Annotated in this window: 61 protein-coding genes and 3 pseudogenes (2 of these 64 only partly in view); 39 read left to right on the plus strand and 25 right to left on the minus strand. The window is 39.1% G+C overall.

What is annotated here, in order from left to right; genetic code table 11:
- Both LQ216_RS02805 and LQ216_RS02810 read left to right on the plus strand, forming a co-directional pair.
- Positions 1-10, plus strand: the 3' portion of a protein-coding gene (locus LQ216_RS02805; RefSeq protein ID WP_230126600.1) for a fumarylacetoacetate hydrolase family protein. Its footprint begins 761 nt before the window's first position; only the last 10 of its 771 coding nucleotides appear in the window; its start codon lies off the left edge, out of view; it ends in the stop codon at positions 8-10.
- Positions 11-94: 84 nt separating this feature from the next.
- Positions 95-871 (plus strand): IclR family transcriptional regulator, encoded by a 777-nt coding sequence (locus LQ216_RS02810; RefSeq protein WP_230126601.1) that lies wholly within the window; start codon positions 95-97, stop codon positions 869-871.
- Between the two features lie 154 nt (positions 872-1,025).
- Here LQ216_RS02810 and LQ216_RS02815 read toward each other — a convergent pair whose 3' ends face one another.
- Both LQ216_RS02815 and LQ216_RS02820 read right to left on the minus strand, forming a co-directional pair.
- Complete coding sequence (locus tag LQ216_RS02815) at positions 1,026-1,598, minus strand: nitroreductase (protein WP_354958302.1); 573 nt, start codon at positions 1,596-1,598, stop codon at positions 1,026-1,028.
- A 55-nt stretch (positions 1,599-1,653) separates the two neighbouring features.
- Complete coding sequence (locus LQ216_RS02820) at positions 1,654-2,484, minus strand: aldo/keto reductase (protein WP_230126602.1); 831 nt, start codon at positions 2,482-2,484, stop codon at positions 1,654-1,656.
- Between the two features lie 163 nt (positions 2,485-2,647).
- Between LQ216_RS02820 and fumC the strand changes: the two genes are divergently transcribed.
- Together fumC and LQ216_RS02830 are read left to right on the plus strand one after the other, a co-directional pair.
- The gene (gene fumC / locus LQ216_RS02825) at positions 2,648-4,033 is read left to right on the plus strand and encodes a class II fumarate hydratase (RefSeq protein ID WP_230126603.1); all 1,386 of its coding nucleotides are present in this window, start codon (positions 2,648-2,650) and stop codon (positions 4,031-4,033) included.
- A gap of 48 nt (positions 4,034-4,081) precedes the next feature.
- Positions 4,082-4,324 carry a hypothetical protein gene (locus LQ216_RS02830; protein ID WP_230126604.1) on the plus strand — a complete coding sequence of 81 codons (243 nt, stop codon included), beginning with the start codon at positions 4,082-4,084 and terminating at the stop codon, positions 4,322-4,324.
- A 25-nt stretch (positions 4,325-4,349) separates the two neighbouring features.
- Here LQ216_RS02830 and LQ216_RS02835 read toward each other — a convergent pair whose 3' ends face one another.
- The 3 genes from LQ216_RS02835 to LQ216_RS02845 all read right to left on the minus strand — a co-directional run bounded on the left by LQ216_RS02835 (position 4,350) and on the right by LQ216_RS02845 (position 7,937).
- Positions 4,350-5,357, minus strand: a complete 1,008-nt coding sequence (locus LQ216_RS02835; protein ID WP_230126605.1) for a nuclease-related domain-containing protein — start codon at positions 5,355-5,357, stop codon at positions 4,350-4,352.
- Between the two features lie 388 nt (positions 5,358-5,745).
- On the minus strand, positions 5,746-6,849 hold the full coding sequence (ugpC, locus tag LQ216_RS02840; protein ID WP_230126606.1) for a sn-glycerol-3-phosphate ABC transporter ATP-binding protein UgpC: 1,104 nt from the start codon (positions 6,847-6,849) through the stop codon (positions 5,746-5,748).
- 173 nt (positions 6,850-7,022) lie between these two features.
- Positions 7,023-7,937 (minus strand): helix-turn-helix domain-containing protein, encoded by a 915-nt coding sequence (locus LQ216_RS02845; RefSeq protein WP_230126607.1) that lies wholly within the window; start codon positions 7,935-7,937, stop codon positions 7,023-7,025.
- Between the two features lie 109 nt (positions 7,938-8,046).
- Here LQ216_RS02845 and LQ216_RS20280 point away from each other — a divergent pair, with 109 nt between their 5' ends.
- A complete protein-coding gene (locus LQ216_RS20280) occupies positions 8,047-8,418 on the plus strand; it encodes a DUF2837 family protein (RefSeq protein ID WP_253073861.1) in 372 nt (123 codons plus the stop codon).
- Between the two features lie 94 nt (positions 8,419-8,512).
- The gene (locus LQ216_RS20285; protein ID WP_253073863.1) at positions 8,513-8,776 is read left to right on the plus strand and encodes a DUF2837 family protein; all 264 of its coding nucleotides are present in this window, start codon (positions 8,513-8,515) and stop codon (positions 8,774-8,776) included.
- Between the two features lie 90 nt (positions 8,777-8,866).
- Here LQ216_RS20285 and LQ216_RS02855 read toward each other — a convergent pair whose 3' ends face one another.
- From LQ216_RS02855 to LQ216_RS02880, 6 genes are all read right to left on the minus strand, one after another.
- Entirely contained in the window at positions 8,867-9,046 is a 180-nt protein-coding gene (locus LQ216_RS02855) for a hypothetical protein (protein ID WP_230126608.1), read from the minus strand.
- A gap of 64 nt (positions 9,047-9,110) precedes the next feature.
- Positions 9,111-9,320 (minus strand): YheE family protein, encoded by a 210-nt coding sequence (locus LQ216_RS02860; protein WP_230126609.1) that lies wholly within the window; start codon positions 9,318-9,320, stop codon positions 9,111-9,113.
- Between the two features lie 74 nt (positions 9,321-9,394).
- Entirely contained in the window at positions 9,395-10,591 is a 1,197-nt protein-coding gene (locus LQ216_RS02865) for a YheC/YheD family protein (RefSeq protein ID WP_230126610.1), read from the minus strand.
- Entirely contained in the window at positions 10,592-11,956 is a 1,365-nt protein-coding gene (locus LQ216_RS02870; protein ID WP_230126611.1) for a YheC/YheD family protein, read from the minus strand.
- Positions 11,957-13,030, minus strand: a complete 1,074-nt coding sequence (locus tag LQ216_RS02875; protein WP_230126612.1) for a YheC/YheD family protein — start codon at positions 13,028-13,030, stop codon at positions 11,957-11,959.
- 27 nt (positions 13,031-13,057) lie between these two features.
- The gene (locus LQ216_RS02880) at positions 13,058-14,422 is read right to left on the minus strand and encodes a YheC/YheD family protein (RefSeq protein WP_230126613.1); all 1,365 of its coding nucleotides are present in this window, start codon (positions 14,420-14,422) and stop codon (positions 13,058-13,060) included.
- Positions 14,423-14,614: 192 nt separating this feature from the next.
- On the opposite strand from LQ216_RS02880, the gene LQ216_RS02885 reads away from it, so the two are divergent.
- The 3 genes from LQ216_RS02885 to LQ216_RS02895 all read left to right on the plus strand — a co-directional run bounded on the left by LQ216_RS02885 (position 14,615) and on the right by LQ216_RS02895 (position 16,737).
- Complete coding sequence (locus LQ216_RS02885; RefSeq protein WP_230126614.1) at positions 14,615-14,971, plus strand: YlbF family regulator; 357 nt, start codon at positions 14,615-14,617, stop codon at positions 14,969-14,971.
- A gap of 539 nt (positions 14,972-15,510) precedes the next feature.
- Positions 15,511-16,377 carry a Cof-type HAD-IIB family hydrolase gene (locus tag LQ216_RS02890; RefSeq protein WP_230126615.1) on the plus strand — a complete coding sequence of 289 codons (867 nt, stop codon included), beginning with the start codon at positions 15,511-15,513 and terminating at the stop codon, positions 16,375-16,377.
- Between the two features lie 111 nt (positions 16,378-16,488).
- A complete protein-coding gene (locus LQ216_RS02895) occupies positions 16,489-16,737 on the plus strand; it encodes a transcriptional regulator SplA domain-containing protein (protein WP_230126616.1) in 249 nt (82 codons plus the stop codon).
- Between the two features lie 87 nt (positions 16,738-16,824).
- On the opposite strand, the gene LQ216_RS02900 is transcribed toward LQ216_RS02895, so the two are convergent.
- Positions 16,825-17,286 (minus strand): DinB family protein, encoded by a 462-nt coding sequence (locus LQ216_RS02900; RefSeq protein WP_230126617.1) that lies wholly within the window; start codon positions 17,284-17,286, stop codon positions 16,825-16,827.
- Between the two features lie 137 nt (positions 17,287-17,423).
- Here LQ216_RS02900 and LQ216_RS02905 point away from each other — a divergent pair, with 137 nt between their 5' ends.
- On the plus strand, positions 17,424-18,938 hold the full coding sequence (locus tag LQ216_RS02905; RefSeq protein WP_230126618.1) for a coproporphyrinogen III oxidase: 1,515 nt from the start codon (positions 17,424-17,426) through the stop codon (positions 18,936-18,938).
- A 271-nt stretch (positions 18,939-19,209) separates the two neighbouring features.
- Positions 19,210-20,022, plus strand: a complete 813-nt coding sequence (locus tag LQ216_RS02910; protein ID WP_230126619.1) for an alpha/beta hydrolase-fold protein — start codon at positions 19,210-19,212, stop codon at positions 20,020-20,022.
- Between the two features lie 85 nt (positions 20,023-20,107).
- On the opposite strand, the gene LQ216_RS02915 is transcribed toward LQ216_RS02910, so the two are convergent.
- Positions 20,108-20,971 carry a dimethylarginine dimethylaminohydrolase family protein gene (locus LQ216_RS02915; protein WP_230126620.1) on the minus strand — a complete coding sequence of 288 codons (864 nt, stop codon included), beginning with the start codon at positions 20,969-20,971 and terminating at the stop codon, positions 20,108-20,110.
- Between the two features lie 384 nt (positions 20,972-21,355).
- On the opposite strand from LQ216_RS02915, the gene LQ216_RS02920 reads away from it, so the two are divergent.
- Positions 21,356-22,969: a long-chain fatty acid--CoA ligase gene (locus tag LQ216_RS02920; RefSeq protein ID WP_230126621.1), complete on the plus strand. Its 1,614-nt coding sequence runs from the start codon at positions 21,356-21,358 to the stop codon at positions 22,967-22,969.
- A 223-nt stretch (positions 22,970-23,192) separates the two neighbouring features.
- A complete protein-coding gene (locus LQ216_RS02925; RefSeq protein WP_230126869.1) occupies positions 23,193-23,954 on the plus strand; it encodes an enoyl-CoA hydratase in 762 nt (253 codons plus the stop codon).
- A gap of 50 nt (positions 23,955-24,004) precedes the next feature.
- On the opposite strand, the gene LQ216_RS02930 is transcribed toward LQ216_RS02925, so the two are convergent.
- Positions 24,005-24,193 (minus strand): YhzD family protein, encoded by a 189-nt coding sequence (locus LQ216_RS02930; RefSeq protein WP_230126622.1) that lies wholly within the window; start codon positions 24,191-24,193, stop codon positions 24,005-24,007.
- A 172-nt stretch (positions 24,194-24,365) separates the two neighbouring features.
- Here LQ216_RS02930 and LQ216_RS02935 point away from each other — a divergent pair, with 172 nt between their 5' ends.
- The 8 genes from LQ216_RS02935 to LQ216_RS02970 all read left to right on the plus strand — a co-directional run bounded on the left by LQ216_RS02935 (position 24,366) and on the right by LQ216_RS02970 (position 33,460).
- Positions 24,366-25,265 (plus strand): ABC transporter ATP-binding protein, encoded by a 900-nt coding sequence (locus LQ216_RS02935; RefSeq protein WP_230126623.1) that lies wholly within the window; start codon positions 24,366-24,368, stop codon positions 25,263-25,265.
- Positions 25,258-26,496, plus strand: a complete 1,239-nt coding sequence (locus tag LQ216_RS02940) for an ABC transporter permease (RefSeq protein WP_230126624.1) — start codon at positions 25,258-25,260, stop codon at positions 26,494-26,496. The genes LQ216_RS02935 and LQ216_RS02940 overlap by 8 nt, the downstream gene beginning before the upstream one ends.
- A gap of 67 nt (positions 26,497-26,563) precedes the next feature.
- The gene (locus tag LQ216_RS02945) at positions 26,564-26,719 is read left to right on the plus strand and encodes a hypothetical protein (protein WP_230126625.1); all 156 of its coding nucleotides are present in this window, start codon (positions 26,564-26,566) and stop codon (positions 26,717-26,719) included.
- 475 nt (positions 26,720-27,194) lie between these two features.
- Positions 27,195-28,433 (plus strand): DNA repair exonuclease, encoded by a 1,239-nt coding sequence (locus LQ216_RS02950; RefSeq protein WP_230126626.1) that lies wholly within the window; start codon positions 27,195-27,197, stop codon positions 28,431-28,433.
- Positions 28,434-31,451 carry an AAA family ATPase gene (locus LQ216_RS02955; protein WP_230126627.1) on the plus strand — a complete coding sequence of 1,006 codons (3,018 nt, stop codon included), beginning with the start codon at positions 28,434-28,436 and terminating at the stop codon, positions 31,449-31,451.
- 335 nt (positions 31,452-31,786) lie between these two features.
- Positions 31,787-32,005, plus strand: coding sequence for a hypothetical protein (locus tag LQ216_RS02960; RefSeq protein ID WP_230126628.1), 219 nt, complete (start codon positions 31,787-31,789; stop codon positions 32,003-32,005).
- A gap of 228 nt (positions 32,006-32,233) precedes the next feature.
- Positions 32,234-33,172 (plus strand): 3'-5' exoribonuclease YhaM, encoded by a 939-nt coding sequence (yhaM, locus tag LQ216_RS02965; RefSeq protein WP_230126629.1) that lies wholly within the window; start codon positions 32,234-32,236, stop codon positions 33,170-33,172.
- Between the two features lie 105 nt (positions 33,173-33,277).
- Positions 33,278-33,460, plus strand: coding sequence for a sporulation YhaL family protein (locus LQ216_RS02970; RefSeq protein ID WP_230126630.1), 183 nt, complete (start codon positions 33,278-33,280; stop codon positions 33,458-33,460).
- A 71-nt stretch (positions 33,461-33,531) separates the two neighbouring features.
- Here the strand turns inward: LQ216_RS02970 and LQ216_RS02975 are convergent, their stop codons facing one another.
- Positions 33,532-34,407, minus strand: a complete 876-nt coding sequence (locus LQ216_RS02975; RefSeq protein ID WP_230126631.1) for a peptidylprolyl isomerase — start codon at positions 34,405-34,407, stop codon at positions 33,532-33,534.
- Positions 34,408-34,606: 199 nt separating this feature from the next.
- On the opposite strand from LQ216_RS02975, the gene LQ216_RS02980 reads away from it, so the two are divergent.
- Both LQ216_RS02980 and LQ216_RS02985 read left to right on the plus strand, forming a co-directional pair.
- Positions 34,607-34,693 carry a YjcZ family sporulation protein gene (locus tag LQ216_RS02980; protein WP_117307906.1) on the plus strand — a complete coding sequence of 29 codons (87 nt, stop codon included), beginning with the start codon at positions 34,607-34,609 and terminating at the stop codon, positions 34,691-34,693.
- 53 nt (positions 34,694-34,746) lie between these two features.
- Positions 34,747-34,830, plus strand: a complete 84-nt coding sequence (locus LQ216_RS02985; RefSeq protein WP_117307907.1) for a YjcZ family sporulation protein — start codon at positions 34,747-34,749, stop codon at positions 34,828-34,830.
- A 64-nt stretch (positions 34,831-34,894) separates the two neighbouring features.
- On the opposite strand, the gene LQ216_RS02990 is transcribed toward LQ216_RS02985, so the two are convergent.
- From LQ216_RS02990 to LQ216_RS03020, 7 genes are all read right to left on the minus strand, one after another.
- Positions 34,895-35,101 (minus strand): hypothetical protein, encoded by a 207-nt coding sequence (locus LQ216_RS02990; protein WP_230126632.1) that lies wholly within the window; start codon positions 35,099-35,101, stop codon positions 34,895-34,897.
- A gap of 98 nt (positions 35,102-35,199) precedes the next feature.
- Positions 35,200-35,742, minus strand: a complete 543-nt coding sequence (locus LQ216_RS02995; RefSeq protein WP_230126633.1) for a DUF3267 domain-containing protein — start codon at positions 35,740-35,742, stop codon at positions 35,200-35,202.
- 295 nt (positions 35,743-36,037) lie between these two features.
- On the minus strand, positions 36,038-36,616 hold the full coding sequence (locus LQ216_RS03000; protein WP_230126634.1) for an HTH-type transcriptional regulator Hpr: 579 nt from the start codon (positions 36,614-36,616) through the stop codon (positions 36,038-36,040).
- 215 nt (positions 36,617-36,831) lie between these two features.
- Positions 36,832-37,215, minus strand: coding sequence for a YtxH domain-containing protein (locus LQ216_RS03005; RefSeq protein ID WP_230126635.1), 384 nt, complete (start codon positions 37,213-37,215; stop codon positions 36,832-36,834).
- Between the two features lie 383 nt (positions 37,216-37,598).
- The gene (locus tag LQ216_RS03010; RefSeq protein WP_230126636.1) at positions 37,599-38,120 is read right to left on the minus strand and encodes a tryptophan transporter; all 522 of its coding nucleotides are present in this window, start codon (positions 38,118-38,120) and stop codon (positions 37,599-37,601) included.
- Positions 38,121-38,261: 141 nt separating this feature from the next.
- Entirely contained in the window at positions 38,262-39,362 is a 1,101-nt protein-coding gene (gene serC, locus LQ216_RS03015) for a 3-phosphoserine/phosphohydroxythreonine transaminase (RefSeq protein ID WP_230126637.1), read from the minus strand.
- A gap of 157 nt (positions 39,363-39,519) precedes the next feature.
- Positions 39,520-39,942, minus strand: a complete 423-nt coding sequence (locus LQ216_RS03020; RefSeq protein WP_230126638.1) for an HIT family protein — start codon at positions 39,940-39,942, stop codon at positions 39,520-39,522.
- 572 nt (positions 39,943-40,514) lie between these two features.
- Here LQ216_RS03020 and LQ216_RS03025 point away from each other — a divergent pair.
- The 9 genes from LQ216_RS03025 (at position 40,515) to LQ216_RS03065 (ending at position 49,360) form a co-directional block, all read left to right on the plus strand.
- Positions 40,515-41,255: an ABC transporter ATP-binding protein gene (locus LQ216_RS03025; RefSeq protein WP_230126639.1), complete on the plus strand. Its 741-nt coding sequence runs from the start codon at positions 40,515-40,517 to the stop codon at positions 41,253-41,255.
- Complete coding sequence (locus LQ216_RS03030; protein WP_230126640.1) at positions 41,248-42,456, plus strand: ABC transporter permease; 1,209 nt, start codon at positions 41,248-41,250, stop codon at positions 42,454-42,456. The genes LQ216_RS03025 and LQ216_RS03030 overlap by 8 nt, the downstream gene beginning before the upstream one ends.
- A gap of 54 nt (positions 42,457-42,510) precedes the next feature.
- Positions 42,511-43,221 (plus strand): EcsC family protein, encoded by a 711-nt coding sequence (locus LQ216_RS03035; protein ID WP_230126641.1) that lies wholly within the window; start codon positions 42,511-42,513, stop codon positions 43,219-43,221.
- 172 nt (positions 43,222-43,393) lie between these two features.
- Complete coding sequence (locus LQ216_RS03040; protein ID WP_230126642.1) at positions 43,394-43,933, plus strand: GNAT family protein; 540 nt, start codon at positions 43,394-43,396, stop codon at positions 43,931-43,933.
- Between the two features lie 1,524 nt (positions 43,934-45,457).
- Positions 45,458-45,682 carry a hypothetical protein gene (locus LQ216_RS03045; protein WP_230126643.1) on the plus strand — a complete coding sequence of 75 codons (225 nt, stop codon included), beginning with the start codon at positions 45,458-45,460 and terminating at the stop codon, positions 45,680-45,682.
- Positions 45,683-46,088: 406 nt separating this feature from the next.
- Positions 46,089-46,493 carry a hypothetical protein gene (locus LQ216_RS03050; protein ID WP_230126644.1) on the plus strand — a complete coding sequence of 135 codons (405 nt, stop codon included), beginning with the start codon at positions 46,089-46,091 and terminating at the stop codon, positions 46,491-46,493.
- 89 nt (positions 46,494-46,582) lie between these two features.
- Positions 46,583-47,458, plus strand: coding sequence for a hypothetical protein (locus LQ216_RS03055; protein ID WP_230126645.1), 876 nt, complete (start codon positions 46,583-46,585; stop codon positions 47,456-47,458).
- A gap of 628 nt (positions 47,459-48,086) precedes the next feature.
- Entirely contained in the window at positions 48,087-48,755 is a 669-nt protein-coding gene (locus LQ216_RS03060; RefSeq protein ID WP_230126646.1) for a hypothetical protein, read from the plus strand.
- The gene (locus tag LQ216_RS03065; RefSeq protein ID WP_230126647.1) at positions 48,752-49,360 is read left to right on the plus strand and encodes an ABC transporter ATP-binding protein; all 609 of its coding nucleotides are present in this window, start codon (positions 48,752-48,754) and stop codon (positions 49,358-49,360) included. The genes LQ216_RS03060 and LQ216_RS03065 overlap by 4 nt, the downstream gene beginning before the upstream one ends.
- A gap of 482 nt (positions 49,361-49,842) precedes the next feature.
- Here the strand turns inward: LQ216_RS03065 and LQ216_RS03070 are convergent, their stop codons facing one another.
- Complete coding sequence (locus LQ216_RS03070; RefSeq protein ID WP_230126648.1) at positions 49,843-50,271, minus strand: hypothetical protein; 429 nt, start codon at positions 50,269-50,271, stop codon at positions 49,843-49,845.
- Positions 50,272-51,036: 765 nt separating this feature from the next.
- Here LQ216_RS03070 and LQ216_RS03075 point away from each other — a divergent pair.
- From LQ216_RS03075 to plsY, 6 genes and pseudogenes are all read left to right on the plus strand, one after another.
- Positions 51,037-51,801 carry a DUF2750 domain-containing protein gene (locus tag LQ216_RS03075; protein WP_230126649.1) on the plus strand — a complete coding sequence of 255 codons (765 nt, stop codon included), beginning with the start codon at positions 51,037-51,039 and terminating at the stop codon, positions 51,799-51,801.
- Between the two features lie 518 nt (positions 51,802-52,319).
- Positions 52,320-52,565, plus strand: a complete 246-nt coding sequence (locus tag LQ216_RS03080) for a helix-turn-helix transcriptional regulator (RefSeq protein WP_230126871.1) — start codon at positions 52,320-52,322, stop codon at positions 52,563-52,565.
- Positions 52,555-52,902, plus strand: coding sequence for a DUF2178 domain-containing protein (locus tag LQ216_RS03085; protein ID WP_230126650.1), 348 nt, complete (start codon positions 52,555-52,557; stop codon positions 52,900-52,902). The genes LQ216_RS03080 and LQ216_RS03085 overlap by 11 nt, the downstream gene beginning before the upstream one ends.
- Before the next feature lie 739 nt (positions 52,903-53,641).
- Positions 53,642-54,001, plus strand: a complete 360-nt coding sequence (locus LQ216_RS20450; protein ID WP_354958319.1) for a hypothetical protein — start codon at positions 53,642-53,644, stop codon at positions 53,999-54,001.
- Positions 53,980-54,413, plus strand: a pseudogene (locus tag LQ216_RS20455) (tyrosine-type recombinase/integrase). The gene LQ216_RS20450 and the pseudogene LQ216_RS20455 overlap by 22 nt, the downstream one beginning before the upstream one ends.
- A 251-nt stretch (positions 54,414-54,664) precedes the next feature.
- The gene (gene plsY / locus LQ216_RS03095) at positions 54,665-55,240 is read left to right on the plus strand and encodes a glycerol-3-phosphate 1-O-acyltransferase PlsY (RefSeq protein ID WP_230126651.1); all 576 of its coding nucleotides are present in this window, start codon (positions 54,665-54,667) and stop codon (positions 55,238-55,240) included.
- 187 nt (positions 55,241-55,427) lie between these two features.
- Here plsY and LQ216_RS03100 read toward each other — a convergent pair.
- Positions 55,428-55,562 (minus strand): annotated as a pseudogene (locus LQ216_RS03100) (ATP-dependent DNA ligase); the annotation flags it as partial.
- Between the two features lie 534 nt (positions 55,563-56,096).
- Between LQ216_RS03100 and LQ216_RS03105 the strand changes: the two are divergent.
- Entirely contained in the window at positions 56,097-56,765 is a 669-nt protein-coding gene (locus LQ216_RS03105; protein ID WP_230126652.1) for a DNA alkylation repair protein, read from the plus strand.
- 452 nt (positions 56,766-57,217) lie between these two features.
- Here the strand turns inward: LQ216_RS03105 and LQ216_RS03110 are convergent.
- Positions 57,218-57,540: pseudogene (locus LQ216_RS03110) on the minus strand (M20 family metallopeptidase) (it continues 880 nt past the right edge of the window).

Genomic DNA, 57,540 nt, shown 5'->3' on the forward strand with positions numbered 1-57,540 from the left:
AAGGCGCTAAAATGTATTAATAATCTAACAAATGCCCGGCATTTTCTGTGCTATAATTCAAGTCAATAACGTTTTACATTCGAGGTGAGCAATTATGGAAAGAGAGAATATGGTGAAGTCCGTAAGCCGGGCGTTAGATATTATTACTTTGGTCAGTTCAAAAAAAGGTGGTTTGGGTGTAACAGAAATCGCCAATCAAATAGATATCAATAAAAGCTCTGTTTATCGCATATTAACCACACTAGTCCAGTATGGTTATGTTGAACAAGATATGGAGACGGGCCGTTATAAGCTTGGCTATAAATTCTTAGAGGTTAGTTCCAAGCTTTTGGATTCCATTGATCTAAGATCCGAAGCAAAGCCATTTTTGCAGGAATTGGAGAACTTCACGAACGAGGTGATCCACCTGGTCGTATACGATCAAGGAGAAGTCGTCTATATTGAAAAGTTAGAGGGCAATGAAACCTTACGTATGCATTCCAAAGTAGGAAAAAGAGCGCCGATGCATTGCACGTCAGTAGGAAAAGCAATTCTCGCTCATCTGCCTTCCAGTGTTGTGCTCGACATTCTGGAACGGAAAGGATTGCCGGTGCACACGGACAAAACCATAACGGATAAGGATGAGTTCATTCAAGAACTAAATCAAGTGAAGCAGAGAGGTTATGCACTGGATTTAGAAGAAAATGAGACCGGGATTACTTGCATTGCTGTTCCAATCTTTGACCATTTAGGAAAGGCGATTGCGGCTGTCAGTATATCCGGACCGACTATTCGTATGACAGAAGAACGATTGAATGAGCTTCAAACACAAATGCAGCGAATCGGAAAGCAAATTTCAACAAGGCTTGGATATGAAAGCAAGATTAACTAAGAAGGATCTGAAAAATTTGTTCGAGTAAAGCTTTAAAAAAGAATATCGAACAATTTTTTTATGTATCGAATTTTCAAGATTTTACTGCTAGATGATTCCTTAACTCGAAAAACCTTCCATCAAATGCGATGAAAGGTTTTATTTGCGTTTACATTCAATTTATCCATGTTGTTAGGTCTTTGAAATGAGTTTTTTTCACTTTTGGTGCTTCCATATCAGGATATCCGAGGTAAATGAAAGCTAGGATTTCACCAGCTTCAGATAGACCGAAAAAATCCCTCACTTTTTCATGATAACAAATTTCACCCGTGCGCCAGATCGCTCCTAACCCAAGCGAATGGGCAGTTAACAGCATATTCTGTACCGCGCTGTGCACAGCCGCATATTCCTCATTTTTTATGACATTCTTTTTTTCAGTCGGTTCTACGCCAACGGCAATAATAACCGGTGCCCTATGTGGATTCTTCTTTGCTTTTTCTATTTTTTTTAGATCGTCCTCTGAGATAGGCTCCGTGCATTTTGCCGTTGTGATATCTTCGAAAACCTCCCCGAGCCGATTTCTGCCTTCACCCGTGATGACAAAAAATCTCCAAGGTTCAGTTCGAAAATGATTGGGCGCATAGGTGCCGGCCTCTAAAATTTGATCAATTAATTCATGAGGTACCGGATCAGGTTTAATCAGTCCAATGGTTCTCCTAGTTTTGATTGCCTCAAATGTTTCCATCATATCCCCCTTTTCATTCCATCCTTATTTTTTAAAAAGGAACTTTATTCAAAATAGTTCATTTATCAAAACTATCCGGGTTTGTGCCAACACGGCGGTCTTCGTTTAAGGAAGTGATTTTGTCCATTTCTTCCAGGGTTAGGACAAAATCAAAAATATCTGCATTGTCAACAATCCGGTGTTCTTTAATGGACTTAGGGATTGTCACCACACCGTTTTGTAAATCCCAGCGTAAAATCACCTGAGGGACGGATTTACTATATTTTTGGCCAATCTCTTTTAGAACCGGGTTATCTAACAACTGTCCTCTCATAAGGGGTGACCAGGCTTCAAGCTGAATATGTTGCTTCTTACAATACTCATGAAGCTCAGTTTGTGTTAAACGAGGGTGATATTCTACTTGATTCACCATTGGTGTAATTTCAGAATCAGCCAGTAAATCTTCTAAATGGTGAATATGGAAATTACTGACGCCAATCGCGCGAACACGGCCATCTTTATATAGTTTCTCCATTGCTTTCCAAGTTTCTTTGTATGTATCCTTTACAGGCCAATGTATTAAGTATAAGTCTAAATAATCTATATCCAGATTTTTCAGGCTTTTTTCAAACGAATCTATAGTCGTTTCATATCCTTGTTCAGTATTCCATACCTTTGTTGTGATAAACAGTTCTTCGCGGGAAATGCCTGATTCCTTGATTGCTTTTCCGACACCTTCTTCATTTTTGTAAAAGGACGCGGTGTCAATGCTGCGATAACCGTGTCTGATTGCTGTGTTTACAGCGTTAACCACTTCTTGTCCTTCTTCCACTTTGTAAACGCCTAAACCAAACCAGGGCATTTTGACACCATTGTTTAAGGTTGTACAATCTTGAAGAGTTTTTGCCATATCGTAACCTCCCTAACATCTACTATATTTTCTCATAGTTGATTTTAAAAAGTAAATAATTAGCATTTGCTTGAAACATAATACTTTCATCATACCGACGAATCATGTTATTAATACATACAACAGGGAAAAGATAGTAAATAATGAACAGGGAGGAGAAAAGATGAAATATAGAGTGGAGAAAGATACGATGGGTGAAGTGCAGGTTCCTTATGATAAATATTGGGGGGCACAGACAGAGAGAAGCAGGGTGAACTTTAAGATTGGTAATGAAAAAATGCCGGTTGAGCTCATTCAGGCGTTCGCACATGTAAAACAGGCGGCAGCAAGAGTTAACAACGACTTGGGCAGTCTCCCGGAAATGAAACGGAAAGCAATTGAAAAAATATGTGGAGAAATTCTAGAAGGCGAGCTGGATGAGCATTTTCCGCTTGTTGTTTGGCAGACGGGCAGCGGAACACAAAGCAATATGAATGTGAATGAAGTGATTGCGAATAAAGGGAATGAATGGTTGAAGGAACAGGGAAGCGACGAAAAGCTTCATCCAAACGATGACGTGAATAAAGCGCAAAGCTCGAATGATTCATTTCCGACGGCCATGCATATAGCTGCCTATATTTCTGTGGTGCAAACCTTACTGCCGGCGATAAAAGAGCTGCGTGATACATTTGCCGGGAAAGAAGAACAGTTCACAGATCTTGTGAAAATTGGCCGTACCCATCTCCAGGATGCCACACCGCTAACGCTCGGACAGGAAATCAGCGGCTGGAAGGCGATGCTGGATAAAAGCATGAAGATGATCGAAGAGAGCAGCCAGCATTTATTAAACCTTGCCATCGGTGGAACCGCTGTGGGAACCGGAATAAACGCTCACAAGGAGTTTGGTGAAAGAGCGGCCAAACAAATTAGCGATGCGACCGGTTATGAGTTTGTGGCTTCCGATAATACATTTCATGCGCTGACAAGCCATGATGAGATCGTTTATGTTCATGGCGCGTTGAAGGCGCTTGCGGCGGATTTAATGAAGATAGCCAATGATGTAAGATGGCTGGCAAGCGGTCCCAGAAGTGGAATTGGAGAGATATCAATACCGGCGAACGAACCGGGAAGCAGTATCATGCCCGGAAAAGTAAACCCTACTCAGAGTGAAGCTTTGACGATGATTGCCGCCCAGGTTTTCGGGAATGATGCGACCATCGGTTTTGCAGCAAGCCAGGGTAATTTTGAACTGAATGTATTTAAGCCTGTGATAATCTACAACTTCCTGCAATCTGTGAAGCTTCTCAGTGAAGGGATGCAATCATTCAACGAAAATTGCGCCAAAGGCATCGAGGCAAACGAAGAGAAAATAAAAGAGAATGTTCAACGTTCATTGATGCTGGTAACGGCACTGAATCCCCATATCGGCTACGAAAAGGCTGCAGAAATTGCTAAGCTTGCGTTTAAAGATAACGCTACATTGAAGGAAACGGCTTTGAAATTGGGATATTTGACTGAAAAACAGTTTGATGAGTGGGTAAATCCGCAAAATATGGTTAATAAGAGTTAATTGATTTTCCTCCTTAAATGGGAGGGTACATATGGAAGGATGGATGCTATGGCTTTATGTCCGCTATGCAACGGACTGCGCACGATTCATGTAGCATGCCCGAATTGCGATACAGAAATGAAAGATACCGGAAAAGTAATGGATTACTACGATGAGTATAGTGCGTACGAAGACATCAATACGTTAAAAAAGGTGGATGGATTTCCGGATTCTTTGAAAAACGGGGAATGTCCACATTTACTGAGCTGTCCATCGTGCGGTCACGATGAAGTGGTGCTTATAAAGGAATGATTGGCTGAGCAATCCGTTTTTGATGTTAAGGTGGTGAAGTCTGATCGGATTTTTGAAGAGAATCATTTATAGATGGCGGTCTAAAGTAGACTCTTCCTTTATTGGTTCCTTTAAAAGGAAGGTTCATGGAGTGGAGGAGGCGTGTTGCAGTTTGCCGGGAAGAAATCTTCAGGAAGTTACAGAACTCTTTATTGGAGATGGAAGGTTTTATTAGAAGAAAGTAATCCATCAATGCTTGAACATGGCTTTTGTTGGATGAACCGGTACATTTGGGACAATTCCAGCACCCGTGGTTACGTCCGAGCGGTAGGTGTTTGCATATGGGGCATTGAACTCCAGTTAGCACTTCATTTTTGGATATATTATAAACATTAAGAATATCGACATCATGGGGTGAATGGTTGTTTAACAAACTCTGACTTAGTTTTATAATATCCTTTGATAGCAGTTTTTCTTTTTTATATTGGTATTCATAAGCTTTTGTTCTATCTGACAAATCTGATGAGTGGCATATTCTTTGGCTTAAAGCGGATTTTTTTGGCCCGGTCTTAACGATGGTAGCAGAATTACTGATTACAACTAGATATTCTATTGGAAACGAAATGATATTTAGGTTGCTCATATATATCTGCAACTGTTGCTGATGTCTTTTAGCTTGAGAAATTGGATTAGGAAAACCATCTTCTTTATTTTGTATGGTACGGATTAATTGATTGAAAGTTTGATCAAACAGTAATGTTCCGGAAATATTTTTCACTTCAACGATTAATGCATATGAGGAAGTAAGAAGTAGCGTATCGATTTGAAAGTATTGGTCATCATTGTGGAGGCGTAAATCGTGGAAAATGTGGTATTTGTCATTTGGAAGGTAACGAAGATGGTAGTCGAGTGATTCCTCGCCGTTGTATCCAGCATTTCTTCGCGCTAAATCCTTTTCAATATCAGGCCGTTTTGGATGATATGAAGGTAGTCTTCTTAATAGTGCCTTTAATTTAAGAATTCTTAGTGGAATCTGGCGTTCTTTTATTATCAAATTATCACTCCTAACAGTTTTTTTATAAATTTCTATATATTTAGGCTGTGTTCCTGCAAAATGAGAAAAAAATCTGATGTAAAAATAGCTAACTAAATTTATGCTCGAAATCTAAGATATATGCCCGAAGTATGAGATATATGACCGAAATTTGAGATATATGCTTGATATTCGAAATATATGCTCGAAACAGAAAATATGCTCGAAATCTAACATATATGCCCGAAGTATGAGATATATGACCGATATTTGAGATATATGCTCGATATTCGAAATATATGCCCGAAACAGAAAATATGCTCGAAATATAAGATATATGCCCGAAACTGATTTCACAACCAAATTCATCAAAAAAGGCAACAGTCCTCGACTGTTGCCTTCCTTAAAATTAAACTGGACGGATTCTGTATTCAGTTTCTTTGTCAAAGAAGTGAGCTTTATTCATGTCAATGGCGAGTTCAAGTGTTTCTCCTGGACTTACGGATCCGCGTGCGTCAACGCGGGCGATGAATTCTTGTCCGCCTATGGAAGAGTAGAGCATGAATTCGGCGCCCATCAACTCAGCTACTTCAATATGGGCATCAATCAGGGTATTGGAAGAAGATTCAAGGAATACTGGTTCGTCATGGAAATCTTCCGGACGGATTCCAAGGATTACTTCTTTACCGACGTAGCCTTGGTCGCGCAGGACTTTCATTTTTCCTTCAGGCACGGCAATGGACTGTGCGCCGATTTTTAGAGTACCATTCTCAAGTGTACCATTTAGGAAATTCATTGCAGGCGAACCGATAAAGCCGCCGACGAAAACATTTTCAGGCTTTTCATATACATCCTTAGGCGCACCGACTTGCTGAATGATGCCGTCCTTCATGACTACAAGGCGGGTTGCCATCGTCATCGCTTCAGTCTGGTCATGTGTAACATAGACGGTTGTCGTATCTAGACGCTTATGGAGCTTCGCGATTTCAGCACGCATTTGCACACGTAGTTTAGCATCGAGGTTTGATAAAGGCTCATCCATTAAGAACACTTTTGCGTCACGTACGATGGCACGACCTAATGCGACACGCTGGCGCTGACCGCCGGAAAGGGCCTTTGGCTTACGATCAAGATATGTTTCAAGACCTAGGATTTTAGCTGCGTCGTTGACGCGGCGCTTGATTTCCTCTTTTGGCATTTTCCTAAGCTTCAAACCAAACGCCATGTTGTCATAAACCGACATATGCGGATATAGGGCATAGTTTTGGAATACCATCGCGATGTCGCGATCCTTCGGTGGAACATCATTCACACGCTTGCCATCAATGTAGAAATCTCCCTCAGAAATTTCTTCAAGCCCAGCAATCATCCGCAATGTAGTCGATTTTCCGCAACCGGAAGGACCTACGAAAACGATAAACTCTTTATCTTCAATTTTAAGATTAAAATCTTCAACTGCGGTTACTTTGTTATCGTATGATTTATAGATATGATCCAAAACTAACTCTGCCATTTCTGAACCCCTCCATCAAAATATCATTTCTATTTCCTTATGAAAATAGTTTATAAGATAAGTCGATAGAAAGGTATGTACACGCTGCACAAAAATGAAAGGGCTTTATTGTGCAGCGTGCTGCACCTCACTTGTCAGATAGACTTTTCTGTCCGCATAAGGTGGCAAAACGTTTAATCCCACGCCGGCGAATTGTCTTTACTGAGCAGGATAATCAGGTAGGCCGTCAGGGCGTGGTTGAAGGTACGTATGTCCAGCCCGGTTTTTTCGATAAACTTATCAATCCGGTATTGCAGGCTGTTTCGGTGGATATATAATTGTTTGGCAGCCTGGCTTGCATTTGAGTTGCACTCAATATACATCTTTACTGAAGCGATTAACTCCTCATCCTGTTTGGTGTCCTGGAGCAATTGCCGGATAAACCAATCTGTTTCGTTTTCTTTGATTCCGGCTATGACTGCATAGGGAAATACAGCAGGCAGATTGGCCGCCTTTATATCGGGCAGATACTGTTTGGCTGTCATAAAAAGCTTGTGTTCCATCCGTAAATGACTGGGCAGCTCTTTATCAACAGGATGAAGGGCGCCAACATAAGCTCTTATTTTTACGTAAAAGTCGCTTTCAAGCATATTAAGAGCGGCTGAAAAATCACTTCTATCCTGATTTGGATCACGGTCACCCTCAATTAGAATCCCTGTCAAGTCGCTTTCCCAAATAATAAGCGCCCCATCAGTCATGAATGCTAAAAGTGCTTCTCCAAAATCCGCATGGGAAAAATCATTGACCGAAATCGTAAAATGGGTATATATAACGCTATTCCAGCTGGTGAGCGGAATTAGATTGTTGTTTTTATATAAAAAATCGTGCCATTGTTTTTTTTGTATCGTTGTATTCCGATTAAAAGCCTCATCTTGACTCAGTGGAAAAAGAAGCTGGAGCAAGTCGGTTTCTTCAGTGGAAATGTCTGATTTTGGTATGCCAAGCTTGTGCCCGTTTTCATCTTGAAACCAAGCGTAGTTGTCGGGTTGGCTACATGAGCGGTCACTATCAATGGCCTGGGGAAATTTCAATTTTAAATTTTTTAGCATCGTCGTTCCCCCTTACTAATATTTTTGCCCATCTTGTAAAGATCCTCATATATACTGTAACATTCCATTTAAGAGGTTGAAAGTCAGAGAGTGGGAAAGGAGTGAGAAGATGGATTCCTTACTAGTCCAACTGATTATTTTAACCGCCGTTATTCATATCGTCGATACGCTTTCCTATTCAGTGAGGCTGAATTCCGTGAAAAGCGGCAAATTTTCGTTGTCGCTTTCGTTATTTAACAGCTTTGTATTGTTATCCCGGACGGCGAATATGTTACAGGCGCCCTTAATCGGCAGTCTGGTCGGACTGCATATAGCAAGGAATGAGGATCCGATAACGGAAATCAGTTGGGTGCTGCTCGCTGCTACGACCGGTACTTTACTTGGCATTCTTCTCATCCCTACTTTTCTGAAAATTTTCGCTGCGGCTGTCAACAAATTGGAGGTAAAGGGTTCGGTCCCTTCGATCTTGTGGAAGCATTGAGTATCCATAATATAAAGCGGATTGTAAAAAGTACGAAAAGATGTTCTCAACATTAATATATAAAAGAATTCCGAAGCGCTTGCTGATATTGAATATGCTTATAACTGCGATTTATACCGTCGGGGTTCTATCTGCAATATATTCGTCATTTTTTTGTGAGCCCGGAAAAACAGCTTGCTTCCGCCGCCTCTTCAGGCATGATAAACGGAGTGCGACCATATTATTGACACTTTTAGTCTACCCGCAATCAGCCCTCATCACGGATCAGGCGCTAAGAGGGAAACGACCGTATGGAGATGTTAAGGCACTGGTTGTCATGATGATCGCTTCCAAATTGGTGGGTACTATACTGGGATAGGCTCTTATCTACCCGGCCGCCAAAATCATTGCGGCATTTTATCAATAAAAAAACAAGGCCCTGAGCAAATTGACTCAGGACCTTGCTTATTCACTGGGGAGGCGCTTCGTCCGTTAATTCGTGTGCTTCCTCGATGTTTTGTCTGCCATTTTTAGTTTGGTAAACATTTCCTCCAGCCATTCCCTCATTGATAATCCGGTCGACATCTAAGTAAACGGAATCTTTGCCTTCATATAAACGGTCCTTTAGAAACTTATCTTTTTCCTTCATAATAAATCAGCCTCCTTGCTTCTATTGTAAACAAAGAGGATATGTTTTCATTCAAGCATTTATTTCATTCATATACGTGAAATAGCATCAGTTCATGAATCATGCTTTTCACGCTTGCTTCGTCCTCTGATGGAGGCTGTGCCCCGGCCCACTCGATTTCCCCGTTTTTATGGTAGATGCCCTGAAAGGACTGTTGTTTAAAATAAAACGATATCCGCCATCCGGGCAGTTTTTTATCTTCGAATAATGGTTTCCATTGAAAGTGTGTGATCACATTAAAACCCCCATTTCTCTCTATACATACAGTATAAAGGAAATGGGGCGTCTCATGTAAATGAAAAATATCAATCATAGTGGGGAGTTTAAAGCCAGTTCGATAAATAGGTTTTTCAAGTTGCTTCTTCTTTGTATCTCAATTTCCTCTTCATCAAATTGCATCGGCTTGGAGTTGACTTCAAATAAATAAAGCATGCCGGATTCATCTTCGCCCAAATCGATGGAAAACTCGCCGAAAAAGCCAAAAGCATCCCTTAAAACCTTTCCACACCTTTCAGCAATTTTCATTAATCGCTCATCTAACTCATCGGTTCGTACTTTTTCATACGGATAAAGCATGCCGCCTTTTGGAATATGTGTGGTAATTTCCTGGGTTTGTGACATTCTGACTGCTTTGCCGCTCAATTGATAGCTCCCGTTTTCATAGTGTACAAGAACCCGGTAATCATAGCGATGACCATCTATTTTCTTAGGACTGATCGCTTTTTGGATAATGTAGGTGTTGGAATCGAATTTTTTTGATTCTTGTTCCCAAAAGTGGGAAAAGCTATTGAATTGCTTCTGTTTGGAGGGAGTTAATACTTCCAACGTTTCATCCTGTTTGAGAGTAAGGATGGAGATGCCGCTTCCGCGATTTCCGGTGACCGGCTTCACATAGATTTTTCGATGCGTCTTTAGAAATGCAAATAGAGCAGTACTCGAAGAAAACAATCTCGTATCCGGCAAAAGCTTTTTTAAAAAATCATCCTCTTTAAACAACTCGAATATTTCATATTTATGGAGGAACCGTGGATTGAAGAGAGGAATGTTATATCGCTTCAGTATATTCTTCGTCTGGCGGAATTTCCGAGAGACTTCATGGCTCCGGAAGGGAATCCGGTTGTACACGACGTCTGGGGCTGGTACTGAAACCTTTATCCATTGTGTAAGCTCCGACGAAAAGATAAATCCATAGAATTCCTCATTCCTTACATCCTCAGGGGTAAATACATAGGAAAAGATTCCATGCTTTGCAAGGTATAGATGCAGATCCTGGAACAGCGGAAGATTTCCGCCAATCCCGACATCGTTTTTATCGGCACGGCTTGTAAGAATGCCAACCGCTATTCCTTTTGATTTCTCGAATGTTCTAATGGAAAAAGAGTGCCCCGTTTCTGACTGGTGTTCTCTGTGGTAGTTAATTTCAGTCCGGTTGCCTCCCATGTATAGCTGTTGCTTTTTTGATCTGTGATACCAACTCTTAGATGGACTGTGATAATAAATCTTCATTCAATTTTTCCCGCCTGAGCTATGAATGGATTGCTCCGTCAAGAAAGCGGCATATTCCAAGCAAAGCTGCCTGGTCAGTATTTCAAACTCCCTCAGCTTAGGATGGGAAAAAATAGACCTTCCTGGCTTTGAATTGGCTTCGAACATCCATACACGCCCTTGTTTATCGACTCCCAAATCAAAGCCAATCTCGGCGATAACCCCATCCATTGTTTTTTCGATACTATTACTTAAGGTCAGTGCAGCCGTGGAAAGCTTCTGTTGCATAATTAAAGCGAGATTTTTATCTTCGAAAAGCTCATCCAGCGTTTTAACGGATCCGCCGCTTTTCACGTGGGTTGTCACGCTTCCTTCGCCGGCGATTTTCGCGGCAATGGCTGTTACCTGCCACTCGCCATTATGATTTTTGTTTGTATGGACCCTGAAATCAATTGGTCGCTTATTCGTTCTTATGAGTGGGATTCCTTGCTGGATAATCAGATTGTGAAGCTTCTTCTTCCGGAAGATGTGATGGAACATCGCTTCCAGGGAAGGGAATTTGGTGAGCTTATTTATCTTTTTTTCGTCCTTGTACCTGCAATAATAAATATGTTCATTTTTATCATAAAGGATCTGATGGATCCCAAGCCCGAGACTGCCGTGAATTGGTTTGATATAAACCTGCCGGAACTTAGATAGCAATGTTTCGATGGCTGATAACGATTGAAAGGGGTATGTCTCGGGAAGGTAGGGAATCGCGTCTTCGTCCTCGGTTAAACGCTCGTGAATGTCCCATTTATTAAAGAATCCTGGATTATACCATGGAATTTCGTATTCCTCCTGAAATTTCCGCTTCACTTCTTTAGGTCCCGTACTGTTTTCGGTTTTCCGGTTCGGAAGCCGGTCATAGATGACATTTGGGAAAGGAAAATCACGGACTTCCCAGTGATTTCCCCTGTAGACATACCCTCTGATTGTTTCTGACTCCCAATCTATTTGATGCTCGCCGAATAGAAATGGAATGCAGCTTGTCGCTTTATTAAGTGATAACAGCCTTGAGAAAAAGCCAGACCGTTCACCGACAGGTTTGTGCAAAATAGAGGTGATTCCCGAGGTGAATATCCCGACGAGCGGTCCGATGTGAATGCTATCTTTATAGATAAACAGATGCAACGGGAGCTTGTTTTCATGAAATGACAGCGATTCGGCAAGCGATTTTGAAATAATGGCTGTTTGTTCGCCTGAAGGATTTTCTTTAACGGAAGCACTGATTGAACGATGCCCATACCAAATTTTCTTCATATGCCCCAATGAACCAAGCTTAGATGGATAATAAAAACTGTCTCCTTTTAGCTCGGCAATTTCGACACGATAGGTTTTTTTCATTTATACACCTGCTTTCGACAATTCTTCCGCAAGGCAGCGGACATATAAAATAGGAGCTTTGTATAGTTCAGGCATTTTTTCAGGATGCAGCAGTTCAATGATCTTTCTCCCGGGCTTTGAATTAATATCAAGTAGCCAGACGTTCCCTTTCTTATCGATCCCTAAGTCGACTCCAATCTCGAAAAGCCGATTAAACCTCGCTTCCAATTCCCGAGGCAATAGATTGACAATGTCTTGGATGGACTTGCTTATCTGAGGCTGAAGATCGGCCGGGAAAGCCTGTAACAGAGTTTCAAAAGAAAAAGCGCGCGCTCCGGATGCAAGATTCGCAGTGATGCAATGCTTGCGCCCTACCCTGACTCCACGGCCGCGTTCTACCCAATTGTTTTCGCTGTCTTTTTGAAGCAGGATGCGTACGTCGAATGGTTCATCTTCATTGTTGGAAAGCTCAAGATATGGCTGGATCACATAAGGGCATTCCTCAAGCAGGTACGTCAGCCACCTGTTTAAGGTAGTCTTATTATCGAAAAAGCGGGCATAGCCTTCTTCCTTTTTCGTCATCCGGACGACCCATCCGCCATCTTTGACTGAAAGGAGATAAATTCCAATCCCTCTGGAGCCGAACTCAGGCTTCAACATGATTTTGCCGTGATCGTTCAATTCCTTCCATATATCTTCTGTTGCATACACCTTCTTAAGGGGTGGGAGAAAACGGCTCAGGCTTGCGATTTTGGAAAAAGATTGATGTACTTCTGATTTCCCGGGAAGGCCGAAGCCTAGGAACATTGAATGATTTTGCAGCCAATTAATCTTGTAGCGGACTTTTTCGGATTGCCTAGCCAACCCATGAAAACTTCGATCATAAATAAAATTCGGTATTGGAAAGTGCGAGGCAGTCCATTTGTTGTTTTTATAATCGTATGCTTCACCGGTGATGGTTTCTGATTGTGTGTTTACTTTGTCCGGGCAAAACATATAGATCGCAACATTTTCCTTATCCGCAGCGAGGGCAATTTCAGTGAAATAGGTTTCCTCACTGCGTAAGCGGGAAGCCATAATTCCTAATGAAAGCATCAAAATTCTCCTTTCCGGTCCATGTAGTCAGGACCTTAATGCATTTCTCTCCCTGTAAAGAGAGTCCATATATTCCACGATCGATTTCACAGAAGGCCGAAATTTTTCATAGCTGCCTTGAAAAGCTTTTGATGGCTTGGAGTTTAATTCAATAATCCATGGATGCTTTTCTATATCGAGTGCAATATCGATTCCGAGCTCACCGAACAAGTCTGTACGCTTTCCAGACAAATATACGGCTGTTCGCAAGGCTAGACTGCCTATTTCTTTATATAAACGCCTGGCTTCCCGTTCATCAAATAACGCTCTTAAAAACTCCATACCATTTTGCATTTCTCCGCCACGGGATAGGTTGGACACGATATGCCCGGCATCACCGATTCTCGCGACAAGGGAAGTTATCTTCCACAACTTCTTTTGGGTTTTATTCAACAGTATTCGAAAATCCACTTTTTTATGGTCAAATTCCAGTAAGGAGATTCCTTTTTGAACAATATATGATCGGTGTTTTATATTTTTTTTTAGTACTCTGAATAGCTCTTCAACGGTGGTAAATAAATAGGTATCTTTAACATCGGAGGAATGCTCTAATACCCAGCCTTCTAAGGTGCTTGTAAGTTTGCATATATTTCTTCCCTGGCTTCCGAAAGAGGGTTTGATATATACAACGCGATGTTTTTCGATGAAGTCTGCAAATTCCTCTTCTGTATCAAAGGGAATCGTATCTGGCAGAAAATGAATAAGCTCTTCATATTCAACGAGGATCTCATGTACTTCTTGCTTGGAAAGGAAGCCGCCATTAAATATCGGAATATCCTGTGCATCGAGAGCGGAGAGATAGTTCTGGAAAGCAATCGATTTCTCTTTTGCCCTGGAATGGATTCTGTTATAGACAACATCGGGAACCGGAAGAGAACATAATTCCCAACGGCTACCTGTATACCAAAAGCCTTGTATATAGCCTACAAATTCTGCTGTCTGAAATGTATGAATATATAAAGGAAATCCCTTTTCTTCGCAAAATGACCTCAATTCCTGTAAAAAAATCTCCAGTTTGCCAAAGGTTCCCGTCTCATTATCGAAGGGCTGATCGGTCAATACAGATAAGAACGGACCGATTCTTAGTTCGTTTTTTTCCTGATCAAAGCTCATTTGAACTGGAAATTGAAGGGCAGGCAGTGCGAGGTGATGAATACTGTGCCTGGAAATTACAAGTGTTGGCTTTTTTGCAGGGATTGGTCGGACAAATAGTTGGATTTGATTGGCTCCCACTATCAAAACGATCTGTTCATTTTTTTTAAGGTTCCATCTGTTCAGCAGCGATTGTTCGATTTGAACAATGTCATCATGTCCTTCACCATTTATCACTGCTTTGTCATACAATACTTTCATTGTCATTCCCCGTTTATAATCAGATGGGCAGAAGCGGATAGGATATCTTATGTCTGATTGTAATGGAATGTGTCATGGCTATAGCAGCATACAGTAAAAGAAGAAATGAGAAATCCACTGTGTAAAGTGACATTCTCTATTTCGTTTTGTTATAGTGGAAAGGGAATTCGAAAAGAGTTTAGGAGGAATATGATGAGCGCAAATCTATACGATTCAGCATACGACATGGAAAGAGCAATTCGCGGCAGCAAAGAATATACAGAATTGAAAAATCAATATGATCAAGTGAACGCCGATCCATCTGCAAGGAGCATGTTTGAAAACTTTCGGCAAATCCAAATGACGCTTCAGGAAAAGCAAATGACCGGGCAGGAAATCACACCGGAAGAAGTCGAGCAGGCACAGAAAACGGTAGCTTTAGTGCAACAGCACCCGACCATCTCTAAATTGATGGAAGCGGAGCAAAGATTGAGTATGGTGATCGCGGAGCTTAACAAAATTATCATGAAGCCGCTTGAAGATTTGTACGGCTTGCCAGAACAAGAATAATAAACATATAAGGAAGCTGCCTTGGCAGATCTGGAAGTCTGAACTTTCGAACTGGATATAGGCAACTCACCTTAAAAGGCTCGCCAATCGGCGAGTTTTTTTGAAGATAAGAAAGTTTGAAATTTTCAACATGTATTGATGTCTAGCATAAGCAGCCATGCCCCGACGCACAGGACGTGCTAGTGCCGACGAAGACATAAGGACGTGGCGATTTTAGTCGGCCTCGAGGTCATAAGTCACCCCTCTCCGGACTTCCACAGGATGTGGTGGCGTCAGCGTTCGTCACAGGACGTGACGGATTTTAGCTGAGGGTCCTTACTTGGCCCTCCTACGATGGTGCGCCTTATGCTTGTCGGACTTGCCCAGGATGGGCTGGCGTCGACGTAAGACATAACGATGTGGCAGGTATTAGTCGACGTTCATTACTTGCAGGGCGCTTGCGCTTTTCTTATTATTAGAAGCTATAATCTTAAAGCTGTTCTACCGAAACTGAATGATTCATAAAGATGAAATAGAACAATCAGATGGGAGAGATCAGCATGGTATACCGGTTGCTTGCGATAAACATTAACGGAACTTTGCTTCAATCAAACGGCCGTTTGCATAAATCGACGAAAGAAGCGATCGAATATGTGCATCAAAAGGGTGTGCACGTCGCTCTTGTTACTTCGAAAAGCTTTTATTCAGCAAAAAAGGTAGCCAAGGCTTTGAGAATAAAACCGATGATAGTGGCTCATCAAGGCGCCTTTGTTGGTTCGACTGTGGAGGAGCCGGTTTTCGTGAAAAGAATCTCGGAAAAGCTGACCATGGAGATTGTCCAGTTGCTGGAACAGGTTAATTGCCAAATTCAGCTTACACATGAAAAATATATACTCGGAAATAGAGTCAACCTTCCCGAAAACTTACTTGGCAAAGCAGTTATGTATATGAATGAACAAAATATCTATTCCCAGCAATATGTTGACTTGCTTAGTGAAGAACTGAAAAAACAACCGACAGCACCCCCGAAAATCGATGTCATCTTTAATAACCGTAAAGAAAGGGAAGATATTTTCAAGCTGATCATTGACATGTACCCTGAGGTCTACGCTTTGCGAAACGCGGGAAATGGACTTTCGATTGTTACAAAGGGAGTTTCCAAATGGAACGGCGTTCTTCATCTGGCTGATCATCTGAAAATGAAAAACAGTGAAATTGTGGCGATTGGTGATGGCCTGGATGATATGGAAATGATTAAGGAATGCGGGCTTGGAGTAGCGATGGGCAATGCACCGTTTGAAGTAAAAAAAGCAGCTCAATGGGTAACCCGGACCAATGATGAGAGTGGTGTCGCCTATATGCTGAAGGAATTTTTCCGTAAGCAGCATCCGATCGAGTTTCTGGAAAAAATGAATATTCTCAAATGAAATTTTCTTATGCCTTTTTTCGGATAGGGCATTTTATTATGCGTTTCGTTATCATAGTTTAACCTTACATTCCACAAACTAATAGCATCAAAAGTGAAAGGAATGGAAACGATGGAGTTAATTGATCCGAAGCATGTAAAAGCAGGGGACGAAGTATATGTCATCTATAACAATCCGCATACACCGACTGTTTCTAATATCAGGCCGGCAGAGATTGTTCCTCATCCGAAAGACCCGAATGCCGTGGCCTTATTTTTAAATGAAACCTTTCATGTAATTGAAGATGATGACGCGTTCTTTTCATCGGAAGCTGCCGCTCAAGAGGCGTTTCAGGAAATGTATCAGAATGAGGAAGAATGAAAAAAACAGGCGCAAAAAACTGCACCTCCAATTGTTAGTTGTGTCTAACAATTGGGGTGCAGTTCAAAATGGCCTGTTTTTTTTTACTCATTTTTTCTTGCTGATTAGACGATCCATCGCATGTATCTGCCCAAGGTGGTACGCTTCATGATAAGCGGACATGTTGCCAATTTCACCGTACGTCTGTGATCCTAAAAATGGCTCTTCTAATTCCTTCTTAAAACTTTCAACGGGAATTTGCTTAAGGCGGCTCAGCTGTTCAGTTAGCTGTTCGGTAAGTTGACCGATGCCGGGCACTTCTCCTTGCCAGTCAGCCGGCTTCGTGCCATAAGCGAATAGGGCAGGATAATTTTCCGGCAACTGGCTTGATTTTTCAGGGAACCCAAACATAAATTGTTCGGTCACAGTGAGTACATGGCCGATATGCCAGTGAATGGTGTTATTGAATCCTTCCGGCTGGATATCAATAAGCTCGGGATTCAATGCAGCTACCTCTTTCAGAAGATTGTTCCTTGTTAGTTCAAACTGTTTAATTAATAGTTCACTCATCTTTTTATCCCCTTCCAATTGACTATTGATTGTTTTTCGTTTAACTTTGCAAGCATAACAATAATAGTTTTCTATGTAAATTTTTAATCTCCTGTATGATGTAACAACAAATTTTGAATAGTAGTTAGGTGATGATCTTGCGAATTGGAATAAAAGGGCTGGATGATGAGCGTTTCCACCGGCCGCTTCAAAATATAGCCAACTTGTTTTTCGAGGAATCCAAAGTCCTGCTTGCTGCAGACGATTCAGCGGAGCTACAGATTGCGTTCAACTGGCAAGCCTCTGATACAGTTTCGGCGAAAGCTGAGTTGTTCGAGAAAGAAACCGATAAAAGGTATCAAGCCAGCCATGAAATAAAAATCGCACCTGAAAGTACAGATAAAGAGGTATTTAAACAAGTCAAAAGAGCCGTATCCTATGTTTTTGTGAATGTGCTGCAAGACATGACCGGCATCAAGCAAAAATGGGGCATCCTGACGGGCATCCGCCCGACAAAGCTGCTGCATCGAAAAGTAAAGCAGGGTATTTCGCCAAAAATCGCCCATGAGCAATTGCAGGAAGATTATATGATTTCCGAAGAAAAAGTAGCCTTGATGCAAAAAATCGTCGAGCGTCAATTGGATGTAGTACCAGACCTGTATTCGTTAAAAAATGAAGTGAGTATTTATATCGGGATCCCGTTTTGCCCGACCAAGTGTGCATACTGTACGTTCCCGGCGTATGCAATCAATGGCAGGCAGGGTTCGGTTCAGTCGTTTCTCGGCGGTTTGCATTTTGAGATTCGGGAAATTGGCAAATGGATGAAGGAGAATAACATCAAGATCACGACAATCTATTACGGCGGTGGCACCCCGACGAGCATTACCGCTGAAGAAATGGATATGTTATATGAGGAAATGTATGCCTCTTTCCCTGATGTGGACAAGGTAAGAGAAATAACAGTTGAAGCGGGAAGGCCGGATACGATTACGCCAGAGAAGCTGGAAGTGCTGAAGAAGTGGAACATCGACCGGATCAGTGTGAATCCACAATCATATATTCAGGAAACACTGAAGGCAATCGGAAGACATCATACCGTGGAAGAAACGATTGAAAAATTCCATCTTTCCCGCAGTATGGGCATGAATAATATTAATATGGATTTAATCATTGGTTTACCAGGTGAAGCACTGCCAGAATTCAAGATAACTTTGGATGAAACAGAAAAGCTGATGCCGGAATCACTTACGGTCCATACGCTTTCATTTAAACGCGCATCGGAAATGACGAGGGATAAGCAAAAATATCAGGTCGCTTCAAGAGAAGAAGCTGAGAAAATGATGAATGCGGCTGAAAATTGGACGGCAGAACATGGTTACACTCCTTACTATTTATACCGTCAGAAAAACATACTCGGTAACCTTGAAAACGTCGGTTACTCGATTCCAGGGCAGGAAAGCATTTATAACATCATGATCATGGAAGAGCAGCAGACGATAATCGGACTAGGCTGTGGAGCCGCAAGCAAATTTATCGATCCAGTAACCGAAAAAATCACACAATTCGCCAATCCTAAAGATCCTAAATCTTATAACGATCATTTTGAGCATTATACCCATAAAAAGATTGAGATTCTTGAAGAATTGTTTAAGAAAGAAAACTTCCATGCCTGAGCGTATCTGGATCGGTTTTATTGAACAAAATGAATTACACTGAAATTCAGGTTCAAATCACATATGATTTGGACCTTTTATTATTGCTTTTATATCAGTATTTTTCACAAAACAAAGCAATGAAAATACACCTATATAACCTTTTAATTAGCAGGTTACCAATGCTCGGTGTCAACCAGTTTAAATCATGCTTAAACCGATTGCGTTAATTAATTGAACAATAATTATGGTAAATTTGAAATATAAAAATAATGGGAAAGGGGGAATAATTGTGTTAGAAATATTCCCTGTACATATAACTTCGTTCAAACAAGAAAGAATGATTAGAGTATATCTACCTAAAAATTACAAAAAGCAAAGCAAAAGTTACCCCGTATTGTATATGCACGATGGGCAAAATGTCTTTCAGGATAAAGATGCTATCGGTGGAAAATCGATGGAACTTGAAAACTATTTAGATGAAAATGGATTGGAAGTTATCGTGGTCGGAATAGACCAAAATAGCGATGAGCGAATCAATGAATATTGCCCTTGGGTAAATGGTGAATACAGTAAGAGAATATTAGGAAAAGATAGTTCATCAGGCGGAAAAGGGAAACAATATGTGGATTTTATCGTAAAAGAACTAAAGCCGTTAATTGACCATAAATACCGTACGTTAAAAGACCATACTGCAATGGCGGGAATTTCATTAGGAGGACTTATTTCTACATACGCTGCGTGCTGCTATCCTCAAGTATTCAAAAAGGTAGCGGTTGTATCTTCTGCTTTTTATCGTAACCAGGAGGAAATAGAAAAGCTATTACAAGATTCCGATTTGTCATCAATTGAAAGGTTTTACTTAGATTGTGGAACTAAGGAAGCTATAGATAAGGATATAATAAGTAAGGAGTTTTTAGCTTCAAATAAAGTCATTTATGAAATTTTAAGGAAGAAAATAACCAATACAAAGTTTGATATTATTGACGATGCGGAGCATCACTATAAGTTCTTTAGAGAAAGAACTGCTGAAATATTTTCTTTTATGATGTCAGAAAATATAGATAGAGGAGCGACAATAAGTGTTGATCGAACTAGCAAATAATACACAAAAAGAGGTGTTAATTGCACCTATTTTTGTGTATTCAAAACTGAACCAGTTAGCACAATTTCACTGTGGATCTCATTCATCAATGAGACGGTTCCCGTAAAATCGGCATTGTACAGCAACGGAATGAGCCGCCAGATTTGATGATTTCTGTAATGTCGACTTCAATTACTTCAAAACCGCGTTCACGCAGCTTCCTATTCACGTCCTTATTCACGGGGAGGCTGAACACCTTTTTGTTCCCGATCGAAAGTACATTAGTGCCTAATGTAAACTGTTCTTCCTCTGACACTTCAATTAAATGGTATCGCTTTGCAAGGAAGTCTCTTTCCGCCGCACTGATCACCTCCGGAAATATCAAAGCGTCCTCGGGTGACAATATGTTAAATACACAATCCAAATGGAGATATTTCGCTTCGAAGGGAACCGGGATGACTTCGTGATGCGGCATCAATGTTTGTAAATGCTTTATTGAGCCTTCATGTGTCCTGTTGCTGATGCCAACAAAAATTGTATTCCGGTCGATCAAAACATCTCCGCCCTCAATATGATCCTTAACGAGATTGTGATAGAGCAGGTTGTTGTCCTCGAACCATTTTTTCAATACTTGTTCTTCTCCCTGACGAACATCACTGGCCATTTCTGCTACAAACGCAGTTTCTCCAAGAGTAAACCCGATATCGCGGGTGAAAACCTGCTCAGGATACTTGCTGAGAGATGGCAGTAGAGTCACATCAATTCCATGCTGCTTAAGAGCAGAGACAAAACCTTCATGCTGCCTCATCGCCGTTTCAATATGGATTCCTTCATCCTGAAAATGTTTTTGGGTATCATTAATGACCTCGCGAATTGTCATATATTGAGGCTCGCATAGGATCACGCGTTTTAATTCATCATATTCGCTATTGCAATAAGTTTGGGTTGTTTTTTCCTGAGATAAAGACATGTTTTCCTCCTGAGTAATAAATATAACTTTACTATTTCCCTATTTGTAAAAGAAAAAACTTCCTACTAAGATTGAGTTGTAGAAAGGGCCCAATTTACATAAATATATTCCTCTAAAATATGGCTCTGTTAAACGATAATGTTATTTTTGGGAAGGGAATCTGCGAGACTCCTGCGGAAAAACGGGCTGGCAAGACCCCGCAGCGAGGTACGAGTGAGGAGGCTTGCCAGTTCGTCCGCGGAAAGCGAGTAGATTCCATGACCATTTGAAAATCAACAATGGAATTTAACAGAGCCTAAAATATAAAACGAAAAAGGATAATCCAAAAAAAAATCGAATTGAATAAAGGTTGAAAGCGTTTTCTATATAAGGAGGAAAATAAAAATGATGAATACTCCCTTGATTATGACGCAGATGATTGAAAGAGCAGAAAAGTATTTTTCGAAAAAAAAAGTGATATCGCGTACGGAAAGCGGCATTCAAAGATTCACTTACTGCGAGATAGCCGAGCGCACGAGAAGGCTGGCAAGTAGCCTTGAAAAATTGGGAATGAAAAAAGGGGACCGGATCGGCACCCTTGCGTGGAACCATCACCGGCATCTCGAAGCATATTTCGCAATCCCTTGCTCGGGGGCGGTGCTACATACGATTAATTTAAGACTTTCGCCACAGCATGTTTCTTATATCGTGAACCATTCTGAGGATAAATTATTGTTGATTGATGCAGATGTCCTGCCGCTGATTGAAAGCATTCAGGAAGAAATTCAGCACGTTAAAGGATTTATTATTATGACCGATGCAGAAGAACTGCCTGAAACGAAACTGTCTCCTGTATACCATTATGAAAAGCTAATCGCAGAAGGCGATCCTGCACACCCATTCGTTCAGGAAATCGATGAAAATGATCCGGCTGGCATGTGCTATACGTCCGCTACAACCGGTAATCCAAAAGGGGTTGTTTACTCTCACCGTGGGATTGTGCTTCACAGTCTTGGACTGGGCTTGACAGACAATTTGGGCATCGCGGAGAGAGACACAGCGATGCCGGTTGTGCCGATGTTTCATGTGAACGCCTGGGGGCTTCCGTTTGCGGCGGTCTGGTTCGGCAGTAATCTCGTTTTGCCCGGACCGTATTTTACCCCGAAATTACTTGCCGAATTGATTGAATCGGAAAGAGTGACGCTAACCGCAGGCGTACCAACGATCTGGCTTGGCCTCCTGCATGAGCTGGAGGAAAACGAATATGACACAAGCAGCCTCAGGGCGGTAATTTGTGGTGGTTCCGCGGCGCCTAAAAGCATGATCAAAGCGTTTGAGCAAAAACACCAAATTCCCTTTGTTCATGCATACGGCATGACAGAAACAAGTCCGCTTGTTTTTACCTCGTCTCTGAAAAGCTATCATGATGATTTAGAAGAGGAAGAACAGTATGAGCTAAAAGCAAAGCAGGGAATGACGGTTCCGGGCATTGAAATAAAAGTAATCGGCAAGGATGGCGAAGTGAAAGCAGATGGAATAGAAATGGGTGAATTGCTCATTCGTGGTCCGTGGATTGCCAGTGAGTATTACCGGGACGACAGGACTGAAGGTGCATTTAAAGATGGCTGGCTGTATACCGGGGATGTTGTAACTGTTGACGGTGAAGGCTTCGTTAAGATTGTCGATCGGACCAAGGACTTAATTAAGAGCGGCGGGGAATGGATATCGTCAGTAGACTTAGAGAACACATTGATGGCTCATGAAGCAATCTTCGAGGCAGCGGTTATCGCGGTTCCGCACGAAAGATGGCAGGAGCGGCCCGTCGCCTGCGTCGTCCTTAAAGAAGCTTATAAAGATAAGGTAACAAAAGATGAACTGATTGAATTTTTAAGGCCTCAGTTTGCGAAATGGTGGCTGCCGGATGAAGTGTTATTTATGGATGAAATTCCGAAGACGTCAGTGGGCAAATTCCTGAAGAGGGCTCTTCGTGAACAAGTCCAGGATAAGGTGAAACTATAAGAGTGTCTGTTCGAACGGGCAAACAGGTTATACAATAATCGCTAATAGGGGGTGGGATCCCATCCCATCCTCTTTTTATCATTCCTAAAAGTGGGACTTCTCACAATATTCATTTTTTTCTTTATATTTAAGTGAAAGAAACGTTATAATATGGATGAGAAAATTTTTTTGAGGAGGAAGAGCAGTGGGATCCTACGAATCAACTTCGGTTTCTGAGACCATCATGGTAACGTATTCAGAAAGAACGGCTACAGTCGAACTGAACCGCCCTGAAGCTTTAAACGCAATGAATGAGCCAATGCTGCGTGAATTGGTGAGCGTACTTAAGGAAATAACGACGAATGAAGATGTCCATGTTGTTATTTTAAAAGGAAAAGGGAAAGCGTTTTCTTCCGGTGGAGATATCAAAATGATGCTTTCATCCAATGATGAGGCTGATTTTAACTCTTTGATGGATTGCATTAGTGAATTGGTGACAACGCTTTACTTTATGCCGAAGCTTACCATTTGTGGGATTCATGGAGCGGCAGCAGGCCTGGGGTTGAGTGTGGCGCTAGCGACGGATTACATTATTGCCGAGCCTGAAAGTAAAATTGCCATGAACTTCATCGGTATTGGTCTTGTGCCGGATGGAGGCGGCCATTTCTTCCTCGAAAGAAGACTGGGTGAAGTTCGCGCAAAGGAACTCATTTGGGAAGGAAAAGTAATGAGGGCGCAAGAAGCATTCGAAAAAGAATTAATACACGAAGTCGCTTCCGAAACGCTCGATCAAGCCATTGAGACGAAGCTGGAGAAATGGCTGAACAGCCCAATTCAGGCGATGATTAAGACGAAAAAAATCCTCGGTGAAAAAAACCGGCCGCTGTTATTAAAAATGCTTGAACTTGAAAAAAACGCACAGATGAAAATGCGCAGAACAAGCGATCACCAGGAAGGTATCCAAGCATTTGTCGAGAAAAGAAAACCGAATTTTACAGGCAAGTAAAGAAAGCGGCCGGCAGGAAAACTGTCGGCCTTTTTGTTCGCGCTTACATTCTAGCGATGGAAAAGAATCAATTTTCCAGCAGGTGAAGTGCAGCGGTGTGTTTTGTCTTCATAGTTTTTTTCCTTTAGTAAATTCCCACCCAAGTCTTTTGCCTCGTCATCCGTTTCTGCTTGAAATGATTCGTCCAGCAGTTTTTCTCCAGATGGTTCGAATACGGTTAACTTATAAATTCTACTCATAATAATAACCCCTTTTTAATAGTGTAGTTTGTAGTAGATCTTCATGAATCGCCTTTATATTATTTTTACATAATATTCAATAAATTAAAAGTTTTTTTGCAGCCCAGTTTTGAATACTGGTATACTTTAACTGATATGGGAAATGGCCCATTTGCGTAAAGGGGGAATACGAGTGGCACTACAGATAAACAATGTTACGAAAAGGTTTGGGAATTTTACTGCTGTTGATTCTTTAAATTTTTCGATTGCTGAAAAGGAAATGTTTGGCTTCTTAGGAGCAAACGGAGCCGGGAAAACGACAACCTTCCGGATGATTCTTGGTCTTTTAGATCCGACGGAGGGTGAAATAACCTGGAACGGCAGATCTATTGATTATTCAACGAGCCCAATCATCGGTTATTTGCCTGAGGAGCGCGGCTTATATCCAAAATTGAAGGTGCGGGATCAGGTCGTCTATCTTGCAAGATTAAGAGGAATGGATAAGGCGGCGGCAGTGAAAGAACTGGGCTACTGGTTGGAGCGTTTCAAGGTGCCTGAATATATGGATAAGAAGGTTGAAGAGCTTTCAAAAGGGAATCAGCAGAAAATCCAGTTTATTACCTCGGTGATACATAAGCCGAAGCTGTTAATCCTTGATGAGCCATTCAGCGGACTGGACCCGATAAATGTGGAGTTACTTAAAGAGGCTGTGATTGATTTGCGTGAAAAAGGGACGACAATCGTCTTCTCCAGCCATCGAATGGAGCATGTCGAGGAGCTTTGTGAGGATTTATGTATCATGCATAAGGGAAGCCCGGTGGTAGCAGGAAAACTGAAGGATATCAAACGCAGTTTTGGCAAGAAAAATGTTGCGGTTCACGCAGATTTTGATTTAGCGTTCCTGGATGGATTCTCGGGTGTTACAAAATCGAAGACAACAACAGAGGGCAGAGTCCTTCAGGTCACCGGAGAAGACGTTGCCGAGAATATTCTCCGTGAATTGGTGCCGAGAGGATTTGTCAGGAAATTCGAGCTTCAGGAGCCTTCCTTGAATGATATTTTCATAGAAAAGGTGGGGACCACATATGAATAAGTTTTTCATTGTATTGTTCCATACATATGTTTCAAAGCTAAAAACGAAGTCATACATTGTATCTACGATTATCACACTTTTGTTAATTGTAGGACTGGCGAATCTGACAAAGATCATCGATTATTTTGATAAAGAAGAAAAGGACCATATTGGAGTAATCGATCAAACAGGACTCATGTATGATCAGTTAGAAGGGCAAATGCAGGCAATCAATAAAGGTGTAAAGCTTAGGCTGGTTGAGAATGAAGCCTCAGCCAAGAAGCTTGTAAATAGTGATAAACTTACAGGCTATCTGATAATAGAGAATGATTCAACTGAAAAGTTGAAAGGTACTTATAAGTCGAATTCGATCTCGGATTCTACCATAAGCAATGACCTTTTAATGGCGTTGACCAGCGTGAAGAACAATCTGACGGCAGGAGAACTGAAGCTGACATCAGAGCAGCTGGCGGCATTGAATGCACCTGCCGCGTTTGAAAAAGTCGCGCTTGAGAAAAGTGCCAAAACCGAAGAAGAGCTGAATCAGGCCCGCGGTCTTGTCTACATTATTGTATTTTTCATCTACTTTAATGTCATCATGTATGCCAGCATGATTGCCAATGAAGTGGCCATGGAGAAAACGTCAAGGGTGATGGAAATCCTCGTTTCCAGCGTGCCGCCTGTTCAACAGATGTTTGCGAAAATCCTTGGGATTGCCTTGTTAAGCATCACCCAATTGTCATTAATTATCGCAGTAGGCTATGGGTTTATCAAACAAAACATGAATGACATGAATGAAGGGTTTTCTAGTTTTTTTGGTTTCGGCAATACAAGCATTTCAACCATTATATACGCGATCATCTTTTTCTTGCTCGGTTACTTCCTGTACGCGACCCTCGCTGCTTTCCTTGGCTCGATGGTCAGCAGAGTAGAGGATGTGCAGCCGATGATTGCGCCGTTGACTATTCTTGTCATGGTCGGCTTTTTTATTGCGATGTATGGACTTAACGATCCGACATCCAGCTTCATTACGGGAACTTCATTCATTCCGTTTTTCAGCCCGATGATTATGTTCCTGCGGGTCGGCATGATTTCGGTCCCGTTCTGGCAAATCGCGCTCAGTATAGGGATTCTGGTCATTACCATTGTAGTACTTGGGATTTTCGGAGGAAAAGTATACCGAGGCGGGGTTCTTATGTATGGAAGCTCCAAATCTTATAGAGACATAAAGAAAGCCCTGCAAATTAAATAGTAAACTAACTCAGGAGACCTATTCACATCCTGTGAATAGGTCTTTGATGAATGAGGAGGATTCAAATATGAACAGTTGGCTCAACGGTTTTTATGCTTTAGCATTGGGGGTCATCTCATTTTTCACAGGCGAAGTAGTAACATTTGTTATGCTAGGGTTTATTTTAATAAGCCTTAATAATATCCATTCGACTGTAAAGAAAATTTATGAAAAAGACAATTAGCGGATCCTTTAATGATATGTGTATCATAGATCAATTTAAAAATTAATATTATTTGAGAGTTAGATCATGCACTCAATTTAAAGTGACAGGGACCATCGTTTTATGGAGGTTCCTGTCACCTTTCTTTTCTTGAAAGATAAGAAAGTATAACCTTTTTAACTTTGATAGGTGTCTAGCTACAGCGCTCAGCCTCGACGTACAAGACGTACTAGTGCCGACGAAGACATAAGGACGTGGCGATTTTAGTCGGCCTCGGGTCATAAGCCAAACCACTGTTTCACTTTAGGAACTGCCTCCTCGCGGTTCGTCTTATGCCTGTCGGAGGCCCACACGATGTGGGTCAGAACGACGTTGCCACAAGACGTGGCGCTCTTAGTCGTTCTTCCTTATTCTGAGGGCGCTTGCGCTTTTCTTATGTTAAAATATTTTTATATATATGGGTTGTCGGACTGAACATAAGGGAGTGTATCGGGAAGTGGGCAAAATTGTTTTTATACATGGTGCTGATTTGCATTTGGACAGTCCTTTTACGGGATTGAAAAATTTGCCAGGATTTATAATCGAACAGCTGAGGGAAAGTTCGTTTCGGGCATTTCAAAAAATTATTGATGCTGCGATTTTTAATAGTGTTGACTTTATGTTGCTGGCCGGCGATATCTATGATCTTGAAAACCGCAGCCTTCGTACACAGGTGCGCTTTCGTAAAGAGATGGAGAGATTAAGGGAACACCAGATTCCGGTGTATATCATTCATGGCAACCATGATCATTTGGACGGTTCATGGGTACACGTGGATTTACCGGATAATGTTCATGTTTTCCAGGCAAAAGCGGAAGTAAAGCCATTTCGGAAGCAGGACGGGACCACAGTTAATATTTATGGCTATAGTTACCCGAAAAGGCATGTTTCCGAGCGGATCATTTCACAGTACAGAAAACAGGATGATGCTGATTACCATATTGGACTTCTTCATGGCAATCTGGAGGGAAACTCGGATCATAGTCCTTATGCTCCCTTTTCGCCGAATGATTTGGCGGAACAGGATTTTGACTATTGGGCGCTTGGCCATATACATAAGAGACAATTCGTTTCAGAACGTCCGCCGGCGATTTATCCGGGAAATATCCAGGGAAGAAACAGGAAAGAAACCGGAGCAAAAGGATGTTATTTAGTGACAATCGATAACGGTTTGACGGAGCATCATTTCATTGAAACGAGCCCGATTGTCTGGGATTCAGTAAAAATCAACATAAACGGTGACAGCCCGTTCGATAAAATACTCAATGAATGCCGGGATCATCTCGAAGAAATCCGATCCAATGATCAGGCATTTTTGCTAGAGCTAGTGCTTGATATTGAGAATCATGATAATCCTTCTATGTTTACCGATGATTTTCTTGAAGGGCTCTTAGAAAGCCTGCAGGAGGATGAGGATGACAAAGCGGCCTTCGTCTGGCCGCATCGGGTAAGGATCGAAAACGGTTTACGGAGTACGATGCAGAGTATGTCAGAGAATCCATTCTTTAGCGAACTATTTACACTTGCCGGCGACTTTGAAGATATGGATGATGCATTGGGCCATTTATATAAGCACAGAGAGGCGCGGAAATTCCTTGAACCGCTGAATGAAGAAGAAAGTGCGGAGCTTATCAGTGATTCACAAAGGCTCATTATGCTGTTGTTTCAAGATGACACGAGGAAGGGAGGTTTATAAGTGAAAATCAAGGAATTGCATGTGTACGGATATGGCAAGCTTGAAAACAAGAGATTCACTGATATCGGACAGCTGCAGATTTTTTTCGGGGAAAATGAGTCAGGGAAGACAACGATCATGTCATTCATCCATAGTCTATTATTCGGCTTTCCGACTAAGGTCCAAACCGAACGGCGTTATGAACCGAAACTGAATGCGAAATACGGCGGAAGAATCTTGCTACATTCTGATCTTTACGGCGAGGTAAGCATTGAGAGAGTAAAAGGAAAAGCGACCGGAGACGTATCGGTAACTTTTGAAAATGGATCGATTGGAACTGAAGAGGATATTAAAAAGATACTGCAGGGCATGGACAAAAGCTACTTTCAGTCCGTGTTCTCCTTCGATTTACACGGGCTCCACGGCGTGCAAAGCATTAGCGAAGCAACCCTTGGGAAATATTTGCTGTCCGCTGGAATGATCGGCAATGATAAGCTGCTCGAAGCTGAAAACAGGCTGCAAAAGGTACTCGATGCCCGCTTTAAGCCTTCCGGGCAAAAGCCGACCTTAAATGTAAAGCTGAATCAGTTGAAGGATATGCAAGCAAGACTGAAAAAATCAGATGAGGAACAGCGCACCTACACAGAGCTCAAGCTAAAGCAAATAGAGACAGAAGCTGAACTTTCCGAGCTGAAAAATAAAGTCGTAAAGAACGAAGACACACTATGGAAATACCAGGAGTTCCTAAGAACCCGGCCGCTTTTTGAAGAAAAACAGACATTGCAGGCAAGGCTGTCCGAATTCGGCGATGTCCCTTTTCCAACCGATGGCATCAAGCGACTTGAACAGCTTCTGGCCATGAAAATACCAAACGATGCCCAGCTTTCCGCTTTGGACCAGAAAAAGCAAGAAAACGAATCTAACACAAAAGAATTGAACATTTCTCCATACTTAACTGCCAACAAAGAAAAAGTTGCAGCGTTTCTTGAGAAATCACCTTTTCTAGAAAGCAAGCAGATAGAAAGAAACAAGCTTGAACAGACTCTTCATTCAAAACAAAGAGAAAAGCAAAAATATATGAACGATTTGAACATGGACATGCCGGATGAAGAAATCATGAAGCTGGATACAAGCACATTTACGACTGAAAAGGTAAAAGAGCTAGAACGGGAAAAGCATCGATTGAAGAGCGAGCGAATCCGAATCGATGAGAAGTATAAACAAGAAAAAAATCGCCTTGAACTAACGGAAGCAAGAATGAAGGAGCTTTCAGAAAGCCGCCTCCCGGATGAAGAAAGAAAGCGACTGGAGAGGGAAGAAAGTTCGCAAAGAAATGAAAGCTATGCAAGCCTGAAAAAAGAAATCCTGGAAGAACAAATCGCCGAGTTGACAAAAAAACATGCCCAGGCGGCCGCGAAAAAACAAGGCAATCAAAAGAGAAACAATATGATGACGACCTTGCTGGCAATGATTTGCCTGGGAATAACGGTTTATGCCTGGATAGGCGGACAGTTCCTTTTAGGGACAGTTTCTGCCTTATTCGCTGTCATCGCGATCGTATCACGTTTTTTTATCAATCAAAATGACGTGCTGTTGGATTTAAAGCAACAATTGGCTGAAGCTGAAAATAAGAAAAGGGAATACGAACAGCAGGCTAGTTCAGGACAAATCAAGGATCAAGCTTCCATCCGCCACCTTTTGCAAAGAGAGACGGAAACCCAGCAGCAATTGCTTGCCGAAAGCTTCAAACTCAAAGATAGAACAGCTGCTTTCGATGCGGTGTTACAGGAATCGGAAAGCTGGGAAACAAGCTGGAATGAAATCCATAAAGAACTGGATGCTCTCATGAAAAAGTGGAACATGCCATTGCATTCAAAGGAGGATTTCCATGCTGGAGCGGTTCTGGAAATGTTGGTGAATTTAAAGCATACCACTTTGGAATCTGCAGAGTTATGGAAAGAGCTAAATCAGCTGACTAAAGATATAACTGAACAAGAGCGAGAACTGCTCAACATTTCTGAACAGCTTGGGTTGCGAGCTGCAAATTGGCGGGAAGCAACGATCAAAATCAAAGAGGCCCAAAACGTGCACCAAGACCAATCCTTACAGCTCAAACAATACTCGCAAGAAAAGAAGCAGCAGGAGGCAGAAACAGAAAGATTGCGTTCAGAATCTGCGTTCTTATCGGCAGAGGTGAACCAGCTGTTCCAGTCAGCCCTCGTGGAAACGGAAGAGGAATTCCGAAGAAAAGCGATTCTTACCGAAGAAAAGGAAAAAATAGAGAACAGCCTTCTTATGATTTCTGCTCAGCTTGAAAATGTGACACTTGAGCGAGAAGATTACGAAGCCTTTTCAAACTCAAAGGTGAGCAATTACACGGTTGAAACCCTTGAAGCGGAAAGAAAGAACATGCTGGGCGAACAATCGGTATTATTGGAGCGGTTATCCGATTTAAAGCATCAAATCAAACAGCTGGAAGAGGGGGGCACATATAGTGTACTGCTCTATCAATTTAATGAAGCAAAAGCTGCCTTCAATGAAGAGGCTAGGGAATGGTCGAAGTATGCCCTTGCAAAAAGCTTATTGGACAAAACGATTGCCACCTTTAAACGGGAACGGCTGCCCAAGGTGATTGTTCAGGCGGAAGACTATTTATCTTTTTTAACCGATGGGGAATATAAAAGAGTCTTGCTTGGTGAGACTGTTGATGGCCTCTATTTGGAACGTTTTGACGGGCTTCGTTTTGAAGCGGGGGAGGTCAGCCGTGGAACGGCGGAACAGGTATATGTATCACTGCGACTAGCCCTTGCCCATCATATGTTCCCGGATGAGGGCTTCCCGATTCTAATCGATGACAGCTTTGTTAACTTTGATGGAAACCGTACCCTTAATATGATTAAGCTGCTGCAGAAAATTTCAGAAACCCGGCAGGTCATCTTTTTTACCTGTCATGAGCATTTGCTAGCACACTTCAATAGCCGGCAGATAACGGTGCTAGAAAGAGAAAACAACGCGGTGCACAATGAAGTCAAGAGCTAAATCATGCTTTGGACCAGATTGCGGCCCTGGGGGACTATTTACAAATTGAGACATTTTCACTTAAAAATGAAATGTCTATCAATATATTGAATGAAACGTACATATAGTTAGTATAAAAGAATAATTTAATAAGTGAGTGTTTTCATGGATTTATCCCGCTTTAACGGGCAGTAAGACCCCCACTTCAAGACTTGGATGGAAAACAAGGATAAGTGGGGGAACAACTGCCCGTAAAAGTCCGATTGGTTCAACTAACCATCGGTGGGGGATGAACCGATGGAAGTTTCACTTTATATGCTGTTCTTATTCGATGTGATTCTTCGTTAAACCTTGTCATGGAGAATGAATTCCCTGGCACAAGATGCGTCGGTGGAAAATATTCACCTGGCAAGCATGTCATCACTTTATATAAGAAAGACATTGAGATTCAATGCAAAAGATTGCTCGGCTCGCTTGAGCGTTTGGAAGAGTATACATGGATTATTTTTGCCCATGAGCTTGGACTTGGATCTTCCATCCATAAGCGATCAACTGTTTCATTCACACGACAGTGACACATTATTCAAGATTGAAAGGAACGCTTGGGATATTGCGGAAAGATTAATTCCGTTTATCGATGCTCAGCTTTTTGAAAAGGTCCGAAGCGAGTCCTTGGATTATCAAAAAAAGACCGTTTGTCAACGGAGCAGACAGCCTAGAGTGTGTGAGGCTGTCTTTTCTTTAGCATATCGGAAATGCAGCATGGTATAATGCTGTTATTGAATGAATTCGGAGGTAGACATATGGAAAAAGGGATTATTCATTATGGAATTGGTGATTCAATAGATACATATATGTATATTAAAAGCAGTACAAAGGCTGTTGCCAGCAACGGGAAGCCTTTCTTGACTTTAATTCTTTCTGATAAAACCGGAGAGATAGAAGCAAAGCTTTGGGATGTGTCAGAGGATGACGAAAAAAGCTTTGTGGGAGAAAGTGCGGTAAAGATTCAGGGAGAAATCCAAAATTATCGCGGCAGAAGCCAGTTGAAAATCCGGACTATCCGTCTTACTACTGAGTTGGATTCTATCAATATATCGGATTTGATCCAAACGGCGCCATTAAGCCAGGAAGTAATGATGGAGAAAGTCACCCAATTTATTTTTGAAATGAGAAATCCCAATATACAGCGGATTACGAGACATTTGCTGAAGAAATACCAAGACGATTTCCTAACCTTTCCGGCAGCGACGAAAAATCATCATGAATTTTTATCGGGCCTTGCCTATCATGTCGTAAGCATGCTGGATCTGGCAAAAGCAATAGCTGATTTATATCCAAAGCTTGATAAGGATTTGCTTTACGCTGGCGTTATTCTTCATGACCTTGGAAAGGTAATCGAGTTATCAGGCCCTGTTTCAACCGTTTATACAGTAGAAGGCAACCTGATCGGGCATATTACGATCATGGTGAATGAAATTGGCAAAGCGGCAGATGAGCTTGGTATTAACGTCGAAGAAATCATGATTCTACAGCATCTGGTCCTGTCCCATCACGGCAAGGCCGAATGGGGAAGCCCAAAACCTCCGCTCGTAAGGGAAGCGGAAGTGCTTCACTATATTGATAACATTGACGCAAAGATTAATATGATGGACCGGGCCCTTGAGAAAGTGAAGCCGGGAGAGTTTACGGAGAGGGTGTTTGCCCTGGAAAACCGGTCATTTTATAAACCGAAGTTTTAATGAAATATGCTTCTTCTCGAGTCAAAGAGGGGAAGCATATTTTTTTTGATCCAAGCATATTCTTAAGTAATGATATGGGACAGACTTCCCGAAAGGAGAGAATTTATGACAATTTGGATTTGGGCGGTTTTGGCTGGAATAATCGTGAGCGCCATCATGGCTGTTAGAACTGCGAGGCAGGAAAGAAAAGTGGAAGATGATTTTATCGAACAAGAAGGACAAAAATATATCGAAAGAATGAAGGAAGAGAAGGAAAAGAAAAAGAATGACATGCAGCAAGGGGCATAAATATGACCCTGCAAACAAAAAAAGAACTGCCCTCTGTATAGAAGAAGGGCAGTTCTTTTTGTGAACATGGCTTATTGCTGTGGAGCTTCCTGTGGAGCAGCTTCCGCTTCTGGCTTCAATGCTTTATCTAAATCTTTATCCTTCACTTCGACATCAGCGCTCTTTAATTCTCTATCCATTGCTTTTTGTACTGCGGCTTCATCAAGTTTGGCCGACTTTAGATCACGCTCAATATCTTTCTTCATCTTTTCATATGACTCCAGTTTCTTTCTATCAAGAAGCTGAATAACATGATAACCCATTTCTGATTTTACTGGAGCGCTGATTTCATTTTTCTTTAGTGCATATGTTGCATTTTCAAATTCAGGAACCATTTTGCCTGCTCCAAACCAGCCCAAATCTCCGCCTTGTTCAGCAGATCCCGGATCCTGGGAATATTCTTTGGCAAGCTCTTCGAATTTTTCACCTTTGTCCAGCTTTTGCTTAACTTCTTTTGCAGTTTTTTCGTCAGCTACAAGAATGTGCCTAGCGTGAACTTGATCCTTAAGGGTAGCGTAGTGTTCTTTCATTTCTTTCTCTGTAACCTTCACGTCTTTAAGGGCAGCTTTCTCTTGAAGCACGCCGATTTTCATTGAACGTTTAAGAGCTTCTTCATCTTCATAGCCGGCTTGCGTAAGGGCCATCTCAAAGTTATCACCCATTTGCGCTTTAAGATCCGCTACTCTTTCATCCAACTCTTCATCGGTTACCTTATATTTTTCCGAAAGAACCTGTTCATACACAAGCTCTTGTAAAACTTGCTCTCCGTGTCTTTCTTTCATTGCGTTATATAGCTCGTCTTTCGTAATATCTCCAGCTTTTGTTTCAACAACGGCCTCTCCGCCGCCGCAAGCAGTCAATCCAATTAAACCAGCTGTTACCGCGATTGATAATGCCAATTTCTTCATTAAAAACAACTCCTGTTTTTATATTCGTGTTTGTTATTAAATCCACAAAACCTACTATAACATAAAACAGGCTCATTTAAAAAAATAATTATCGTGCATGATATTCGCGGATGAAATTTTTAAAAAATGGGTGAATGACCTACCCAAAGTCTAGGACTTTACATATGATGTAACGAAAATAACAAAGGAGGTATGTAAAATGAGTGAAGGCTATAACAATGGCTTTGCTTTATTAGTGGTACTGTTCATTTTATTAATAATCGTGGGAGCGGCTTATTGCTGGTAAATAAATGCGCTTGAACGTTACGGAGTTTCTTTCTTTAGGAAGGAGGAAAAACAATGTCTGGTGGATACAACGGCGGATTCGCTTTGCTTGTAGTTCTTTTCATTCTCTTAGTCATCATTGGAGCTTCCTGGTTCTAATATAGGCATCAAAAAAAAGAAGCGCAGCCCGCGCTTCTCTTTTTTGATTTTATAAATCGTATTCCTATGTAAAGGATATCTCAATATAAGAAGATAATAGCAGGATTGTAATTAAGATATTAATTGTACGGAATACCTTTGGCTGCCGGTCTTCAGGAATTTCTTTTTGAAGACATAAAGTGTTAGTCAGTCTATTTATATTGTATAGAATGACGAATGAAAAAAGAATGAAAAAAATTGAAACCACTTCCTGAATCCCTCCTGACGACATTCAATGTATACTAACGATACCAAATATCGGTTGAAAAAGATAGAATAAAAGTTTGGATTTGTTGGACAGTAAGAACAAAAGCTTAGGACATGGAGCGATTAATCTCTTCTGATCAGGATAGCGTAGCCTTCCTCATTTTCTTCGATAAACGATCTGGTCGGTGAGCCGATGACGTTTTTAAGGGAAATGAAGTCTGCGACACAAATTCCGGCATGAAGGGAAAGAAGAATCGTGAAATAATGGGCATAATGTGTAAATATAACCGCACAAAGTAGCAAACTTATTGAAACGACCATAAAAGGCATTAATAACACAAGTAAAAAAAACTGCTTAGAAATGAGGCTGTCAACTTTAACTTTACATACAGGAACCATTCCCCATTTATAATGGACTTCGGCTTTTAGTTTTTCACTATGCAAAGATAATGGCAAGTAATGCAATACCTTATGGACAGGGTATAAGGATAAAACGGAAATAGCGAATAATAGCGAATGATCATCAAAAAAATGAGTTTCCTTAAACAGTACACTAATCAATGTATAAAGGGAGACAAAGGAGATTAACATCGTTAACAATGATAATACTAACATTTTCTGGTTTCCGTACTGTCTCGTTAAGTTGATAGACTTCCAGCAATTCATAAGGCGAAATCAGCCCTCCATAGGTACAATGTTTCTTGGAGATAAAATACCTACATACCATACGACGAATCAGAGAAAAAATCAATAGGAATTTTACTTATCAGAAGTGGTCTGCAAAAGTGATCAAGTGGTGAAGAAAAAAGCGGAAATTATGTAGATTCCATTAAGGGAATGTGAAAAGATGAACAATTGCTTGTAACAGAAAAAGCGGAAACGTTTATCCGCTTTATGGAGAAGCCTGGACCAAGGAGTATATGATAATGCCTTCTAAGAAAATATCATCCTATGAAAATGATTAAACAGGTTCAGTTGCTTTTTCTATCTTTTTTTTTAGAATCTTGCCATCTTCAACTGCAAATTGGTCATCAATATTCGAAAAAGACCGTTCAAAGATTTCCATAAAATCTTCTCCGTATATATTCCTGATAACCGCCATCATTTCAATCATCTCAGGAAATTTTCCATAAAGTTCACGAAGGGGAAGAGCGCCGGAGAAAACGGAGTTGTTAGCTGGATCATATGTTTCCATCAAGCTGAGCAGGATATTTTCCCCTTCCTCGGTAATTTCAATGTAAGTATTTCTTTTATCATTTTCTTTTTTTGAAAAAGCCAAAAGACCGCGTTCCTCTAATTTTTTCGAAAAATTAAACGCGGTGGAAACATGCATAACCCCAAATTTGGCAACATCTGAGATAGAGGCCCCGTTTAAATGGTAAGCAATCCATAATATATGATGCTCATTGATATTTAAATCGAATGGTTTGATCCATTGCTGCCAATCTTTTTCGATGGTTTTCCACAAAGCTTTGCTCAATTGAGCAACTCTCTGGCTAAAAATCATTGCATCTTTGACAGAATAATTTTTCTCCTGCATGAACTGGCTCACCTACTTTTAAAAATTCTCTCTTTTATTATGACAATAAAGTAAAAATTAATAAAGATAAATTTGCGAAATTTTTAGAAATTTTAAGAAAGTTACTTGTTTTTACTCCTTTTAGGAGGAGGAGGTTGCGAGCTTTGTGATTATCTGTATGTAATAAAAGTTCCGGGCAGCACGAGTGAATCGGTCTGTCTGCCCGGATGTTCAAACTACTTGTCAGCAGGCTTGTTCATAATCGGAGACGCTGCAGCGGTTGTCTCTAATTCGCCGATAGCTGTTTCAATTTCGCCGATTCTTTCGGTTAACTCCTGCTTATTAGGTTCTATCTCTTGCTTCCAATTTTGAATAAGAACCTTAACGTCTGCAATAAAGGTTTGAATGGAATCTTTACTTATATTCGTGGCCTCCATAGTCTCTTGCTTAATGTCCATCAGACGATCTTTCACTTCCATGAGTATTGCCGTCATTTCTTCTTTTTGATCTCTGATTCTGGTTCGTAGCTGCTGTCCGGAAGAAGGTGTAGTAAGCATAGTTGCCACACTTGCGATAACTGTACCTGTAAGGAATCCCATCATAAACGCTTTTGCCTTCATTTCAAATCACCTCTGGTTAAAGTTTTTTACTGCGTAGAGAGCGTTATAGTTAATGTTTATGGATTTTTCGAAAAGCCCCAATTCCTTCAATGGCTATTTTTCTTAAAATACCATAATTTTCATGAAGAGGGAAACAAATTATTCTTTATATCTTATATCACAAAAACTTTAATTTAAACGTCAACTCCAACTATTTAGTATTTAAAAATAATGAGTCTTTCATATTGTCATTTATGTCGAAAGATTGGCAAATGAGGTGTGGCAGTTTATGTAGATGCTAAATGGAAATTGGAACAGAGGGGCTGTTTCTTAAGATTTGAGGGAAACTCAGAGGTGAGAATATATGAAAGACACCGGAAATGATAACCGGTGTCTTCTGAGTATTATTGCACGTGTGCTGTAATATTTGATTTTTTTAGTATTCTGCTGACGATCGGATAGAGGATGACGATTATAATCGTATTTATAAGAGCGGCTGGCAATACTGTGCCGCCAAACAGGACTACAAAGGCTCCAGGCAATCCGAAGAGGAAGTAAGCGGAACCGAGGAAGACGATCCCTGAAAGTAACGTTCCGATTGCGGTCAGCGCTCCGACAGTAATCGTTGAGGTAGCATATTTTTTCAATGCCATCAGCATGAAATAAAATACAAACGCTGTAATAAATTTATCTATAATGTTTGGGAGGAATCCTCCAGGAAAGTTCGTAGTCAATCCTGATATCACTCCGCTCGCAATCGCGACAAGGAAAACATTCTTTTTCTCAGGAAACAGGACAATCGCTAAAAATGTCATGGTAAGCATGATATCCGGTTTCATTCCTAGGACCAACCCTGGAATCAGCACGTGTAACGCAGCTCCCATCCCAACCAAAAGGGATAGTGATACAAGTACTTTCGTATTCATTTCTCATCTCTCCTATTCTCAGCTCATATATATTTGGCTTCCCCAGCAGTGCACTCATTGCCTGATGCAGGAAGTTTGGAATCAGTATATCATGCCTTGCGATTTTTTTGAACAATTTTATCTTGATTCATCGGAAAATTTTTACTTCACAACAGCAGCCGAATATGTTTCTTGGAATTTCTTCATGAAATCAGCAAGCTCTGCGCAGTGTGATAGCGGTACGGCGTTATAAATCGAAGCGCGGCAGCCGCCTACTGAACGGTGGCCATTTAAGCCGACAAACCCAGCAGCTTTTGCCTGATTCAGGAACAGTTTCGTAGCATCGTCATCCGGCAATGTGAAGGTCACATTCATGTGTGAACGGCTGTCAGGACGTGCATGTCCCTGATAAAAACCTTCACTGTTATCGATGGCATCATAGATGAGCTTCGCTTTTGCGGCATTCACTTCTTGAAGTTTTTCGACTCCGCCTTGTTCTTTCGCCCATTCCAATACAAGAGAAAGCAAGTAAATCGCCAGAGTAGGCGGTGTATTATACAGAGAATTACTTTTTATATGGGTTTCATACTGCAGCATGGTTGGCAACTGAGTAAGGGAGCTGTTCACCAAATCCTTACGAATAATCACCACCGTGACCCCCGATGGACCGAGATTTTTTTGGGCGCCTGCATAGATCAGCCCGAATTTGCTTACATCTATTTTTTTGCTCAATATATCACTGGACATGTCAGCGATAAGAGGGACATCCTCCACCTTGGGATAAACTTTCCACTGGGTGCCGAAGATTGTATTATTCGTCGTTATATGCAAGTAAGCTGCGTCTGACTCATAAGTAATTTCATCTGGAGTGGGAATGTACGTGTAATTCGATTCTTTAGCAGATGCTGCAATCGCCGTGATGCCGATCTTCTCAGCTTCTTTCAAAGCCTTTTCTGACCATGAGCCTGTTAGGACATAATATCCCTTTTTCTCCGGCTGGAGTAAATTCATCGGCACCATGGAAAATTGCAGGCTGGCTCCTCCCTGCAAGAATAGAACTTCATAATCATCGGGTATCTCCATAAGTTCCTTCAAAAGCTTAATCGCTTTATTATGAATGCTTTCAAATGTGTCACTCCGGTGGCTTAATTCCATTACGGACATCCCTGTTTCCTGGATATTCAGCCATTCACTCTGAGCTTTGTGTAAAACGGCCTCAGGAAGTGCAGCCGGTCCGGCATTAAAGTTTAGCGCGCGTTTCAAATTGATTCCTCCTTCACAGTAATGCATTAAAGTGCGAAAATTAATTCTAATAATAACAGAAATTAGGACTAAAATGGGGGATAATTTTGAATTTTCGTTAAAAGTTAATGAAGGAACCAGGGCAACTGTGTCCCTGGTTCCTGATGTGGGGTGAAGTTTATTTTAGCTGTTTCGAAATGGCAGTGGCCATCTTTTGCAGATCTTCGGTCGTATAGTCGCTTGTGTTCGTCTTCCATACAGCGCCGAAGCCGTCATTCTCCCCATGGCGCGGGATGAGGTGGAGATGATAATGAAACACACTCTGGCCAGCAGCTTCGCCGTTATTGTTTAAAACGTTTAACCCGATCGGATCAAATTCCTGTTTGAGGGCCCGTGCGATTTCCGGAACGGTCTCGAATAAGTTCTTAGCGATTTCAGGAGTCAGTTCATAGATGTTTTCTTTATGTACTTTAGGGATAACAAGCGTATGCCCCTTCGTCACTTGGCTAATATCAAGGAAGGCAAGAACATGTTCGTTTTCAAAAACCTTTGCCGTAGGAATATCCCCTTTTACGATACTGCAGAAAATACATTCACTCATGATAAAACATCCTTTCCAGCTGAGTATTTCATTTAGATGTTTTTATCGTATCATACTGCTTATGTCGACAAAAGAAAAAACAGGATGCAACCGATTGTTGCACCCTGCCCTGAAAAAAGGGTTCAGCTTCTTATTATACGTCTGTTACAGGTAGAATGCTCTTTAATCAACACCTCATTTACGATTGTAAAATTGGTTTATGACTTTTTGAGTTTTCCATCCATCGCAACCATCTCCTATATCTTTAAAGTCTCATCAACTTAAAAAGCATATTCGATAGTGATTCTGAATGATTTTTCCGCCAGAACGTGCAAAGCGATCATCCCCTTGCAGTATAACGTTTTTTGAAGCCTTCTTGGTCGTTTCAGCTAATATGTCTTTAACTGACACCTCATTTACAGTATGATGTTTTAAATCAATTGTAATGAAGAACCCCTTCTTCTCTAATTATCATGCACTGATTGTTTCGTTTTATTTATGGGTAATCATGGAACTTTGATGAAGATTTAATGCATATCTATGCCCTGTTTTGTTAAAATGTAAGGAACATATAAACAGAAAGGATTGTTGGCATGTCCTTATTACATATAAACCAGCTTGTGGGAGGTTATACCAAGGCTCCCGTTTTAAAAGGTATCAGCTTTGATATCCAGCCAAATGAGCTCGTCGGACTCATCGGCCTGAATGGTGCGGGGAAAAGTACAACCATCAAGCATATTATTGGATTGATGGAGCCGAAAGCAGGCAACATTTCCATTAACGGTAAATCATTTGCCGACCATCCGGATGAATACAGAAAGCAGTTTACATATGTTCCTGAGACACCGATTTTGTATGATGAATTGACGCTCGAGGAGCATTTGCGGTTAACGGCAATGGCGTATGGCTTGGATGAACAGGTTTATAAGAGCAGAAGGGAACAGCTTTTGAAGGATTTCCGGATGGAAAAAAGACTTTCATGGTTTCCCGCTCACTTTTCCAAAGGAATGAAGCAGAAAGTCATGATTATGTGTGCTTTTTTAGTACAGCCTTCTTTATATATTGTCGATGAACCGTTTCTTGGACTTGATCCGCTCGGAATCCAGTCTCTTTTGGATTTGATGAAAAAAATGAAGGACGAGGGTGCCGGTATTCTCATGTCGACGCATATCCTCGCAACAGCGGAACGATATTGTGATTCTTTCATTATTTTGCATAACGGGGAAATCCGCGCCAAAGGAAATCTTGAGCAATTGCGCGAGCAGTTTTCCATGCCGGGTGCGACACTTGATGATCTGTATATTCAATTGACGAAGGAAGATAACCATGAATAGCCAGGGGCTGTGGGGAGAACGAGCCAGGAGCTTCAGCAAGGAGTTGCAGAAATATTTACGTTACATCTTTAATGGACATTTCTTATTGGTACTCGTTTTTGCAATCGGAGGCCTTACTTTTTACTACAGCGAATGGGTAAAAACGCTTAACAGCGATTTCCCTGCAGAAATCATCATGGCCGTCGTGATCGGAATACTAGTCGCAAATAGCCCGATTTATACCTTTTTTAAAGAAGCGGATATGGTTTTTTTACTGCCGCTTGAAACACAATTGAAAAGCTATTTTTCCAAATCAATCGTTTTGAGCCTCGTCGCTCAGGGATATATTCTTTTAATGGTAATTGCAGCCTTTTTGCCTATGTTCTCAAAGGTAACAGGTGCAGGCCTTACTGACTTTGGTTGGATGTTTGCCGTAATTTTGCTAATCAAATACTTGAACCTGCAGATTCGCTGGCATGTATTGAAATTCCAAGAAAATTCAACACTGTGGATGGATGGGGTTCTTCGGCTAGTTATTAATATTTTTCTGCTTTACTTTATCTTCTCACATTCTGCGATGATTTTTCCGATTGTGACAGCACTTTTATTAGTGCTGCTATGGTTTTATTACCGGAACGCGACGCAGAAAAAGGGGATAAAGTGGGAGCGGCTGATTGAGTTAGAGGCAAAACGGCTGATGTCCTTCTACCGGGTTGCCAACTTGTTCACAGATGTGCCAAAACTGAGGGACAATGTTTCCAGAAGAAGGTGGCTTGACCCGCTGCTTCGGTTCATTCCGTATAACCGAGACTCGTCTTATCAATTCTTATATGCCCGCACATTGATCAGGGCAAATGATTATCTTGGGTTGTTAATCCGCTTGACGATTATTGGCTCATTTGTGCTTGCTGCTGTTTCGGTATTGTGGGCCAAGCTTTTAGTTATTCTGCTTTTCCTGTATATGACCGGCTTGCAGCTGCTTCCTGTCTGGAGGCAGCATGAAATGAAAATTTGGGTATCTCTATATCCGTTACCTGAAGAGCTGCGTAGAAAAGCGGTCATTCAATTGATCTCGATTCTGCTGTTGATTGAAAGCCTGGTCTTCTTTGCTGTTGCGCTTTTCACAGGAGGCCTGCTTTCCAGTGCTGCTTCTTTTGCGCTCGGAATCGGTTTTATTATTTTATTTCAGGCATACGCTAAAAATAGAATGGAGAAATTTTGAGAGGAGGGACCCTGTTTTTTAAACAGGGTTTTTTCTAAGAAGGGAAATGGCCGGATGGATACGTATGAACAGGCTGCATTAGCAGATTTAGAGGCATGGAAAAAGAAATTGATGAAGAAGTCAGGGAAGTTTAGCAGGGTGTCAAAAAAAGCCCAGAATAAAATCAGTGGAGTGCTCCCGGATAAAGTCAACCAAGTCATTACAGACAGCATGAAAAGTCTTGTGAACGGCGTGCTGACCGGCTCCGAATATATACATAAGGAAAAAGACGTATCCATGCTTTCTTTTGAGCAAAAAGAGAAATGGGTCAGAGAAAAAATCGGCACATACACAAAAACCGCTACCGTCGAAGGTGCCGGAACCGGTGCTGGAGGAATCTTTCTCGGATTGGCGGATTTCCCCTTATTGTTAAGCATCAAGATGAAATTTCTCTTTGAGGCGGTTCACCTTTATGGTTTCGATGTTAAGCAATTTGAAGAACGAATTTTCATTCTGTATGTTTTCCAGCTTGCATTTTCGAGCGATGAAAAAAAGCAAGAGACGCTTTTACTGCTTGAGAATTGGGATGAACAGAAAGAAAAGCTGACTGAGCTGGACTGGCAGACGTTTCAGCAGGAATACAGAGATTATATCGATTTAGTGAAAATGCTACAGCTCGTACCAGGAATCGGAGCAGTGGTCGGCGCTTACGCGAATTATAATCTTCTTCAGCATCTGGGTGAAACGGTGATGAATTGTTGTAGGATGCGGTTGTTGAATGAGTGATAAATAAAGAGGGGAAGGATAGCTTAACTGTACTATAATGAATAGTGGATACTATGTTTAATATAACATAGATTATCCACTATTTTTTCCACTTAAATTAAAGAAGCAGTTTAATTCAACAGGGATTTCAAGATAGAATTCTAGAAAAAAGATAAGTCGGGAGTTGTAAAAAATGATGAGGGGCAAGTCATTGCATTTAAGACCCATTAAGAGAGAAGATATGGGGAGCTTTTACAAAGCTGTCCAAAATGAAGAACTAGTGTATATGACAGGAACAAGAAATACGTTTACTATGGAACAATTGTATGAACATTATGAGCGAATTACCAACGATGATACACGATTTGATCTTGCAATTTGTTTACTAGATAGTGATGAGTTACTAGGTGACTTATCAATTTTAGAAATAGACCAGGCTAATCAAAAAGCAGGGTTCAGAATTGCCTTACATAATACAAATAATTTAAATAAAGGATACGGAACAGAAGCTGTTCAATTAGCACTCCAATTTACCTTTGAGAAGCTTAAACTAAATCGGTTACAACTGGAAGTCTTTTCTCATAATATACGTGGTATAAAATCATATGAAAAAGCAGGGTTTAAAAAAGAAGGGATTATAAGACAGTCCCTTTACATAAATAATCAATATTCAGATGAAATTATCATGGGAATGTTACAAAAAGATTATTATGAACTTAAAAATCACAAATAAGACATTATAACGCCTTATTTCTTTTTAGAATAGGTGCTAATGTTCAATAAGTACGAACCTTTTTCAATAGGTTTTTGATCTTCAACAATCGGGCGCGATTGTACAATAAAACTTAGATTTTCAAACGACTTTATTATAATATTTTTTAGGATAGTGAAGTATCTTAAATCAAAAATTAATCAACTATATTTTTAACCCCGTCCTAAATTACAACGGGGTTATGCCCCGCATGGTAAAGGTTCCACAAAAGCATAGGTATAACCCAATAGACGTCCATACAAATTACTTTAAATCATCTGAAAAGTTTACTTATGATGGTAAAAACACAAATAACCTAGAATAAACAGTGAGGATTTTGGTGGGTAATTCGATAATATTAAAAAGGCAGTCTTATTTTTTAAGGCTGCCTTAAAATTAGGTGGTAGATATAATGCGAAATAGCAAAACATATTTTGTGCCTTTTTCAATATTATTATTTATATCAGGATTTGTTTTGTGTTATTGGGCATTTAATAAAAATGATTTTAATGAAATTTCGTATTCATTACTACGATATTCTATTATGTCCATGATTCTTCTGGTAATAGCGTATTTTTTATTCAAAAGTAAACTCTATTATACAAACATTTCAATTTTTTGATAACAAAAACAACAAAGTTTACGAAAAAAGCCATTTTTTTTTACCGATATAATATTGAGAAGCCGTAATAATAAGTAAGAGTGGTTGGAAGCAATTGAAAGTTTGGCAATTCCTGTGTTGACGTATCTATTATTTATGGGAATTGTTTGGGGGAATGATAGTTTCTTTAACTAAAAGGTGTAATTCGGAAGGTCACATTTTTTCTTATTCCACACGAATGATTGTGAAATATTGTACTTAAACTCCCATGAAAATTAAAAAAGCTCTAAATTTGAGCATAACAAAAAAACCCAGATAAAAAGCTTTCAAAAAAAAGGCTGAGCCATTATGTAATCTACGAGCAATTGTTAGACAAATTCGAAAGACCTTCCTTCTTCTTAGAATAAAGGTAAAGCTGGCGCAACGTAAGAAGGGGGCGGTAGACAAATGACAGTAAAATCAGGTTTTATCGAATTCAAATCACAACAATAAATAAATAAGCGCCTCCGTGAAGAGACTAATAAAGAGTATGAACTGTTACAAAAACAAGTTGAAGACTCCCGAAAGAAAACTATCGCATCACTCGCAGCGCTATGTCTAAACAAATTAATATAGTACTTTAAAGAGGAATTTTCTGATCATCCCTCTTTGTTTCTATTTATGAGATTTTCTGCTTCCTCTTCTAATTCTTTAGCGATCTTTTTTAATTGTTCGGTTCCCTCTGCAATCTTTTTTTCAGTATCGTCAAAAATGATGGGCCGCGAATAGAATTGAACCTTATGACTTTCCCATGAATCTCTCCTTGATAATTCGTATTTTGGTTCCATATATATAGAATATGTGTGAAGTATCAACTAATATGTATTTAAACTAATAACTACTTTTTAGACAAAGGGGTGAAATTCTTGAAGGATAAAGAAGTATTGAATAACGTAATTTCCATAATAAGTAGAGCTCGAAAAATAAAACTCAGCAGTACATATGATTTATTAGATGAAATACAAAGAGTACAGGAGCGAGCAAGTCAGGTAATTGATAAAAACCTAAATGAAGATTCTAATTCAAAAGCAACGAGAGATCATATAGTATCACAACAAGATGATAGTGAAGAAGGAAATTTGTGTAAGTAAAACAAGTGGTAAACAGAGTGTCATTTACTGGTACATTATTGGCCTTAGGTGGTAAATAGAATGTCATTGGTAGTACATTTCATTTGGTATAATCAGCACCCTCATCATAAGTTTGAAAAAAAATATAAATTCCAATTTATAACTAGAAGAATATATTTTGCTATTTAGATACATATACGAGAACATCCCACGATTTAATCCTTGATTTTGACAAATAATGATATATTAGGTTATTTTACACATGTTTGTGTAAGATTTATAATTCATTATGCACATGTAACTCTGCAGAAACGGTGAACAGAAAGAAATCAATTTTCACCTTCTTAGGAATAATACATATTAACTACTAACAGAAAATTGAAAATAATAACAAAAAAATATATAGTTAAAAGAGGAGAGGAAAATAATGAAAAATAAGAAAATGAAAATTTCTGCATTAGTAATTGGGGTAGGCCTTTTAGCATCACAAAGTGTCATGGCAGCATGGAGTAGTTATGGTACGTTTTCGGTGACTGATAAGCCGAAAACGACAACCACAACAGGTGTTAAGATAGGAGCTAAAAAGGAATCTAATGATAGTGAGTTTTCTGTATACGCTAGTGCAAAAACTATGTATACAGATCCTGATGTAAGACTAGTAAATTCAAATATTGAAGCAAGAAGTAGTTACGTGGAGGTTTACGATACAGATGTAACAATCACTGGTAATAATAACGTTGGTGACATTGGCTATACCTATTATGCTCAAGTAAAACCAGATGCTGCGCAAGCAGGAACTGATACTATTAGATTAAAAATCAATCCGAAATAATGGAATACTAAAATATAACTGATACTTTTTTTCTGCAGAGTACAATGTGTAGTGCTTAAAAAGAGGCTTAACCTGGTGGGGGATGACGATTGATTATTCAGGAATGTCTGCGTTATTACAAATCTAAATTTACTTTGCTCTTAACCTTTGTGCTTATAATTATTGTAGGTGCAAGTTATTATTCAACTTACGTACAAAAAATAGAATGGGTCCGCGTTTTACATTCAGGAGCTGAGGATGTTAATTTAGAAAAAGTGGCTCACATGGTTTCAGGTTATACTGGGTCGTATTATTTTGAGAGTTTTTTGTTTTCTAGCGATTACAATGTTTTAGCGGTGATTATTTTAATTATCGGTTTTGGCATCTCGATCGGTTCGAATGTCTTTAAATCGTTAAATTCTAACTATGGAACTATGATTGTTACAAGGATGTCTTATAAAAACTATCTTATAAAAATTCTTATGGCACAAGTTATATATATATCGACTTACATAATGGGTTTTTTCGTGCTTGTCTTTATACTAACCATAATTTTTTTAAAAGGTGGTTTACAAATTTCATCTAATTCATTTCTTACTGGTGGATCTGTTTTAGAATTTTTGGGAATTTGTACAGTTTCAGTTTTCCATATGGTGTTGTACATAATAGTCTTGATGTTAATAACAACAGTTAGTCCATTATTTCTAAAAAACAAATACATTATTCAACTCCTACCGTTTCTTATTGTCATTTTTACATATTTCATCGCAAATGTCCTCGGGAATATAAGTGATGAATTTGCTTTCTTAACTTCATTTTTTGTACTTGATAACATATTGTTTAATATCAAGCGTGTATTTATTTCTTCACAAACACCTCTAATGCTAGCTATGACAGGTAGTGTTTTTATTGGATTGTGTGTAATAGCCTTTTTCTATATGTACAAAGCAAACATTAAAAAATTTGGTCGGGATTATATTTCATGAACAAAAAATATAACATTGTTATTTGGGCAGCACTGTATGCGGTAATAGTGTATTTTATCTACTCAGAGTTTTTAAAAGTGGACAAGCATGTGGACACAGATCTATTTTTAGAACAGTCACTATTTCGATTGCAAAAGTTTTTATATAATACCAGTATCTTTTTCATAATGTATTTATTCATTTTAAAATTACCTTTTGCCTCTGCTATGTTTGTAAGCCGCTGTAGAGAAGAATTACCAATGCATCTAATTACATATGGATTGAGAATATGTATCATTTATGTAATATACTCAGTTTCTTTACACATTGGAATTCCATATTTCTTTGGTACTAAAATTCCTATAACAGCTGAGGTTGTGCTAAATACAGTGAAACTCTTTTCCTTTGTATTGTCGATGTACTTTTTATATCTATATATATATATAAAAACTAATCAGCAGGTGTTAGGCTTGCTAAGCATATTTGTATTAAATTTAACAATACTAACCATTTATTTTTCAATTTCTTTTGGTTTGGGTATCTCGCCTACCAAAGAATTAGAGTTAAATCTACTTAGTCTTATCTCGACCGGTCTTATTATTGTCTATGTGATGCTTATAATATACGAATGTAAAAATAGGGATTTTGTATGATAAAGAAAATTGTTGTGCTGCTTGCCGGTATTCTTTTAATATACTGTAGTGTTCGAAGTGAAAATGGAATACATATAACATCAATTGAACTGCTAACCACTGGTTATGACAGATCAAGTGGAAAAATAGAACTTTCTAATTATATGCTTAATATTTGTACAATGATTATTTATATTTCCGTAATAGATAGGGCTATTTCATCAACTTTTAAGTTGCGTAATTATATTTTTACACGCGGGGGGCATAAAAAATTAGTTATGTCCTTAATGAAAACGGCATTTCAAGCCATCCTTGCTATACTTATTGTAAAACAAATAATATATTTAATATTCTTCGCCATTTCAACATCATTTACCCAGTTTTATGTGTATGATATGCTTTCAACTTTATTAACACTTAGCATTATTGCTCTTGTGTTAATAGTAACAAAGTTAAATGGTATGCGAGAAAAATTATCCTTTTTTTTAATTTTGTGCATAACAATAATTTCACAGTATATGTCCTATACTTATCCTTTTTTTTCGATTGTGATCATTGCATCAGCAGCTTGGGAAGGAATGAAATTCTGGATGATAATTTATAAGAGCCTTATTATTCTTACTTTTAGTTATATTGTTATTATGTTGTGGACGCCTGATCAACTTATGGGGGGGGTTGAAGAATGATTAAGTTGGAAGCAGTGAATAAGGAACTTAAAGATAAAAAGGTTTTACAAGATATATCGGTTTCCTTTGAAAAAGGGAAAGTGTATTTATTAAAAGGTCATAACGGTAGTGGAAAAACTATGTTGTTAAGGTTGCTATGTGATTTAATAAAACCAACACGAGGAACTGTAGAAAAACCGAAATATACATATGGCATTATGATTGAAAACCCATCTTTTATTGAACATGAATCAGCGCGTTCAAATTTAAAGTTTTTAGCGTCAATACAAAAAAAAATAGGTCCACAAGAAATTGAGTTAAACTTAAACAAAGTAAACTTACTTGATGTTGCAGATAAAAAAGTTAAAAACTATTCCTTAGGGATGAAACAACGCCTGGCATTCTGCCAGGCTATTATGGAGGATCCTGATGTGTTACTTTTAGATGAGCCATTTAACGCATTAGATGATGAGAATTTTGCCGAAATGATTCGTATTTTGCAGAACATAAAAACCAACAAGATTATAGTTATAGCTGCACACGGTTTTAATCTATCTGAAATACCTTTATTTGATAAGGTAATTACGATGAATGACGGAAAAATTAAGAGTGTTCAAGTAGTATAATATATACGCTGTGTAATTTTACTCTTCCTCTTTTTCGAAAATTAGCACATTTTTCGAGTTTCGGACCCTATAAACATCCTGGATACATAGGGTCCTGGTTGTTTTGAACATGAACTCACTCCTATATTCTCCATACATTCCTCCAGTTTAATTTCTACTAACTATACGATAATAAATTTGATAGCTATTTGAATGGATAGGCTACACTTAGTTGGACAGGATTTTTAAGGTCAAGTAGACTCAGATAATACATTTGAGGGGATTCTACATGACTAAAAGAGAACGCCGAACATTGACTGAAGATTTCAAGAAACAGATCGTGCAACTGTACCAAAATGGTAAGCCGAAAAGGCATGTGCCCGGTAGATTACCGAGTTCATACCCTCAAGGCTGCCTAACTAAATAAAGTGTCTAACTTTTTGGGTTCACTTCAGGTCCTTTAATTGTTAAAACCTATTTTGTTATTGATTAATTCTATAGTATTAATTATAAGTAATTTCTTTTTCCGTATTTATGAATAATATTTCAATTTTCATTTCCTCTAGTGCACTTTTAATTTGTTCAACATGTTTACGGTAGTGTTTGTTATCCTCAAAAGCCATTGCGATTCTATATGAAGCATTTTCCTGTTTCGGCATAGAAACATGTTCGAAACAAGCATAAAGTAGTTCGGAGACATGGACTTTACACTGACTGCTATCAAATGGTTCCCCGAATTTTTTGGAAGTTGGTTCTGAGCTTGTCCCACCTACGACTTCAATATAAAAGAAGATGTTTAAGCCATTTTCGTTCTTTTTTGCTATTATATCTGCACCTTCGTGCCTTAATGCTTTTTTTCTTTTTACAATGTTACACCCTTTTTGTTTTAAATCCTCGCAAAGTACATCAATAATGTCTAATTCGTACAACAAGATATATCCCCCTTTCAATTCCAAAACCAATAATTATCTATTCACTAAGCAATTCGAAATTCCTGCCAGTTATTAAAGCTGAATTACTTTATATACAATATTGGTTTTTAGAACAAAGAGAGGCAGATCCAGTGTGGACAAACAGTCTGTGGAGGAAGATTCTTAACTAAAGGGTGTGTTAGTTCCATAAGACAATAATGCAAAACACAACTTTCATATAATGGTAAGTTCTATTTTTTCTATAAATATCAACATTAAATTTTTTAAAATTGGATAAAAAAGCGTTATTCCTTGATACTAAAGGATTTCTTAGTTACCAACAATAATGTCCGTGAACAGTACTTGTTTTAAGACAACTCAGTTATGATCTATACAACTCAGATGTAATCCAAACAACTTAATTGTCATCTAAACAACTCAATTATAATCTAAAAACCTGGTCAGAATACTGACCAGGTTTTTATTTATTATGAGTTTCTATAAATCCAGCTGTAGATTTAAAAGAAAGTTTGATAATTTGTAAAAGAGTTCGATAATTTAAAACAAAGTTCGATAAATCCCTGTATTAAAATAGGGGTTTCTTTTGACTTATTCAATTAAAGGGCCATTTAATGGAATAACACTCTCGTTAAATTGGATATTTATGTTATAATAATTAGAAATTGTGAAGGATTGTACTTAAAGTAACGGGCAGGTTAGTTCAAGAAGGAGTTATTGGATTGATGGACGAATTTATTATGAAAATGGATAAAGGATTTAGATATTATGACAAATATACAGTACCCACGTTCAGGTTTAAGAGTAAGATGTGAACAAGGTGTTAATTCAAAAGTAAAACAAGCTTGTTTAAATTTTGCAAAATGGTTGCGGCTATATATGGAATTTCCAATAAGGGTTGTAGTTTACCTAAAACCAGCTAAACAAATAAAAACAATAGATTCCAAAGAATTGGTTAGTGCAACATTTTTTGGTCCTTTTGAAAGAAATGTAGAACCTTACATTAGGGTTGCAACAGGCGATTTTGAAGACTTAGTATCTGAAATAGGGGAAGAAAACGCAATATGCTCCATTTTAAATACTATGGCTCACGAATTAATCCATTATCAGCAATGGCTTATAGACCCTAATTTTGACGAGGAAAAAGCCGAGGTTGAAGCTGAGAATGAAAGTAGAAAGTTAATAGACGAATATTATGGAGTTAGTTTTATAATTGAGATTATTGTTCACCAAAAAGTATGGACAATTGAAAATGAAAAAGGTTTCCCAACCACCATTAGTGATGGAGAAAAATCAATGCCATTTTGGTCATCAGAATTAAGGACTCAAGAATTTATCAAAAGCGTGGATTTTTACAAAAAATACCACATATTAGAAATATCCTTTATAGATTTCGTTAACCGTTGGTTACCTAGTCTTGAAAAAGATGAACTTATTGTTGGAACTAATTTAAAAGGGAAATATCTAATCGGTATAGACTGGAATCCAAAAGAGTTACTTGAGCAAATAAAAAATGAAATCGACTTTTATTAAAATATGAAGGATCGGATTAAAAGATTGTGAAGCATTGTTCTTAAACTAATGGGTGCTTTATTAATATAACTGGGGAACTATTTTGCAGCTTTCAAGTTTTTCAATATTCCGCAATCGGGCGCATTTCTCAAACAAGGGATGTGCTTATTTTTGTTATGGGCCCAGATTGTCGAGTAACAACAAAAACAAAAGTATTTAAAGGGATATTGAAATTGTGCTACGCTGTAATATATATGTAGCAGATGGGAGCGTTTAACCTAAATTGAATATTATCACCCGCTGCACCACTCTAACCGTTTTTTGCACCACTGAATATCATAAAATGCACCACCAAAAACCATACATTACACCAGATTGATATGTGAACCTGACGAAATCATGAATTTCGTCAGGTTCTTTCTGCATTCTGGCTCTTGTTAATTCAAAGTAATCTAAGCAAACTTAAAGGTACTTGATACTTTTGTATAAGTTTACTTTACTTTTATATAAAGTGAGTTTATAATTTGATTCAAGAGGTGATGGTCGTGAAAAAAGATTTTGGTGATTCGATATCAAATAAGGTTTATGAATATCGTGTACTTGCCAGAATGTCTCAGCAAGATTTAGCAGAGAAAGTCGGGGTTTCCAAACAAACCATCTTCGTAATGGAAAAAGGAAATTATGTTCCGACTCTGCTGTTGGCATTTCGAATTGCCGATTTTTTTAATGTTGATGTAAACGATATTTTTACTTATGTGAAAGGAAATGATCAAAATGAAAATTAAGTTTATCTCAGATATCCATGACGCAATTTTTCACCCTTTAAAGTGCTGGGCTGAACAATCTACGGGAAATTGGAATATTCTCATTGGAGTTGGTTTTTTACTGCTTATGGCTAGTGCGATTTTTGCCTATGTATTTTATAAGAAGATTGGGCAAGACGACGAACGGACAAATAAAATCTTTTTGAAAAGCAGTTACTGTGTGCTGTGGGCAATTATTCTATGTGACATGATTTTTCCTAAAGACTATATGTGGAACATCTTTTTCTTGTTCAAATATACGCTGGCATTTTTAGCTGGTGGAATTTACATGGCCGTCCAATATAAAAAGGATTTTTAGTGGTTAGATAGGTTTCACGGGGTCCTCTACACGATGGGTAGATAATTATCTATATTGGTTCCGTTCCTTCAACTTAACAAGAAGTTGCCGTATGGGGAGCAAATTACTTCGCTTCTATTGGGAAGGTGCAGAAAATCAAATTATACAACCAGTGGAGAACTTAGGGCTGCCTAAATTACGCTTCTAGGAAGCCGAGGAAAAATTACTTTATACATACAAAACAGTTTCGCTATAACGAAACTGTTTTTCGGAATGTTTTTATAGTCTCATTCCATTAAAGCTCCTCTATTGCTGAAATGAAATTCCGTTTTAAAAATTGAAATTTTGAAAAAGTGAAATGGTCAGAACTAATGTTAGCAAGGAACCTGCAGATGTTAAAGTAATTATTTTTCGGTTACTCTGATTTTTTTCAGGTTTTAAAAACTCTTGAATTGCTACAAACCATATAACAAAAGTTATTAAGGAAATAATCCCTATAGACATATTAGCATCACCTTTTATTTAAATTTTCAACACATCTAATAAACAAACTTTCCCGACGAAGATACTCAAATAAATGGCACTTTCGTGTATTAAATTTAACATCCTCTTATTCTGTATAACTGCCCTTTAATTGAACAAAACCTTAATCTATATATTAACATAAAATCCCACAAGCCTTTGTTTTATTATTCATAAACCACCATATTTTAGAAAACAGGCATTAGATAAAAAGATTGAGGGATATTCAGCTCGAACATTGAAAACCTATTGCTTTCAATATAATCTGTTATTAAGATTTTTTGGCGATATTGATATGAATGAATTTACAACAGAGAAACTCAAAAGCTATTTAATTGAAATGGGAGAACATTTAAAACCGTCTAGTCTAGGGCATCGGGTTCGTTGTATTCGATCACTTTTCAAATGGACATATGATGAAGGTTTCATTTCCAAGAATCCAGCTACTAAATTAAAGGAACCAAAGTTGGGCAAAAGAATCCCAAAATTCCTTTCAGAACTTGAAATAGAACATCTTAGGGAAGCGTGCCAAACCTGTAAGGAAAATGCATTATTTGAATTTATTTATCCTACCGGTTGTCGGTTGGAGAAGTCGTAAAACTCAACCGAGATGATATTAACTTCTCTACAAATTCTGTTATTGTACATGGAAAAGGCGATAAGGAAAGAGAAGTGTACTTCAATACTCGCTGCTCAATGTGGTTAAATAGATACTTAGACGAACGAGATGATGAGGATCCATGCCTTTTTATCACCGAAAGAAAACCTAAAAGACGTATGAGTATCGACCTTATAAGATATATCATCAAGCGCATATCAAGTCGTGCGGGAAAAAAAAGGGGATTCATCCGCATCAATTACGACATAGTTATGCGACTCACATGATCAACAACGGAGCACCTCTTGAAGTAATTCAAAGCTTACTTGGTCATGAGAAGAGTGAGACTACAAAAATATATGCGCAGCTTAGCGGAAAGTTAAGACATGATTTTTATAGTAAATATTTTTGAAAGCTACTAAAAATAATATTTAATCGAAATCGACGCACGCATAGATAAATGCGTGTCTTTTTGTATCGGGCCATTTAATTGAATAAGACCTTCTAAATAAAACTGGATATTTATTTTAAAATTGGCGTAAGATTGTGAACAAATGTACTTAAACTAAAGGAGCAGAGTTAACGTAAGAAGGATTGCAGGAAAATATGTACAATAAATAGAAATACTTTCATTAACAAACTAAGTGAGGAGATAATATTATCATGAACATTTTAACTCTGATTTTAAGTTATTTAATTGGCTCAATCTCATTTGCTTTAGTTATCGGTAAAATGTTTTATAAGAAAGATATTCGTGGTTACGGTAGTGGTAATCTTGGGGCAACTAATACTTATAGAATTTTAGGCATAAAAGCAGGAGTGATTGTTGCAATTGCTGATATATTAAAAGGTACATTTGCTTGTTTACTTCCCCTAATACTTAGTACTACGGTTAACCCTATTTTATGTGGTTTATTAGCCATATTAGGACACATATTTTCTGTTTTTGCTAGGTTTAAAGGCGGAAAAGCTGTTGCGACATCAACAGGAGTTTTCTTGTTTTTAACGCCTTCAGGTGTTTTTGCTGGTTTTGTTGTGTTTTTGTTAACTTTGTTAATTTCTAAGTATGTATCACTCAGTTCAATGTTGGCTAGTATAGCATTATTCATTTATAGTCTAATATTTGAAGATAAAGTTATCATAGCACTTTCTATACTAATAAGCGGATCAGTAATCATTCTTCATAGACAAAATATACAGAGAATTCTAAATGGAACAGAGAACAAAATAGTTGAATAATAATGATTTTTACTTTTAAGCTAACGGGGTGCGATAGAAGAAGACAATTAATCGATCCTAAGCATGAGGCCATATCAGGTTATTCCATTAAAGGGCGCTTTAATTGAATAAAAAGGAGAATACATATTAGACACGTCTAATATGTATTCTCCTTTATTTTTTAGGCTTTTAATAATTTAGGTCTTGATAAAACAGTTCCATTTGGAATATCAATTGTTAGTAACTCTTTAAACTTATTAGTTACATCATTTTTATGTCGGGTATACAGTTTAACCTCCCCATTACTTTTATAAAGGGTCAGTCTAATTCCATCAAGTTTCAGCTATCTCCATAAAACTGTGCAATAATGTTTTGTACATAAATAATACGAATATTCCTTATAAAATAAATATTTTAAAAATTTCCCAACAATACTTATTGTACAAAAATACTATTAATAATAATATAGAAAATACCGGATATCATTATAATTCATCTTGCGGAAAAGTTGTACATAAATATGATTACTTGTAGGACAAATGGTCAATTTAAAAACGTCAACAATTGCAACTCTTCAAAAATATAAATTTATCATGATCCCTGTTTGGATTGATTGGGGGAAATTTAGATAAACGCCAGAAGGCAATAGCTTTGGCGAGAGGGCCATTTATGTCGTTACTACTTGGGATTTTATTCGGTATTATGGTTATTGTGGTGCCTCCTGGGGATTTGCATTCCTTTTTATAGGGAATAACAATTTTTAACATTTCTCAGTTTGTATTAACAGCCATCCCTATTACTTACCCTCGGTGGATGGTTGATATATCCCGTCAAGGACATATTATGAAACAGTGCTTTAATAAAGGAGTTGTATAAAATGGATGAAAAAAAAGATACAGAAATAAAACGCTCTTCAAAAGCAGAAAACATTCTACCTCAGATCAATAATAAAACTAAGCTAGGCGACTTACGAAAAATCGCGAAGGACATTAAAAAAGATCACGAACTAGCTATGGAACTTTGGTCAACCGAAGAGTTTTTGCCCAGACTATTAGCAATCTTAATTATGGACAAAAAATTTCTTTCACAAGATGTGCTAAATAAGCTTGATAAGGATATGCAGACTCACACTTTTGATGAGCGAAATAACTTAATGGATTGGTTAATGGCTAATCAGCTCACCAAAGACAAGAAGAAAATTGCATTGATGGAGTCATGGGAAAATAGTCCTTTTGCTCTTCAAAGGAGAGCTTTCTGGTATTATCAAGGGCGATTGAGATGGACTGGACAAACACCGCCTGATAACACCGCAGACTTGCTATCTGCATTAGAAGCTAATATTACGCAGGAAGAACCGGAAGTTCAATGGGCTATGAATTTCACCGCAGGCTGGATAGGCGTTTATGATGAAAAGAATCGTGCACGTTGTATTAAACTTGGTGAGAAAACGGGTCTTTACAAAGATGAAATAGTAGCAAAAGGATGTACTCCCAGCTATTTGCCGGAGTTCATTACGATTGAAGTTAACAAACGACATAATAATTAGTTACCTCTGAAAAATTTATTAGGGTTTAATGCAAAAAATAAAGGAATTCAAAGCCTCAATATGAAAATTGTAATAGGCTTGGACCGAAAAATAAAGAAAACAACGCGTTATGGCAGCTAGTTAGTGAAATATGCAAGGAAGATGTAAAGGATTAACCCACTATCTCTTTTTGATCTGTAGGGCGCTTATCTTAAAGAAGAACAACTTTCCAGCTGCGCAGTACAAGGATACTGCGCATTCCATTATCATTTATTAATATTAACTTTGTGAAATAATGTACTTGAAGTAAAGCGTTAGTTCAATAATGATCTTCCACAATAGGGCGCTTTAATTGAATAAAAAGGAGAGCACATATTATACATGACTAATATGTGCTCTCCTTTTTTTAAGGATTTTTATAATTTAGGTCTTGATAAGTCATACCTTCTCCTCTTTTAACACCTGGCATTTGTTTAACCATTAACCTTCGCTGTGTTCGCATTTTTCTTTTGATAAGTAATCGCTGCTGTTCCTAACGTTTTCGCTGCAATTAGCATTGCTTTCTCGTCAAAGTCAAACTTGGGATGATGGTGCGGATAAATAATTTCGACTCCATCCGCCAGTGCACCGGTAAAGAAAAAAGTGCCTTTGACCTTCTGCAGATAGTAAGCGAAGTCTTCTCCGCCCATTTCAGGTTCTATTTCTTCGATGGCCGTAACTTCATCGACCATCTTCGCACTTTCAATCACATGTTTTGTTTCTTCATTATGAGGTATCACGGCCGGATAGCCGCGGA

It is taken from the genome of Bacillus sp. CECT 9360, assembly GCF_918741275.1.
GTDB lineage: Bacteria > Bacillota > Bacilli > Bacillales > DSM-1321 > Peribacillus.

What these genes read in the sequence shown, in the direction of transcription:
- LQ216_RS02810 (WP_230126601.1), top strand. Translation starts at nt 95, where the DNA reads ATGGAAAGAGAGAATATGGTGAAGTCCGTAAGCCGGGCGTTAGATATT.
- LQ216_RS02815 (WP_354958302.1), bottom strand. Translation starts at nt 1,598, where the DNA reads ATGATGGAAACATTTGAGGCAATCAAAACTAGGAGAACCATTGGACTG.
- LQ216_RS02820 (WP_230126602.1), bottom strand. Translation starts at nt 2,484, where the DNA reads ATGGCAAAAACTCTTCAAGATTGTACAACCTTAAACAATGGTGTCAAA.
- fumC (WP_230126603.1), top strand. Translation starts at nt 2,648, where the DNA reads ATGAAATATAGAGTGGAGAAAGATACGATGGGTGAAGTGCAGGTTCCT.
- LQ216_RS02830 (WP_230126604.1), top strand. Translation starts at nt 4,082, where the DNA reads ATGGCTTTATGTCCGCTATGCAACGGACTGCGCACGATTCATGTAGCA.
- ugpC (WP_230126606.1), bottom strand. Translation starts at nt 6,849, where the DNA reads ATGGCAGAGTTAGTTTTGGATCATATCTATAAATCATACGATAACAAA.
- LQ216_RS02845 (WP_230126607.1), bottom strand. Translation starts at nt 7,937, where the DNA reads ATGCTAAAAAATTTAAAATTGAAATTTCCCCAGGCCATTGATAGTGAC.
- LQ216_RS20280 (WP_253073861.1), top strand. Translation starts at nt 8,047, where the DNA reads ATGGATTCCTTACTAGTCCAACTGATTATTTTAACCGCCGTTATTCAT.
- LQ216_RS20285 (WP_253073863.1), top strand. Translation starts at nt 8,513, where the DNA reads ATGCTTATAACTGCGATTTATACCGTCGGGGTTCTATCTGCAATATAT.
- LQ216_RS02855 (WP_230126608.1), bottom strand. Translation starts at nt 9,046, where the DNA reads ATGAAGGAAAAAGATAAGTTTCTAAAGGACCGTTTATATGAAGGCAAA.
- LQ216_RS02865 (WP_230126610.1), bottom strand. Translation starts at nt 10,591, where the DNA reads ATGAAGATTTATTATCACAGTCCATCTAAGAGTTGGTATCACAGATCA.
- LQ216_RS02870 (WP_230126611.1), bottom strand. Translation starts at nt 11,956, where the DNA reads ATGAAAAAAACCTATCGTGTCGAAATTGCCGAGCTAAAAGGAGACAGT.
- LQ216_RS02875 (WP_230126612.1), bottom strand. Translation starts at nt 13,030, where the DNA reads ATGCTTTCATTAGGAATTATGGCTTCCCGCTTACGCAGTGAGGAAACC.
- LQ216_RS02880 (WP_230126613.1), bottom strand. Translation starts at nt 14,422, where the DNA reads ATGAAAGTATTGTATGACAAAGCAGTGATAAATGGTGAAGGACATGAT.
- LQ216_RS02885 (WP_230126614.1), top strand. Translation starts at nt 14,615, where the DNA reads ATGAGCGCAAATCTATACGATTCAGCATACGACATGGAAAGAGCAATT.
- LQ216_RS02890 (WP_230126615.1), top strand. Translation starts at nt 15,511, where the DNA reads ATGGTATACCGGTTGCTTGCGATAAACATTAACGGAACTTTGCTTCAA.
- LQ216_RS02895 (WP_230126616.1), top strand. Translation starts at nt 16,489, where the DNA reads ATGGAGTTAATTGATCCGAAGCATGTAAAAGCAGGGGACGAAGTATAT.
- LQ216_RS02900 (WP_230126617.1), bottom strand. Translation starts at nt 17,286, where the DNA reads ATGAGTGAACTATTAATTAAACAGTTTGAACTAACAAGGAACAATCTT.
- LQ216_RS02915 (WP_230126620.1), bottom strand. Translation starts at nt 20,971, where the DNA reads ATGTCTTTATCTCAGGAAAAAACAACCCAAACTTATTGCAATAGCGAA.
- LQ216_RS02920 (WP_230126621.1), top strand. Translation starts at nt 21,356, where the DNA reads ATGATGAATACTCCCTTGATTATGACGCAGATGATTGAAAGAGCAGAA.
- LQ216_RS02925 (WP_230126869.1), top strand. Translation starts at nt 23,193, where the DNA reads ATGGTAACGTATTCAGAAAGAACGGCTACAGTCGAACTGAACCGCCCT.
- LQ216_RS02930 (WP_230126622.1), bottom strand. Translation starts at nt 24,193, where the DNA reads ATGAGTAGAATTTATAAGTTAACCGTATTCGAACCATCTGGAGAAAAA.
- LQ216_RS02940 (WP_230126624.1), top strand. Translation starts at nt 25,258, where the DNA reads ATGAATAAGTTTTTCATTGTATTGTTCCATACATATGTTTCAAAGCTA.
- LQ216_RS02945 (WP_230126625.1), top strand. Translation starts at nt 26,564, where the DNA reads ATGAACAGTTGGCTCAACGGTTTTTATGCTTTAGCATTGGGGGTCATC.
- LQ216_RS02960 (WP_230126628.1), top strand. Translation starts at nt 31,787, where the DNA reads ATGGAGAATGAATTCCCTGGCACAAGATGCGTCGGTGGAAAATATTCA.
- yhaM (WP_230126629.1), top strand. Translation starts at nt 32,234, where the DNA reads ATGGAAAAAGGGATTATTCATTATGGAATTGGTGATTCAATAGATACA.
- LQ216_RS02970 (WP_230126630.1), top strand. Translation starts at nt 33,278, where the DNA reads ATGACAATTTGGATTTGGGCGGTTTTGGCTGGAATAATCGTGAGCGCC.
- LQ216_RS02975 (WP_230126631.1), bottom strand. Translation starts at nt 34,407, where the DNA reads ATGAAGAAATTGGCATTATCAATCGCGGTAACAGCTGGTTTAATTGGA.
- LQ216_RS02980 (WP_117307906.1), top strand. Translation starts at nt 34,607, where the DNA reads ATGAGTGAAGGCTATAACAATGGCTTTGCTTTATTAGTGGTACTGTTC.
- LQ216_RS02985 (WP_117307907.1), top strand. Translation starts at nt 34,747, where the DNA reads ATGTCTGGTGGATACAACGGCGGATTCGCTTTGCTTGTAGTTCTTTTC.
- LQ216_RS02990 (WP_230126632.1), bottom strand. Translation starts at nt 35,101, where the DNA reads ATGTCGTCAGGAGGGATTCAGGAAGTGGTTTCAATTTTTTTCATTCTT.
- LQ216_RS02995 (WP_230126633.1), bottom strand. Translation starts at nt 35,742, where the DNA reads ATGAATTGCTGGAAGTCTATCAACTTAACGAGACAGTACGGAAACCAG.
- LQ216_RS03000 (WP_230126634.1), bottom strand. Translation starts at nt 36,616, where the DNA reads ATGCAGGAGAAAAATTATTCTGTCAAAGATGCAATGATTTTTAGCCAG.
- LQ216_RS03005 (WP_230126635.1), bottom strand. Translation starts at nt 37,215, where the DNA reads ATGAAGGCAAAAGCGTTTATGATGGGATTCCTTACAGGTACAGTTATC.
- LQ216_RS03010 (WP_230126636.1), bottom strand. Translation starts at nt 38,120, where the DNA reads ATGAATACGAAAGTACTTGTATCACTATCCCTTTTGGTTGGGATGGGA.
- LQ216_RS03020 (WP_230126638.1), bottom strand. Translation starts at nt 39,942, where the DNA reads ATGAGTGAATGTATTTTCTGCAGTATCGTAAAAGGGGATATTCCTACG.
- LQ216_RS03025 (WP_230126639.1), top strand. Translation starts at nt 40,515, where the DNA reads ATGTCCTTATTACATATAAACCAGCTTGTGGGAGGTTATACCAAGGCT.
- LQ216_RS03030 (WP_230126640.1), top strand. Translation starts at nt 41,248, where the DNA reads ATGAATAGCCAGGGGCTGTGGGGAGAACGAGCCAGGAGCTTCAGCAAG.
- LQ216_RS03035 (WP_230126641.1), top strand. Translation starts at nt 42,511, where the DNA reads ATGGATACGTATGAACAGGCTGCATTAGCAGATTTAGAGGCATGGAAA.
- LQ216_RS03040 (WP_230126642.1), top strand. Translation starts at nt 43,394, where the DNA reads ATGATGAGGGGCAAGTCATTGCATTTAAGACCCATTAAGAGAGAAGAT.
- LQ216_RS03050 (WP_230126644.1), top strand. Translation starts at nt 46,089, where the DNA reads ATGAAAAATAAGAAAATGAAAATTTCTGCATTAGTAATTGGGGTAGGC.
- LQ216_RS03060 (WP_230126646.1), top strand. Translation starts at nt 48,087, where the DNA reads ATGATAAAGAAAATTGTTGTGCTGCTTGCCGGTATTCTTTTAATATAC.
- LQ216_RS03065 (WP_230126647.1), top strand. Translation starts at nt 48,752, where the DNA reads ATGATTAAGTTGGAAGCAGTGAATAAGGAACTTAAAGATAAAAAGGTT.
- LQ216_RS03075 (WP_230126649.1), top strand. Translation starts at nt 51,037, where the DNA reads ATGACAAATATACAGTACCCACGTTCAGGTTTAAGAGTAAGATGTGAA.
- LQ216_RS03080 (WP_230126871.1), top strand. Translation starts at nt 52,320, where the DNA reads ATGGTCGTGAAAAAAGATTTTGGTGATTCGATATCAAATAAGGTTTAT.
- LQ216_RS03085 (WP_230126650.1), top strand. Translation starts at nt 52,555, where the DNA reads ATGAAAATTAAGTTTATCTCAGATATCCATGACGCAATTTTTCACCCT.
- plsY (WP_230126651.1), top strand. Translation starts at nt 54,665, where the DNA reads ATGAACATTTTAACTCTGATTTTAAGTTATTTAATTGGCTCAATCTCA.
- LQ216_RS03105 (WP_230126652.1), top strand. Translation starts at nt 56,097, where the DNA reads ATGGATGAAAAAAAAGATACAGAAATAAAACGCTCTTCAAAAGCAGAA.